The 55,740-nt window shown below is 73.0% G+C and carries 55 protein-coding genes (1 of these 55 only partly in view); 27 read left to right on the top strand and 28 right to left on the bottom strand.

Going from position 1 to position 55,740, the window contains the following annotated elements; translation table 11 throughout:
• Positions 1-59, bottom strand: the 5' end (the start) of a protein-coding gene (locus CXR44_RS09620) for a TetR/AcrR family transcriptional regulator C-terminal domain-containing protein (protein ID WP_101784712.1). 703 nt of this gene lie to the left of the window's left edge; the window shows 59 of its 762 coding nt (coding positions 1-59); it begins with the start codon at positions 57-59; its stop codon lies off the left edge, out of view.
• Positions 60-158: 99 nt separating this feature from the next.
• On the opposite strand from CXR44_RS09620, the gene CXR44_RS09615 reads away from it, so the two are divergent.
• Entirely contained in the window at positions 159-1,592 is a 1,434-nt protein-coding gene (locus CXR44_RS09615; protein WP_144069911.1) for a DHA2 family efflux MFS transporter permease subunit, read from the top strand.
• 15 nt (positions 1,593-1,607) lie between these two features.
• Here CXR44_RS09615 and CXR44_RS09610 read toward each other — a convergent pair whose 3' ends face one another.
• From CXR44_RS09610 to CXR44_RS40745, 5 genes are all read right to left on the bottom strand, one after another.
• On the bottom strand, positions 1,608-2,741 hold the full coding sequence (locus tag CXR44_RS09610) for a VWA domain-containing protein (protein WP_101784711.1): 1,134 nt from the start codon (positions 2,739-2,741) through the stop codon (positions 1,608-1,610).
• Entirely contained in the window at positions 2,734-5,061 is a 2,328-nt protein-coding gene (locus CXR44_RS09605; RefSeq protein WP_101784710.1) for a DUF5682 family protein, read from the bottom strand. The genes CXR44_RS09610 and CXR44_RS09605 overlap by 8 nt, the downstream gene beginning before the upstream one ends.
• A gap of 138 nt (positions 5,062-5,199) precedes the next feature.
• Complete coding sequence (locus CXR44_RS09600; RefSeq protein WP_101784709.1) at positions 5,200-6,264, bottom strand: ATP-binding protein; 1,065 nt, start codon at positions 6,262-6,264, stop codon at positions 5,200-5,202.
• On the bottom strand, positions 6,261-7,601 hold the full coding sequence (locus CXR44_RS09595; protein ID WP_245899019.1) for a DUF5691 domain-containing protein: 1,341 nt from the start codon (positions 7,599-7,601) through the stop codon (positions 6,261-6,263). Before CXR44_RS09595 ends, CXR44_RS09600 begins: the two co-directional genes overlap by 4 nt.
• Positions 7,598-8,725: an SWIM zinc finger family protein gene (locus CXR44_RS40745; RefSeq protein ID WP_180903281.1), complete on the bottom strand. Its 1,128-nt coding sequence runs from the start codon at positions 8,723-8,725 to the stop codon at positions 7,598-7,600. Before CXR44_RS40745 ends, CXR44_RS09595 begins: the two co-directional genes overlap by 4 nt.
• Before the next feature lie 66 nt (positions 8,726-8,791).
• Here CXR44_RS40745 and CXR44_RS09580 point away from each other — a divergent pair, with 66 nt between their 5' ends.
• The 3 genes from CXR44_RS09580 (at position 8,792) to CXR44_RS09570 (ending at position 11,500) form a co-directional block, all read left to right on the top strand.
• On the top strand, positions 8,792-9,343 hold the full coding sequence (locus CXR44_RS09580) for a cupin domain-containing protein (RefSeq protein ID WP_219601719.1): 552 nt from the start codon (positions 8,792-8,794) through the stop codon (positions 9,341-9,343).
• A 213-nt stretch (positions 9,344-9,556) separates the two neighbouring features.
• Positions 9,557-10,564 (top strand): non-homologous end-joining DNA ligase, encoded by a 1,008-nt coding sequence (ligD, locus tag CXR44_RS09575; protein WP_101784708.1) that lies wholly within the window; start codon positions 9,557-9,559, stop codon positions 10,562-10,564.
• Positions 10,565-10,642: 78 nt separating this feature from the next.
• Positions 10,643-11,500 (top strand): NmrA family NAD(P)-binding protein, encoded by an 858-nt coding sequence (locus CXR44_RS09570; protein WP_101784707.1) that lies wholly within the window; start codon positions 10,643-10,645, stop codon positions 11,498-11,500.
• Here CXR44_RS09570 and CXR44_RS09565 read toward each other — a convergent pair.
• A complete protein-coding gene (locus tag CXR44_RS09565; RefSeq protein ID WP_101784706.1) occupies positions 11,473-11,922 on the bottom strand; it encodes an Lrp/AsnC family transcriptional regulator in 450 nt (149 codons plus the stop codon). The two genes, CXR44_RS09570 and CXR44_RS09565, sit on opposite strands and share 28 nt — an antisense overlap.
• Before the next feature lie 92 nt (positions 11,923-12,014).
• Here CXR44_RS09565 and CXR44_RS09560 point away from each other — a divergent pair, with 92 nt between their 5' ends.
• Both CXR44_RS09560 and CXR44_RS09555 read left to right on the top strand, forming a co-directional pair.
• Entirely contained in the window at positions 12,015-12,863 is an 849-nt protein-coding gene (locus CXR44_RS09560; RefSeq protein ID WP_101784704.1) for an LLM class flavin-dependent oxidoreductase, read from the top strand.
• Entirely contained in the window at positions 12,860-13,300 is a 441-nt protein-coding gene (locus tag CXR44_RS09555; protein WP_245899018.1) for a nucleoside deaminase, read from the top strand. Before CXR44_RS09560 ends, CXR44_RS09555 begins: the two co-directional genes overlap by 4 nt.
• On the opposite strand, the gene CXR44_RS09550 is transcribed toward CXR44_RS09555, so the two are convergent.
• The 3 genes from CXR44_RS09550 to CXR44_RS09540 form a co-directional block, all read right to left on the bottom strand.
• On the bottom strand, positions 13,291-14,154 hold the full coding sequence (locus CXR44_RS09550) for an alpha/beta fold hydrolase (RefSeq protein WP_101784702.1): 864 nt from the start codon (positions 14,152-14,154) through the stop codon (positions 13,291-13,293). The two genes, CXR44_RS09555 and CXR44_RS09550, sit on opposite strands and share 10 nt — an antisense overlap.
• 250 nt (positions 14,155-14,404) lie before the next feature.
• Entirely contained in the window at positions 14,405-14,698 is a 294-nt protein-coding gene (locus CXR44_RS09545) for a hypothetical protein (RefSeq protein ID WP_144069910.1), read from the bottom strand.
• A 259-nt stretch (positions 14,699-14,957) separates the two neighbouring features.
• Complete coding sequence (locus tag CXR44_RS09540) at positions 14,958-15,761, bottom strand: SAM-dependent methyltransferase (protein ID WP_101784698.1); 804 nt, start codon at positions 15,759-15,761, stop codon at positions 14,958-14,960.
• A gap of 236 nt (positions 15,762-15,997) precedes the next feature.
• Between CXR44_RS09540 and CXR44_RS09535 the strand changes: the two genes are divergently transcribed.
• Positions 15,998-17,533 carry an aldehyde dehydrogenase family protein gene (locus tag CXR44_RS09535; protein ID WP_101784696.1) on the top strand — a complete coding sequence of 512 codons (1,536 nt, stop codon included), beginning with the start codon at positions 15,998-16,000 and terminating at the stop codon, positions 17,531-17,533.
• Between the two features lie 251 nt (positions 17,534-17,784).
• Here the strand turns inward: CXR44_RS09535 and glnII are convergent, their stop codons facing one another.
• A complete protein-coding gene (gene glnII / locus CXR44_RS09530) occupies positions 17,785-18,804 on the bottom strand; it encodes a glutamine synthetase (protein WP_101784694.1) in 1,020 nt (339 codons plus the stop codon).
• Positions 18,805-18,888: 84 nt separating this feature from the next.
• Positions 18,889-19,368 carry a hypothetical protein gene (locus CXR44_RS09525; protein WP_101784692.1) on the bottom strand — a complete coding sequence of 160 codons (480 nt, stop codon included), beginning with the start codon at positions 19,366-19,368 and terminating at the stop codon, positions 18,889-18,891.
• Between the two features lie 403 nt (positions 19,369-19,771).
• Here CXR44_RS09525 and CXR44_RS09520 point away from each other — a divergent pair, with 403 nt between their 5' ends.
• Positions 19,772-20,107 carry a carboxymuconolactone decarboxylase family protein gene (locus CXR44_RS09520; protein ID WP_180903278.1) on the top strand — a complete coding sequence of 112 codons (336 nt, stop codon included), beginning with the start codon at positions 19,772-19,774 and terminating at the stop codon, positions 20,105-20,107.
• Here the strand turns inward: CXR44_RS09520 and CXR44_RS09515 are convergent.
• From CXR44_RS09515 to CXR44_RS09505, 3 genes are all read right to left on the bottom strand, one after another.
• Positions 20,058-21,257 carry a PQQ-dependent sugar dehydrogenase gene (locus CXR44_RS09515; protein ID WP_101784690.1) on the bottom strand — a complete coding sequence of 400 codons (1,200 nt, stop codon included), beginning with the start codon at positions 21,255-21,257 and terminating at the stop codon, positions 20,058-20,060. The two genes, CXR44_RS09520 and CXR44_RS09515, sit on opposite strands and share 50 nt — an antisense overlap.
• Before the next feature lie 315 nt (positions 21,258-21,572).
• Positions 21,573-22,688, bottom strand: a complete 1,116-nt coding sequence (locus CXR44_RS09510; protein ID WP_101784688.1) for a Vgb family protein — start codon at positions 22,686-22,688, stop codon at positions 21,573-21,575.
• 119 nt (positions 22,689-22,807) lie between these two features.
• On the bottom strand, positions 22,808-23,344 hold the full coding sequence (locus CXR44_RS09505) for a hypothetical protein (RefSeq protein ID WP_101784685.1): 537 nt from the start codon (positions 23,342-23,344) through the stop codon (positions 22,808-22,810).
• A 287-nt stretch (positions 23,345-23,631) separates the two neighbouring features.
• On the opposite strand from CXR44_RS09505, the gene CXR44_RS09500 reads away from it, so the two are divergent.
• From CXR44_RS09500 to CXR44_RS09445, 12 genes are all read left to right on the top strand, one after another.
• Complete coding sequence (locus CXR44_RS09500; RefSeq protein ID WP_245899017.1) at positions 23,632-24,207, top strand: hypothetical protein; 576 nt, start codon at positions 23,632-23,634, stop codon at positions 24,205-24,207.
• On the top strand, positions 24,200-25,303 hold the full coding sequence (locus CXR44_RS09495; protein WP_180903277.1) for a hypothetical protein: 1,104 nt from the start codon (positions 24,200-24,202) through the stop codon (positions 25,301-25,303). Before CXR44_RS09500 ends, CXR44_RS09495 begins: the two co-directional genes overlap by 8 nt.
• Positions 25,304-25,457: 154 nt before the next feature.
• Positions 25,458-26,225, top strand: a complete 768-nt coding sequence (locus CXR44_RS09490; protein WP_180903275.1) for a GntR family transcriptional regulator — start codon at positions 25,458-25,460, stop codon at positions 26,223-26,225.
• 69 nt (positions 26,226-26,294) lie between these two features.
• Positions 26,295-27,581, top strand: a complete 1,287-nt coding sequence (locus CXR44_RS09485) for an extracellular solute-binding protein (RefSeq protein ID WP_101784681.1) — start codon at positions 26,295-26,297, stop codon at positions 27,579-27,581.
• Positions 27,578-28,495 (top strand): carbohydrate ABC transporter permease, encoded by a 918-nt coding sequence (locus CXR44_RS09480; protein ID WP_101784679.1) that lies wholly within the window; start codon positions 27,578-27,580, stop codon positions 28,493-28,495. Before CXR44_RS09485 ends, CXR44_RS09480 begins: the two co-directional genes overlap by 4 nt.
• On the top strand, positions 28,492-29,292 hold the full coding sequence (locus tag CXR44_RS09475) for a carbohydrate ABC transporter permease (RefSeq protein WP_101784677.1): 801 nt from the start codon (positions 28,492-28,494) through the stop codon (positions 29,290-29,292). The genes CXR44_RS09480 and CXR44_RS09475 overlap by 4 nt, the downstream gene beginning before the upstream one ends.
• Positions 29,289-31,277 carry a GH36-type glycosyl hydrolase domain-containing protein gene (locus tag CXR44_RS09470; RefSeq protein WP_101784675.1) on the top strand — a complete coding sequence of 663 codons (1,989 nt, stop codon included), beginning with the start codon at positions 29,289-29,291 and terminating at the stop codon, positions 31,275-31,277. Before CXR44_RS09475 ends, CXR44_RS09470 begins: the two co-directional genes overlap by 4 nt.
• On the top strand, positions 31,274-32,152 hold the full coding sequence (locus CXR44_RS09465; protein WP_101784673.1) for an ROK family protein: 879 nt from the start codon (positions 31,274-31,276) through the stop codon (positions 32,150-32,152). Before CXR44_RS09470 ends, CXR44_RS09465 begins: the two co-directional genes overlap by 4 nt.
• Positions 32,149-32,934 carry a sugar isomerase domain-containing protein gene (locus CXR44_RS09460; protein WP_101784671.1) on the top strand — a complete coding sequence of 262 codons (786 nt, stop codon included), beginning with the start codon at positions 32,149-32,151 and terminating at the stop codon, positions 32,932-32,934. Before CXR44_RS09465 ends, CXR44_RS09460 begins: the two co-directional genes overlap by 4 nt.
• Positions 32,931-33,623, top strand: a complete 693-nt coding sequence (locus CXR44_RS09455) for an SDR family NAD(P)-dependent oxidoreductase (RefSeq protein WP_101784669.1) — start codon at positions 32,931-32,933, stop codon at positions 33,621-33,623. The genes CXR44_RS09460 and CXR44_RS09455 overlap by 4 nt, the downstream gene beginning before the upstream one ends.
• A complete protein-coding gene (locus tag CXR44_RS09450; protein WP_101784667.1) occupies positions 33,620-34,843 on the top strand; it encodes an FAD-dependent oxidoreductase in 1,224 nt (407 codons plus the stop codon). The genes CXR44_RS09455 and CXR44_RS09450 overlap by 4 nt, the downstream gene beginning before the upstream one ends.
• A 28-nt stretch (positions 34,844-34,871) precedes the next feature.
• On the top strand, positions 34,872-35,873 hold the full coding sequence (locus CXR44_RS09445) for a phosphotriesterase family protein (protein ID WP_101784665.1): 1,002 nt from the start codon (positions 34,872-34,874) through the stop codon (positions 35,871-35,873).
• Here the strand turns inward: CXR44_RS09445 and CXR44_RS09440 are convergent.
• Entirely contained in the window at positions 35,870-36,685 is an 816-nt protein-coding gene (locus CXR44_RS09440) for an alpha/beta hydrolase family protein (protein ID WP_245899016.1), read from the bottom strand. The two genes, CXR44_RS09445 and CXR44_RS09440, sit on opposite strands and share 4 nt — an antisense overlap.
• Before the next feature lie 94 nt (positions 36,686-36,779).
• Here CXR44_RS09440 and CXR44_RS09435 point away from each other — a divergent pair, with 94 nt between their 5' ends.
• Positions 36,780-38,123 carry a M28 family peptidase gene (locus tag CXR44_RS09435; protein WP_101784661.1) on the top strand — a complete coding sequence of 448 codons (1,344 nt, stop codon included), beginning with the start codon at positions 36,780-36,782 and terminating at the stop codon, positions 38,121-38,123.
• An 81-nt stretch (positions 38,124-38,204) separates the two neighbouring features.
• On the opposite strand, the gene CXR44_RS09430 is transcribed toward CXR44_RS09435, so the two are convergent.
• A complete protein-coding gene (locus CXR44_RS09430) occupies positions 38,205-39,329 on the bottom strand; it encodes a ferritin-like domain-containing protein (protein WP_101784660.1) in 1,125 nt (374 codons plus the stop codon).
• Between the two features lie 81 nt (positions 39,330-39,410).
• On the opposite strand from CXR44_RS09430, the gene CXR44_RS09425 reads away from it, so the two are divergent.
• Complete coding sequence (locus CXR44_RS09425; protein ID WP_101784658.1) at positions 39,411-40,058, top strand: TetR/AcrR family transcriptional regulator; 648 nt, start codon at positions 39,411-39,413, stop codon at positions 40,056-40,058.
• Between the two features lie 57 nt (positions 40,059-40,115).
• Here the strand turns inward: CXR44_RS09425 and CXR44_RS40055 are convergent, their stop codons facing one another.
• A complete protein-coding gene (locus tag CXR44_RS40055; protein ID WP_219601718.1) occupies positions 40,116-40,673 on the bottom strand; it encodes a lytic transglycosylase domain-containing protein in 558 nt (185 codons plus the stop codon).
• A gap of 344 nt (positions 40,674-41,017) precedes the next feature.
• Positions 41,018-41,419, bottom strand: a complete 402-nt coding sequence (locus tag CXR44_RS09415) for an aggregation-promoting factor C-terminal-like domain-containing protein (RefSeq protein ID WP_245899015.1) — start codon at positions 41,417-41,419, stop codon at positions 41,018-41,020.
• A gap of 186 nt (positions 41,420-41,605) precedes the next feature.
• Here CXR44_RS09415 and CXR44_RS09410 point away from each other — a divergent pair, with 186 nt between their 5' ends.
• Together CXR44_RS09410 and CXR44_RS09405 are read left to right on the top strand one after the other, a co-directional pair.
• Positions 41,606-42,091 (top strand): glutathione peroxidase, encoded by a 486-nt coding sequence (locus CXR44_RS09410; protein WP_101784656.1) that lies wholly within the window; start codon positions 41,606-41,608, stop codon positions 42,089-42,091.
• A 6-nt stretch (positions 42,092-42,097) separates the two neighbouring features.
• Complete coding sequence (locus CXR44_RS09405) at positions 42,098-42,898, top strand: alpha/beta hydrolase (protein ID WP_180903273.1); 801 nt, start codon at positions 42,098-42,100, stop codon at positions 42,896-42,898.
• 4 nt (positions 42,899-42,902) lie between these two features.
• Here the strand turns inward: CXR44_RS09405 and CXR44_RS09400 are convergent, their stop codons facing one another.
• The 3 genes from CXR44_RS09400 to CXR44_RS09390 form a co-directional block, all read right to left on the bottom strand.
• Complete coding sequence (locus CXR44_RS09400) at positions 42,903-43,373, bottom strand: hypothetical protein (protein ID WP_101784654.1); 471 nt, start codon at positions 43,371-43,373, stop codon at positions 42,903-42,905.
• Positions 43,374-43,485: 112 nt separating this feature from the next.
• Complete coding sequence (locus tag CXR44_RS09395; protein ID WP_281260259.1) at positions 43,486-43,719, bottom strand: pectate lyase; 234 nt, start codon at positions 43,717-43,719, stop codon at positions 43,486-43,488.
• Positions 43,720-43,758: 39 nt separating this feature from the next.
• Positions 43,759-44,820, bottom strand: a complete 1,062-nt coding sequence (locus CXR44_RS09390) for a LacI family DNA-binding transcriptional regulator (protein ID WP_101784650.1) — start codon at positions 44,818-44,820, stop codon at positions 43,759-43,761.
• 179 nt (positions 44,821-44,999) lie between these two features.
• Here CXR44_RS09390 and CXR44_RS09385 point away from each other — a divergent pair, with 179 nt between their 5' ends.
• Entirely contained in the window at positions 45,000-46,214 is a 1,215-nt protein-coding gene (locus CXR44_RS09385) for an ABC transporter ATP-binding protein (RefSeq protein WP_101784648.1), read from the top strand.
• Positions 46,215-46,505: 291 nt separating this feature from the next.
• On the opposite strand, the gene CXR44_RS09380 is transcribed toward CXR44_RS09385, so the two are convergent.
• Positions 46,506-47,435 carry a PaaX family transcriptional regulator C-terminal domain-containing protein gene (locus CXR44_RS09380; RefSeq protein ID WP_101784646.1) on the bottom strand — a complete coding sequence of 310 codons (930 nt, stop codon included), beginning with the start codon at positions 47,433-47,435 and terminating at the stop codon, positions 46,506-46,508.
• Positions 47,436-47,522: 87 nt separating this feature from the next.
• Between CXR44_RS09380 and CXR44_RS09375 the strand changes: the two genes are divergently transcribed.
• Positions 47,523-49,184, top strand: coding sequence for an acyl-CoA dehydrogenase family protein (locus CXR44_RS09375; RefSeq protein ID WP_101784644.1), 1,662 nt, complete (start codon positions 47,523-47,525; stop codon positions 49,182-49,184).
• 111 nt (positions 49,185-49,295) lie between these two features.
• Here the strand turns inward: CXR44_RS09375 and CXR44_RS09370 are convergent, their stop codons facing one another.
• On the bottom strand, positions 49,296-50,048 hold the full coding sequence (locus tag CXR44_RS09370; protein WP_101784642.1) for an SDR family NAD(P)-dependent oxidoreductase: 753 nt from the start codon (positions 50,046-50,048) through the stop codon (positions 49,296-49,298).
• Positions 50,049-50,259: 211 nt separating this feature from the next.
• On the opposite strand from CXR44_RS09370, the gene CXR44_RS09365 reads away from it, so the two are divergent.
• Positions 50,260-51,285, top strand: coding sequence for an endonuclease/exonuclease/phosphatase family protein (locus CXR44_RS09365; protein ID WP_219601717.1), 1,026 nt, complete (start codon positions 50,260-50,262; stop codon positions 51,283-51,285).
• Positions 51,286-51,383: 98 nt separating this feature from the next.
• Here CXR44_RS09365 and CXR44_RS09360 read toward each other — a convergent pair whose 3' ends face one another.
• The 4 genes from CXR44_RS09360 to ctaD all read right to left on the bottom strand — a co-directional run bounded on the left by CXR44_RS09360 (position 51,384) and on the right by ctaD (position 55,625).
• Positions 51,384-51,683 (bottom strand): hypothetical protein, encoded by a 300-nt coding sequence (locus tag CXR44_RS09360; RefSeq protein ID WP_101784640.1) that lies wholly within the window; start codon positions 51,681-51,683, stop codon positions 51,384-51,386.
• Positions 51,684-51,708: 25 nt separating this feature from the next.
• Complete coding sequence (locus tag CXR44_RS09355) at positions 51,709-52,533, bottom strand: MBL fold metallo-hydrolase (protein ID WP_101784638.1); 825 nt, start codon at positions 52,531-52,533, stop codon at positions 51,709-51,711.
• A 19-nt stretch (positions 52,534-52,552) separates the two neighbouring features.
• Positions 52,553-53,833: an NAD(P)/FAD-dependent oxidoreductase gene (locus CXR44_RS09350; protein WP_180903271.1), complete on the bottom strand. Its 1,281-nt coding sequence runs from the start codon at positions 53,831-53,833 to the stop codon at positions 52,553-52,555.
• A gap of 70 nt (positions 53,834-53,903) precedes the next feature.
• Positions 53,904-55,625, bottom strand: a complete 1,722-nt coding sequence (gene ctaD, locus CXR44_RS09345) for an aa3-type cytochrome oxidase subunit I (protein WP_425437410.1) — start codon at positions 55,623-55,625, stop codon at positions 53,904-53,906.
• Positions 55,626-55,740: the final 115 nt, after the last annotated feature.

Genomic DNA, 55,740 nt, shown 5'->3' with positions numbered 1-55,740 from the left:
TGCGCCTTGCGCGGGGGCGTGCGCCAGGGCGGGGGCGGTACGTCCGTGTCGCTTCCCATGCGAACAATGTACTTGACACGAACGCTGTTCGTCACTAGAACATCGTACGTCAACGAACAGTGTTCGTGCTTCGAACGACGTTTTAAGGGAGCGCCACTTTGACCACCGTCACCGCTCCGGCGACGACCCGGCAGCCGTACCGGCGGCGCTGGGCCGCGCTGGCCGTGATCCTCGCCGCCGAGGTCATGGACTTACTCGACGCGCTCGTCACCACCATCGCCGCCCCCACCATCCGGGCGGACCTGGGCGGCTCGGCCAGCCTGGTGCAGTGGCTGGGCGCCGGCTACACGCTCGCCATGGCCGTCGGCCTCATCACCGGGGGCCGCCTCGGCGACCTGTACGGCCGCAAGCGCATGTTCGTCATCGGGGCGTTCGGCTTCACGGCCACGTCCCTGCTGTGCGGCCTGGCCGTCAGCCCCGAGATGCTCGTCGGCGGGCGGGTGCTGCAGGGACTGTTCGGGGCCGTGATGATCCCGCAGGGGCTCGGCCTGATCAAGGAGATGTTCCCTCCGGAGGAGATCGGCAAGGCGTTCGGCCTGTTCGGGCCGGTCATCGCGACGTCGTCGGTGGGCGGGCCGATCCTGGCCGGGTGGCTGGTGGACGCCGACCTGTTCGGGACCGGCTGGCGCATGATCTTCCTGATCAACCTGCCGGTGGGGCTGGCGGCGGCCGTGGCCGCCATGCGGCTGCTGCCGGAGCTGCGGCTGCCGGGCGCAACCCGGCTGGACCTCATCGGCGTGCTGCTCGTCTCCGTCGCCGGATTCCTGCTCCTCTACCCGCTCATCCAGGGTCAGGAGCTCGGCTGGCCGGCCTGGACGTTCGTCTCGATGGCGGCCTCGCTCGCGGTCTTCGCCCTGTTCGGCGCGCACGAGACGCGCCGGGCGCGCTCCGGCGGCGATCCGCTGGTGACGCCCAGCCTGTTCCGGAAGCGGGCGTTCACCGGAGGACTGGTCGCCGGTCTCGCGTTCTTCTCCGGGCTGATGGGTCTGAGCCTCGTCTTCACCCTCTACACCCAGGTGGGCCTTGGCTACGGCCCGCTCAAGGCCGGCCTCACCGGCCTGCCCCAGGCCGTGGGCGGCGTCATCGGCTTCGGGCTGGCCATGTCGGGGCTGCAGGAGCGGCTCGGACGTGGCCTGCTCCAGATCGGCACCGGCGTCATGGCGACCGGCGCGGGCGTGCTCGGCCTGACGATCCACCTCGCCGGCCTCCAGGTCGGCCCGTGGCAGCTCGCCCCCGGCCTGGCCCTCGTCGGCATCGGGATGGGGCTGACCATGGCGCCGTTCTTCGACATCGTGCTCGCCGGGGTGGATCCGCACGAGTCCGGCTCGGCGTCCGGCACGCTGACCGCGATGCAGCAGCTCGGCGCGGCCCTCGGCACCGCGCTGCTGGGCACGCTCTTCTTCGACCTGCTCGACCGCCGGTGGGGCTTCGGCTCGGCCATGCAGGCGACGGTCTGGGTCGAGATCGGGCTGCTGGCCCTCACCTTCGGCCTGTCGTTCCTGCTGCCGCGCCGCGCCCTGCCCGCCCACTGACCCGGCGGCCGTGCCTCAGGTGGTGTGCCGTTCGGCCCAGCGGGTGAGGTCACGCCGCTCGATCGCGGCGGCCATCAGGTCGGGGAACGCGTCCGGCGTGCACGCGAACGCGGGCACGCCCAGCGCGGCCAGCGCGGCTGCGTTGTCGTGGTCGTAGGACGGCGCCCCCTCGTCGGACAGGGCCAGCAGCACGATCACCTGGACCCCGGCCTGGGTCAGCGCCGCCACCCGGCGCAGCAGCTCCTCGCGCACCCCGCCCTCGAACAGGTCGCTGATCAGGACGAGGACGGCGCCGGCAGGCCGGGTGATCAGGCCCTCGGCGTAGGCGACGGCCCGGTTGATGTCGGTGCCGCCGCCGAGCTGGGTGCCGAACAGCAGCTCCACCGGGTCGTGCAGCCGGTCGGTCAGGTCCGCCACGGCCGTGTCGAACACCACCAGCGACGTCCTGAGCGACCGGATCGACGCCAGCGCCGCCCCGAACACCCCCGCGTACACCACCGAGGCGGCCATCGAGCCGCTCTGGTCGACGCACAGCACCACCTCGCGCGGCACGGCCCGCTCCCTGCGGGCGTAGCCGACCAGCCGCGACGGCACCACGGTCGCCCGCGCGGGCAGGTAGTGGCGCAGGTTGGCCCTGATCGTCCGGTCCCAGTCGATGTCGGCCGCCCGCTTCGGCCGGCGGGTCCTGGCCGAGCGGTCGAGCGCGCCGGCGACCGCGGCGCGCGTCCGGTGGGCGAGCCTGCGTTCGAGCTCGTCGACCACCGAACGCACCACGGCCCTGGCCGGCTCGCGGGCCCGGTCGGGCATCAGCCGGTTGAGCGACAGCAGCGTGCCGACCAGGTGCACGTCGGGTCGCACGGCCTCCAGCATCTCCGGTTCGAGCAGCAGCCTGGTGAGGTCGAGCCGGTCGATCGCGTCGCGTTGCAGCACCTGCACGACGGTGGCCGGGAAGCAGTCCCTGATGTCGCCCAGCCACCGCGCCACCCTGGGCGCCGACGCGCCCAGCCCGCCCTCGCGGTCGTAGAGGGCGCCGAGAGCGCCGTCCACGCGCGCGTCCGCGCCGCTCAGCCCCACACCGGTCCCGTCGGCCGCCCCGCCGCCCAGCACCAGCCGCCACCTGCGCAGCCGCTCCGCGTTCTGGTCATCCATCCGCGCGCCCCCCTTCCCGGCCGAGGATCGCCAGCACGGTGGCCACCGCCCCTGCGGCCCGCCGCTCGTCCACGTCGTGTCCGTCCTCGCCCCGCCCCGGCCGCCCGGCCGCGCGCACGCGCTCGCCGATGGCCCTGCGTTCCGGCGCGGCGAAGCCACCGAACGTCCGGCGCAGCAACGGCAGCACCTCGGTGAACCGGTCGGCGGGCAACCGGGTCAGCCAGCCGTCGACCAGGCCGAGCAACCGCGCGTCGTGCACGAGCAGCAACCCGCCGCCCGACAGGAACCCCTCGACCCACGCCGCCGCCCTGGCCGGCGGATGGCCGGGCGACATCGCCCGTGACATGCGGTCGGCCACGTCTCCCAGCTCGTCCGCGTCGAACAGGATCCGCGTGACCCGGCCCTCGATCAGCCCGTGCAGCCCTGGCCGGTCGCTCAGGCCGCGCAGCGTCTCCATCCACCTCCCCCTGGCGCCCGGCCCGTCCTCCCCCGAGGCGGCCGGAGAGCCGTCCCCCGAGGCGAGCGGAGAGCCGTCCCCCGATGCGGCCGGCGGGTCGTCCCCCGATGCGGCCGGCGGGTCGTCCAGCAGGGCGACCGCCGCGTGCACGGCGTCCACGCGGGTGAGCAGGGCCGCCGCCGCGTCGTCGTCGAGGCCCGTCACCGCCACCGGCAGCCCGACGCAGATCCGCTCCAGCATCGAGCGCACGATCACGGCCAGCCCCCGCTCCGACGTGCCGCGCACGTCGCCGTAGCGGTGGGCGCGGACCATCGCCGGCAACGCCGCCATCAGATGGACGACGTCGGTGTCGACGGCCGCCTTGGCCGACAGCGCCGCCAGCACGTCCGGCAACGCCTCCGGCAGCTCGGCCAGCAGGCACCGCTCGACCAGCGCCGTCAGGTCGGCCAGCGCGACGGGTGCGGCGGCGGCCAGGTCGCGGGCCCGCCGCGCGGCGGCGCCCGCCACCGTGACGCCGAGGGCGGCGGCCTCGACGAGCGCGAGGTCGTACTCGGGCCGCCAGCGCAGCGTCCACGTCTCCCTGAACGTGCCGGCGCCACGCGACCCGCCCGGCGTGCCCCAGTCGACGCCGAGCAGCCGCAGGCGGTGCAGCAGGCGGCTGCGTTCGAGGTCGAGCGGTTTGCGCAGGTCGAGGGTCAGCTCACGGTCGAGCGCCTCCGGCCGGAGCCTGAGCCGGCGCTGCAGCCGGCGCAGGTCGCGCTGGAGCGGCACCATGGGCGTGCCGTCGCTCACCCGCCCGAGCCGGTCGCCGACGACCATGCGGCCGTGGACCAGCTCGACCAGGACGTCGTCGCCCTCGCACAGCACCGCCCGGACGGCGTCGGTGACCTCGCCGAGCCCGGCCAGCGGCCGACCGCGCAGCGTCGCCAGGCCGTGCGCGAGCCGCACCGCCTCGATGACGTGCGCGGAGGAGACGGCCAGGCCCTCCTCGCGGAGCAGCGCCGCCGCGCCGGCCAGCCACCGCTCCACGGGCCGGTCGGTGACGGTGAACAGGTGGTGGTACCAGCCCGGCGCGCCGATGCCCGCGCCGTAGCCGCTCCACCAGGCCAGCCGTTCGTACGTCCAGGGCACCCAGGTCAGCTCGGCCCGCACCCGGGGAAGGCCGCGCAGCAGCGCGTCGTCCGCCTTGGCGGGGGGCAGCGGCCCGGTCAGCGCGGGGACGTGCCAGGCGCCGCAGACGACCGCGATCCGCTCGTGGCCCTGCCGGATCGCGGCGCGCAGGGTCCTGCGCATGTACGCCTCGCGGCGCGCCTCCCGCTCGTCGGGCGTGTGGCCCTCACGCACGGCGGCCATGGCCTCGGCGATGACCTCGAACGGCGTGTCTCCGCGGTGTTCGACGACGTCCTCCCACCAGCGTTCGGGGTCGTCGTAGCCGCCGGCCGCGGCCAGTGCGCCGATGGGGTCGAGGTGCGCCCGCGCCGGCTCGCCCTCCGGCGAGCGGTCCGGTGCGCCCTCCGGTGAGTGGTCCGGTGCGCCCACCGGCGAGCGGTCCGCCAGGGAGTGGGCCGCGGGCAGGTCGCAGAAGCGCACGGGGACGCCGTGGGCGGTGCCGTACAGGATGGCCTGCCATTCCGGCGAGAACCCGGCGAACGGCCAGAACGCCGCGTCGGACGGGCTGCCCGGCACGTGCGCGAGCAGCGCGACCGGCGGCTCCAGCTCGGGGGCGAGCCCCACCAGCCCGTCGGCCTCCGGAGGGCCCTCCACCAGGATCATGTCGGGACGCAGCCGCCGCAGCTCCTCCCGCACGGCCCGAGCCGACCCCGGCCCGTGATGCCGCACCCCCAGCACGGACACACCGCTCACCCCGCACCACCTCCCGGCGAACACGCACACCCTCCCGGCACGGGCACGCCGCTCACCCTGTGCCCGTCCTCGGCCGTGCCCGGCCGAGGCTTCCCGTCGCCCGCTCGCGCCGCGCCCGAGCGCGTCCGTTCCGCCTTCTCATGACACCTCGCGGCAGGCGCGGTAGAAGTCGCGCCAGCCCGGACGCTCGCGCACGACCGTCTCCAGGTATTCGCGCCACGCCACCCGGTCGGACACCGGCTCCTGCACCACGGCGCCGACGATCCCGGCGGCCACGTCGGCCGCGCGCAGCACGCCGTCGCCGAAGTGGGCCGCGAGCGCGACGCCGCCGGTGAGCACCGAGATCGCCTCGGCGGTGGACAGGGTGCCGCTGGGCGACTTGACCTTGGTGCGTCCGTCCTCGGTGACACCGGCGCGCAGCTCGCGGAAGACCGTCACCACCCGGCGGATCTCCTCCATGCCGGTGCCCACCTCGGGCAGGTCGAGGGAACGGCCGAGCTGGGCGACGCGCCGCGCGACGATGTCCACCTCCTCCTCGGCCGTGGCGGGCACGGGCAGCACCACCGTGTTGAAGCGGCGGCGCAGCGCGCTGGACAGCTCGTTGACGCCCCGGTCACGGTCGTTGGCGGTGGCGATCAGGTTGAAGCCGCGCTGCGCCTGCACCTCGCGGCCCAGCTCGGGGATGGGGAGCGTCTTCTCCGACAGCAGGGTGATCAGGGCGTCCTGCACGTCGGACGGCATCCGGGTGAGCTCCTCCACCCGGGCCACGCGGCCCTCGGCCATCGCCCGCATCACCGGCGACGGGGTCAGCGCGTCGAGGGACGGGCCCTCGGCCAGCAGCCGGGCGTAGTTCCAGCCGTAGCGGACGGCTTCCTCGGCGGTGCCGGCCGTGCCCTGGACGAGCAGCGTCGAGTCGCCGCTGATGGCGGCGGCCAGGTGCTCGGACAGCCACGTCTTGGCCGTGCCCGGCACGCCGAGGAGCAGCAGCGCCCGGTCGGTGGCGAGCGTGGCGACGGCCACCTCGACGAGGCGGCGGGCGCCCACGTACTTGGGGGTGATGCGCCCGCCGTCGCCCAGGACGTAGGTGGTGACGGCCCACGGCGACAGCCGCCAGCCGGGTGGCCGCCGCCGGTCGTCCTCCTTGGCGAGCACGGCCAGCTCCTCGGCGTACTGGTCTTCGGCGTGCGGGCGCAGCACGGTCATCGCAGTTCCTCCAACATGTCGGCCCGGAACCGCAGTACGGCGGCGACCTGCTGCACGGCCGGCTCCGGTGAGTAGTGGCCGGCGGCCTCGCCGAGCGCCGGGTCGATGCGTTCGGCGGCCAGCCTGGTCAGCTCGCCGAGGTTCCACGGCTGGGTGCCCGCCACCTTGACGATCTTGGCGAGCACGGCGGTCGCCAGCCCTTCGCGCCAGTGCGGCGACACCCCGCCCAACACCATGATCAGCTGGCTGTCGACGTCGTGCCGGTGCACGAACGCGGCCGCGAGCTCCTGCTGCTCGTCGGGGCCCAGCACGCCGAGCAGGTCGGCGATCGGGTCCCAGGCGAACATCGCCCGCGCCCACTCCGGGTCGCGCTGCAGCACGGCCGCGCGCACCCAGCCGGCCTTCACCTCGGCGTCCCACGCTGGGACGCGCATCGCGAGCAGCAGCTCCGGCGGGTGCCCCCAGACGGTCAGCGGAGCGCGGGCGACGAGCTGCTGCAGCCACCAGGCACGCTCGCCGGTGCCGCGCGGCGGCTTGGCCCGGACACCGTCACGCTCCATCTCCTGGTCGCAGGCGTGCGGGGCCTCCACGGTGAGCACCCCGGCCTCGACGGTGAAGCACGCGGCGGCGCGCGCCGCCATCCGCCCGGCCAGGCGGGAGGCGGGCAGCCGGGCGAGCAGATTGGCGGCCTGCTGGCGCACCTCGCGCCTGCGGTCGTCGAGGGCCCGCTCCAGGAACGGCTCGTCGGCCATGGACAGGCCGTCGGCCAGCACCTCCACGAACTCCGCCCGATCGCCGGGAGTCTCCTCCTCCCAGGTGCTCTCCAGCAGCAGCCTCGCCGCCTCGGGGTCGGACGCCCTGAGCCTGCGCAGGTGGGCCCGGCGGTCGGCCGCGCCGCCCAGCTCCCACGTCTCTCCGGTGGGCTCCTCGAGCAGGTAGGCCCAGGCGGGGTTGAGTCCGGCCAGCCACCGGCCGCGCCGCCCGGCGAGCACGCCGAGGTGGGCGCGGATCGACATGTCGCGGGCGCCCCGGTCGAGCAGGCCGGGCAGCGCGCAGGGGGGCACCCGGCGGCCGGTGCCGGCCGCCGCGGCGAGCCATTCGGGCAGCAGCCGCTCGTGCTCGCCGCCCATGATCCGTGCCAGCCGCTCCCCCGCCCGCCGGCTCACCGCCGTCTGCTCCTCCTCGGGCGACGGCTCCGGCGGCTCGCCGTCGTGCCGCGGGCCGCGGCCGGCGCGCCGCCGCGCGACCTCCACCGCCGCGTCGGCCAGCAACTCTCCCGGGTAGGGCCTGCGGTCGGTGCCCACCAGGGCCGTCGAGGCCAGCTCCGCCCAGCTCACACGACCACCACCGTGTCGTCGTCCCACGTGGTCAGCGGGCGCAGCCCCCGCGGGGTCCACTCGGCGGCGACCGTGACGGGCCGCCCTCCGGACACGGCGAGCAACCGCCACGGGTCGCGCGCCCGGGGGTGCAGGGGGAACCCGCCGAGGGTCGTCCGGGTGGGCACGACGTCCGCCAGCACGAGCGGCCACGAGTCGATCCAGGGATCGCCCGCCAGGGCCCGCGCCACCTCGTCCATGGCCTCCTCCGGCGACACCCCCGGCGGAGCGCCACCGGGGGCGCCGCCGGCGACTCCCTCCCCCGCCGCCGGGCGCTCCCGTGCCGCTGGGTCCACCCGGGCAGTCGCGTCCGCCTGGACCGAACCGTCCACCCGGCCAGCCGGGTCCGCGTGGGCCGCCGTGAGGTCGTACGAGGCCGTCGTGGAGCGGCCGATCGCGGTGTCGCCGGTGTCGTCATGGCCGGGCCCTGCCGTCACGCGGGGGGCGGGGTCGCGGGTCGCGACCAGGGCGCGGAGGGGGGCGGCGCCCGGGTAGAAGGCCAGATCGGCGTCGACGGCGGTGCCCGTCACGAGGGAGTCGTCGAGCTGCCGGCCGGACGGGGCGAACGTCAGGATCAGGGCCGCCCGCCCCGTGGCGTGGCCGCGCAGCCACACCCGGCGGGCCGTCAGCCGGTCGTGTGTCTCGTCGCGCCGCCCCAGCACGTGCCAGCGGTCGCGGACCGCCGGGCCGGCCAGCACCTCCTCGCGCGTCACCGGGAAGCCCGTCCGGATGAGCACCGTGCGGGCCAGCGGCTCGGGCAGCTCGGCGCGGCGCCGGTAGGCCACGGCCAGCAGGTGGAGCAGCGAGTATTCGGCCAGCAGGCCCGCCGGCCAGTCGTCCTCGGCGCGCACCTGGGCGAGCCGGGAGACGATGCCCGCGGCCCCGGGGGCCTGGGCGTCGACCAGCCGCCTGGCCAGGTCGGCCCAGTCGCGCTCACCGGCCGCCGCCAGGCCCTGGCGCACCTGGTCGGCCAGCCACCGCTCCAGCTCGGCCAGGCCCGCCGCCACCCGCGCATGCCGCACCGACACGGCCTTGCGCGCGGGGGCGGGGGCGGGCTCCTGATCGGGGCCCAACCGTTCGATCACTTGATGCACACTAGCCACGCCGGCCGACATTTCGCGCCTCCACGGAGCGCTCCGTAGACTCCTCCCGTGGAGCTGACGATCTATCCGGACGGCCCGGCGGGCGAGGTGGCCGACGAGCGCGAGGCCCTGGCCAGGGCCGGTGAGCTGCGGGGGCAGCTGGTCCTCGACGGCACCCGCTTCCTGCGGCGCGACGTGACCGGCGCCCCCGTCGCGTTCGTGGAACGCCCGCCCGTGGCCCGCGCGCTCGACCTGCTCCCCCACCCGGAGGGCGGCTGGTACAGGGAGACGTGGCGGGCCCCGGCCTCGTTCACGCCGGACGGCTATCCCGGTCCGCGGGCCAGCGCCACCGGCATCTACTTCCTGCTGCAGCCCGGCGAGGAGTCGATCCCGCACCGGGTCCGCTCGGACGAGGTCTGGCTGTGGCACCGCGGCGGCCCGCTGTCTCTCACGGTCGACGGTGCGACGATCATCCTGGGGCCGGCGGTCGAGGAGGGTCAGGTGCCGCAGGCCGTGGTGCCGGGCGGCGCCTGGCAGTCGGCCCGCCCCGCCGCGGCCGAGGCCGTCCTGGTGAGCTGCGTCGTGTCGCCGGGCTTCGACTTCGCCGACTTCACGACCTGACGCGACGGCGCCGCCGCGCGCGTGTTCCCGGCCCGCACGGGCAAGGGCGGCGTCACAGGTCCCGGCGGGGTTCGGGCGCCTCCCGCACGCGGCCGGCGGTCGGCGCCGATGCGCCACCCGTGGACGATGGCCGCCGGTCGATGACCGCGACTTGACCCGCCCCGTACCCGCGGCCGACCGTAGGCCGCGGCGGCGCGGGGAAGGCCAACGGGCATGGGGCGACTGCCCACCTACCAGCCGATGCTCGCGCAGCTCGGCGCCCTGCCGCCACCCGCGCAGCACCACCTGTGGAGTGCGGAGATGAAGTGGGACGGCGTGCGCGGCCTGGCGTACGCCGAGGCGGGGGCGCTGCGGCTGATGTCGCGCAACGGCAGGGACGTGACGCTCGCCTACCCGGAGCTGTACCCGATGGCCGGCGCGCTCCACGGGCACGACGCGGTGCTCGACGGGGAGATCGTCGCCTTCGACGACGCCGGCCGGCTCAGCTTCGGCGCGCTCGCGCCCCGCATGCACCAGCGCAATCCCGCGAAGGTGGCCGAGCTGGTCAGGGCGGTGCCCGTCACGTACATGATCTTCGACGTGCTGCACGTGGACGACCGCAGCGTCGTCCGGCTCCCCTACGACGAGCGGCGCGAGCTGCTGGAGGACCTGGTGAGGCCGGGTTTCCGCTGGCAGCTTCCGGTGGCGTTCGGCGGTGACCCGCGGGCGGCGCTGGACGCCAGCCGGGCGCTCGGCCTGGAGGGCGTGGTGGTCAAGCGGCGCGAGTCGCCGTACCGGCCGGGCCGGCGCAGCGCGGACTGGACGAAGGTGAAGAACTTCTCCCACCTGGAGGTGGTCGTCGGCGGGTGGAAGCCGGGAGCCGGGCGGCGGTCGGGCCGGATCGGGTCGCTGCTGCTGGGCGGCCACGACGCGGAGGGCCGGCTGGTGTACGTGGGCCACGTCGGCACGGGCTTCACCGACGCCATGCTCACGGCCCTGCACGAGCAGCTGGCCCCGCTGGAGCGCCCCGGCTCGCCGTTCGCGGTCCCGGTGCCCCGGGAGTTCGCCCGTGACGCGCACTGGGTGGAGCCCCGGCTGGTGGGCGAGGTGCGGTACGCCGAGGTGACGGGTGACAGGCGGCTGCGCCACCCCTCGTGGCGCGGCCTGCGCCCCGACCTGTCGCCCGAGGAGGTCCGGGCCCCCGACGTGGCCCTCGGACGGGCGGCCGGCGAGGGGGCCTAGGACCGAAGGGGGCTTAGGACCAAAGGCGGACCCTGAGCCCGAGGCGCGCCGGCACCGGCGCCCGTAGCGTCGTGGTTCATGACGTATCTGGTGACAGGAGCGACCGGGAAGGCCGGTCGGCACGTGGTGGACCATCTGCTGCGGGCGGGGGTGCCGGTCCGGGCGCTGACCCGGAACGCCGGCAGGGCGGACCTGCCGGAAGAGGTGGAGGTGGTCGAGGGCGACCTGACCGATCCGGGCGGCCTCGCGCCGGCGCTGGAGGGCGTGGTCGGCCTGCATCTGCTGACCGCCGCCGGTGACGACTACGCGACGCTCCGGACCGGCCCGGAGCTGGTGGAGCTGGCGCGCCGGGCCGGGGTGCGGCGGGTCACCCTGCTGTGGAACGGCCGGCTGGGCCCCGTGGAGGAGGCGTTCGAGGACAGCGGCCTGGAGTGGACCAGGATCGAGGCCGTCGACTACATGAGCAACACCCTCGGCTGGGCGGAGTCCATCCGGACGGAGGGCATGGTGCGCGAGCCGTTCGCCGACGTGCCCACCGCGGTGGTGGACGAGGCCGACGTGGGGGCGGTGGCGGCCACCGTGCTGGTGCGGGGCGGCCACGGCGGCAGGTCGTACTCGGTGACGGGGCCGCAGCGGCTCACCGCCCGGCAGCGGCTCGCCGCGATCGCCGAGGCGACGGGCCGGAAGCTCGGTTTCGAGGAACTGACGGTGGAGCAGGCCCGCGCGCGCTGGCGGGCGGTCGGGCACAGCGAGGAAGTGATCGAGATCCTGGTCTCCTGGCACGCGAACCCGCCCGCCGCCGCGGCCACGGTCGTGCCCACGGTCCGGGAGATCACCGGGCGGGAGCCGGGCACGTTCGCCGCGTGGGTGGCCCGCCATGCCGAGCTCTTCGCGCCGGAGGGGGCGGCTCAGAAGGGGGCGGCCGGACCGCGGTAAGGGAGGGGCTGGCTGTAGACGACGCTGGTCGTGGTGCTGCCGAACGCGGCCAGCGCGTCGATCACCTGCTCCAGGTGGGGCATCGAGGTGGCGGCCACCTTGAGCGTGTAGCAGTCGTCGCCGGTGGTGCGCAGGCATTCGAGGATCTCCGGCCGCTCGCCCAGCAGCCGGTGCAGCGGCTCGTGCTTGTTGCCCGGATACTTGAGCCGCACCACGGCCAGCACCGCCAGCCCGACCTTGGCCAGGTCGACGTCCGCACGGTAGCCGGTGATGACGCCGAGCGCCTCCAGCCGCCTGACGCGCTCGGTGGTGGCGGAGGCGCCGAGGTTGACCCGCCGCCCCAGCTCGGCGAACGGCAGGCGGCCGTCGCGCTGCAGCTCGGCGATGATCGCCCAGTCGGTCGGATCGAGAGCCTCGGTCATTCGCCTATTTTACCGTGGATTCCCCGGCCATCCATGGCTTCTGCCGGTGGATCACCCTTCCGGCGCCGGAAGGAGGTGGATAACCTGGACGGGTGCAGATAGGCGTCAACGTTCCCAATTTCGGCCCCGGCACCGACCCCGCCACGCTGCGCCGGTGGGCGCGGACCGTGGAAGGGCTCGGGTTCGACCTGCTCATGGTCTCCGACCACGTCGCGGTCACGCCCGATGTCGCCGAGCAGTATCCGGCGCCGTTCTACGAGCCGTTCACCACCCTGTCGTGGCTGGCCGGGGTCACCGACCGGGTCCGGCTGGGCACGACCGTGCTCATCGCCCCGTACCGGCACCCGTTGCTGGTCGCCAGGATGGCGGCCAACCTCAACGATCTCAGCGGCGGGCGGCTGGTGCTGGGCGTGGGCGTCGGATGGGCGCGGCAGGAGTTCGCGGCGCTCGGGGCGCCGTTCCAGCGGCGCGGGGCGCTGACCGACGAGCTGCTGACGACCCTGCGCGCCGCCTGGGCCGACTCCGGCGACTACCGCGCGGGGACGATCCCGCTCTGGGTCGGCGGCAACAGCGACGCCGGTCTGCGCCGCGCGGTGCGGCTGGGCGACGCCTGGCACCCGCTGCGCAACACCCTGCCGTGGCTGCGCGAGGCCGCCGGCCGGATGAAGGCCGTCGCCGCCGAGGAGGGGAGGCCCGTGCCCGGTTTCGCCCCCCGCGTCGTGCTGCGGCTGACGTCCTCTCCGGTCACCGGCCCCGGCCGGCTCGCCGGCGAGGGCACGATCGACCAGGTGGCGGCCGACCTGGAAGAGCTCGCCCTGCTCGGCGCGGGCACCGTCGTGCTCGACCCGTTCGGCGGCGACCCGCGCGAGACCCTGCGCCCGCAGGCGGCCTGGCGGGACCTCGCCGCCGTGGCCGCCCGACTCTGCCTGGAGACCTCATGACACCCGACGAGATGACACCCGACGAGGAGCGCTTCCTGCGCCGCGCCATCGAGCTGGCAACCGAGGCACGGGCGGCCGGTGACCCGCCGTTCGGCTCGCTCCTGGTGGGCGCCGACGGGACCGTGCTCGCCGAGGACCGCAACACGACGGTCTCCGGCGGCGACGTCACCGCGCACCCGGAGCTGAAGCTGGCCCGCTGGGCGGCCCGCGAGCTGACCCCGGACGCGGCGGCGACGACCACGATGTACACGAGCTGCCAGCCGTGTGGCATGTGCGCGGGCGCGATCGAGCGTTCCTTCCTCGGCCGTGTCGTCTTCGCGCTGTCGAACGAGCAGCTCGCCGCGCTCAAGCCGCCCGCCGCCGGCCCGGGGGTGCGGCTCGACGGGCCGCACCTGCACGACGAGGCGCGGGCGGCCGTGGCGGGCTACTACCTCTGACCGAGGAGGCGCTCCTCCAGCCAGGGCCGCAGGACGGTCAGGACGGTCGCGCCCCGCATCGCTCCCATGTGGTCGAGGCCGTCCAGCACCCGTACGTCCCAGCCGAGGGCTTCGAGCTCGGCACGGCGGCGCAGGAACGGGCCGGCGATGTCGACGCGCGTCCCGCCCCACTTCTCGCCGTACTCGATGACGTCGGCGGAGCCCGCGAAGCACAGCCGCGGGCAGCCGAGCGCGTCCTGGGCGGCCAGGTCGTCGAAGCCGCGCAGCCCCTCGTACAGGGTGACGTACTGCCCGGTCTGCTCGGGTGTGCGCACCGTCTCGACGCTGTCCCAGTCGTGCTCCTCCGCCGCCTTGGCCCAGTCGTAGGTCTCCTGCGAGCTCGGCGCCGGGTTGAGCGCCATCTCGTGGGCGGCGCGGGTGACGGCCAGCATCTCGGCGTACGGCCCGCCGACCGGCGGGAAGCCGCCCATGACCAGGGCGGACAGCCGGTCGGTGCGGATCGCGAGCTGCAGGCCGCTGAGCGCGAGCCACGAGTAGCCGTAGTAGGCGAAGCGCTCCGCGCCGGCGGCGTCGGCCACGGCGAGCAGGTCGGCCGCGACGTTCTCCGGGGTGAGGGTGGCGGCCTTGGGGAACGCCTCGACGTGGCCCTCGTAGTCGAAGGCGACCACGCGGAAGGCGTCGCTCAGCCCGTCGATCAGGGTGCGGCCGATGGCCGGGTCGGCCCCCCACGCGCGCATCCGCTCGGCCTGCTCCCCCTCGACCGGCGTCGGGTTCACGGGCAGCAGGACGACGGGGCCGTCGCCGCGCACCTCGAGCTCGATGGTGGCTCCGTCGTGCAGTTTCGCTTCGGGCACGGGATCTCCTTAAGCCATAAAGAGTTGGTGGGACCACAATAGCTTATGGCGTAAGGAGTTGTTGCGGAGACGGGTGCCGCTGACGCCGGTCGCCGGTACGGTGGCCGCGCCGTCCGGGGTGACGGAGGGACATCCCCACGACGAAGCAGGCGGTCACGATGCGAGCGGCGGCACCATCCGCGTGCGGGCCGCGAGCGGGTCACCGTCGGCCGTCGTCGTGAGGATGTCCACGGTCATGGAGGTGCGATGGTCAGTCGATACGGTCGCGCCGCTCCCGGTCCCTGTCGCGGCGGTACCGGCGCCGGTCATCGCTACGGATGCGGCGCATCGTCCGTCTCTCCCGTACCTCCTTGGCCACGCAGTTGATCCGCAGCCGTTCGAACGGGATGCTGGTGCACGGGATGCCGAGGGTCGCCGGACGCGCTGTCACGTCCGGGGCCTGCTCCACCGTGGGGCCCGAGGCCACCGCGACCTCGGCCGAGCCGGTGACAAGTATCGCGAGCAGAAACGAGCCGACGAGCACGGGGCGTGATCCGCGGGGCATGGCTGTCCCCTCTCTGCCGGTGTGCGGGTGCGTTCCGGCAGTAACCAGTGTTCGGGGGGCGCCGAACCCGTGTCCAGGAAGCTGACCCAGAGCAGAGCGTTCCGGCCCCCATTCGATGCACGGCGCCCGGTCCGTAGATCACCCACGACGATGGAGAGACAGAAAATGTCGGCCCACTAGGGCATATGTCTCCCGAGGGCGACCGGCGCGAGCGCCCCGGCGAGGTTCGCCGTGATCGTGGACGCTCCGCCTGCGACGGTCAGCTCTTGCGCGCGATACCGCCGTACATGAGCCGCTGCCCCACCGTCAGCTCCGCGGGGACGGGACCGTCCGGCCGCCACAACGGGAGCGGTACGACGCCCGGCTCCAGCAGCTCGAACCCGTCGAAGAAGGCCGTGATCTCCGGCTCGGTGCGGAAGCGCCCGGTGCCGAGCAGGGCGAGGAACTTCTTCTCGGCGTCACGCGAGTCCGGGCTCGACGCGCAGAAGTGGGTGACGAACAGGTAGCTGCCGGCCGGGACGGCGTCCATGTAGGCCTCGACGATGCCGCGCGGGTTCTCGTCGTCGTGCAGGTGGTGAAGCACGCCCACCAGCATCACCGCGACCGGCCGGTCGAGGTCGAGGAGCCGCTTGACGGCCGCGTCGCCCAGGATCGCCTGCGGGTCGCGCAGGTCGGAGGTGACGACCGCGGTCCGGTCGTTCTCCGCGAGCAGCGCCCGGCCGTGCGCGAGCACCATGGGGTCGTTGTCGACGTAGACGACCTTGCACGCGGGGTCGGCGCGCTGGGCGACCTGGTGGGTGTTCTCCACGGTGGGCAGCCCGGAGCCGAGGTCGATGAACTGCCTGATGCCCTGCTCCACGAGGAAACGCACGCCGCGGCCCAGGATCTGCCGGTTGTAGGTGGCCACGTCGTAGATCTCCGGCACGACCTTCACGATCTCGGCGACGAAGGCCCGGTCGACCTCGAAGTTGTCCTTGCCGTTGAGAACGACGTCGTAGGCCCGCGCGATGCTGGGCCGGGTGCTGTCGATCGCGCTCTTCCACTCGTCCGGCGTCTCGGCCACGGAGATCCTTCCTCTAGGACGGCACAAGTGATCATAGTGGTGAACGGTGTCATAACGTGCACCCCAATCCGCACAGCCGGTCCGGCTCGTACGCGTTCGCCCCTTCCCCGGCGGCGAGGAGGCTTCCCGGCGGCGCGCATGTCCGCGTGCCCGGTGCGGCCGCACGAGGTGGGGGCGGGTTGGGATTCTTGCGGTGAGATGGTTGTCTTGGCGGAGGAACTACGAGGAGGACCCTGGTGACCCGTCAGATCGTCTCCGTTGTGGGTGGCAAGGACGCCGCCGGCATGAGCACCTACCAGTCCACCAACCCCGCCCGCACCAGCGAGGTCGTGGCCGCCGTCGGGCTGGCCGACGCCGACACGTTCGCGGCCGCCTGCCGGACCGCGAAGGAGGCGCAGCGGGAGTGGGCCAAGGTGCCGCCGCCGGTCCGCGGCCGGGTGATCGCGTCGATCGGGCGGCTGGTGGAGGCCAACGCCGAGAGCCTGGCGCGGCTGGTCACCGAAGAGATCGGCAAGCCGTACGCCGAGGCGCTGGGCGAGGTACGGGAGATCGTCGACACGTGCGACTTCTTCCTCGGCGAGGGACGCCGCCTGTACGGGCAGACCGTGCCCTCGGAGATGCCGGACAAGAACCTGTTCACCTTCCGCAACCCGGTCGGCGTGGCGGCGGTGATCACCGCCGGCAACTTCCCCGTCGCCGTGCCCTCCTGGTACCTGGTGCCGGCCCTGCTGTGCGGCAACGCGGTGGTGTGGAAGCCGGCCGAGTACGCCGCCGCCTCCGGGCACGCCCTCTACCGGCTGTTCGCCGCGGCCGGCCTGCCGGACGGGGTGCTCAACGTGGTGTTCGCCGACGGCGCCGAGACGTTCCGCGGGCTGGAGCGGGCGCTGGAGGAAGGCACCGTGCACAAGGTCGGCTTCACCGGGTCGAGCGAGGTGGGCCGCAAGGTCGGCGAGCTCACCGGGCGGCACCTGCAGTCGGCCTGCCTGGAGCTGGGCGGCAAGAACCCGATGGTCATCATGCCGGACGCCGACCTGGACCTGGCGGTCGAGGGCGCGCTGTTCTCCGGGTTCGGCACCGCCGGGCAGCGCTGCACCAGCCTCGGCACGGTCATCGTGCACGAGAGCGTGCACGACGAGTTCGTCGCGCGGTTCGCGCGGGCCGTGCGCGAGGCCGCGATCGGCGCGCCGGACGGCGACGTGCTGGCGGGCCCGCTGCTCGACCAGAAGTTCGCCGAACGCTACGAGGAGTACCTCACCTGGATCCAGCCGCACCACGAGGTCGTGTCGGGCGCCACCGGCAGGATCACCGCGGACAACCCCCGCGGCGCCTTCACCGGCGAGGGCGGCCTCTACTACCACCCGGTGGTCGTCGACGGCGTGCGCCCGTCGGACCGGCTGTTCCTGGAGGAGACGTTCGGGCCCGTCGTGGGCGTGACGACGTTCCGGACCCTCGACGAGGCGCTCGAACTGGCCAACCTGCCCGGTTACGGCCTGTCGAGCTCGATCTACACGACCGAGGCCACGAACGCCTTCCGCTTCCGCGAGGGCATCTCGGCCGGGATGGTCAGCGTCAACAACTCCACCTCCGGCGCCGAGGCGCACCTTCCGTTCGGCGGCAACGGCAAGTCGGGCAACGGCAGCCGCCAGTCCGGGATGTGGGTGCTGGACCAGTTCACCCGCTGGCAGGCGATGAACTGGGACCACTCGGGCCGCCTGCAGAAGGCGCAGATGGACGTCGCCGACATCACGCCCGACCTGGGCTTCCGCCTCTAGGCCGGCACCCGCCGCCGGGTCTTTTCCACCCGGGTGCAAGAAAGCAATCCCGCCGGGCCGCGTGGCCACCCCCTCCTGACCGCGCGGCCCGCCACGGCGGGCCCGGGCGTGCGAGGATGACGACGTCCCCGACTACGGAACGCAGTCGTGGTGCGACAGTCCGCAGTGGGTGACAGGTTCCCAGGGATAAGAGGGAACGCGGGCCCCATCGGGGGTGCCCGCGTTCCCTCTGCTGACGGTCAGTGCCGGTCTCAGACCTGGCCGGCCTTCTCCAGGGCCGCGCAGCAGGTGTTGACCAGCAGACGGGTGACCACGTACGGGTCGACGTTGGCGTTCGGGCGGCGGTCCTCGATGTAGCCCTTCTTGTCCACCTCGACCTGCCACGGGATGCGGACCGAGGCGCCGCGGTGGGAGACGCCGTAGGAGTACTTGTTCCACGGGGCGGTCTCGTGGTGGCCCGTCAGGCGCAGCTCGATGTCGGCGCCGTACTGGGTGACGTGCTCCATCGGCTTGTCGCCCTCACCGAGCGCCTCACAGGCGGTGATGATGGCCTCGTAGCTCTCGCGCATGGCCTTGGTGGAGAAGTTGGTGTGCGCGCCGGCGCCGTTCCAGTCGCCGCGGGCGGGCTTGGGGTCGAGGGTGGCCTCGACGCCGAACTCCTCGGCCGTCCGGTAGAGCAGGTAGCGGGCGACCCACATGTGGTCGGAGACCTCGATGGGGCCGGCGGGGCCGATCTGGAACTCCCACTGGCCGGGCATGACCTCGGCGTTGATGCCGGAGATCTTCAGACCCGCGGCGATGCAGCGGTCGAGGTGCACCTCGACGATCTCGCGGCCGAAGACGGCCTCGGCGCCGACGCCGCAGTAGTAGTGGCCCTGCGGGGCGGGGAAACCGCCCTCGGGGAAGCCGAGCGGGCGGCTGCCCTTGAAGAAGGTGTACTCCTGCTCGATGCCGAACCACGACTCCTGGTCGGCGTACTGCTCGGCGATGGGGCGCAGCAGGGCGCGGGTGTTGCTGACGTGCGGGGCGCCGTCGATCTCCTCGACCTCGCAGAGCACCAGGACGTTGTCACCGCCGCGGATCGGGTCCGGGCAGGTGAACACCGGACGCAGCACGCGGTCGGAGGAGTGGCCCACGGCCTGGTTGGTGCTGGACCCGTCGAATCCCCAGACCGGCGGCTCGACGCCATCGGCGAGGACCTTCGTCTTCGAGCGCAGCAGAGCGGTGGGCTCGGTGCCGTCGATCCAGATGTACTCAGCCTTGTAGGTCACGACCGGTCCTTTCGGGTTTCTCTCAGCCACGCCGAGTCTTACGGCTGCCCGTTTCCCGGTTTTTGCCCGAATGTGAACGTCGTGTTAATCGCGTGACCGGGCCGTGCCGTGACGGTCGACCACCACCGTGGCGTTCGGCCCGCCCTCGCCGCAGTCGGGCCCGTTGGGGAAGCGCCCCTCGGGGGTGACCTCGATCGCCGTGTCGGCGACCTGCGTCCCGAGCGGGTCGCGCAGCGTCAACCGTATCCGTACGGGCCGCTTCGGCAGTCCCGCGACCTCGGCGAACCCCGTCACGCCGCCGGTCGGCTCCATCCTGGCCGAGCAGCTCTCGCCCACGCAGGTCTGCTCACCGGCCCGCGTCTCCGGATGGAGCTCCAGCGGGGGGTGGTGGCAGGAGCCGTCCCAGCACACCTCCACCTCGGCCGCCGCCACCCTGGCGGCCAGCGGCGGCTCCACGGTCACCCCCACGCCGACCGGCGTGCCGATCATGGTGCATTCGCGCGGCTCGGCGAGCCCGCAGCCGGTCAGGGCGGTGAGAGCGAGGAGCGTGAGGAGGCGGCGCATACCCGTACGACGGTGGCGGCGTCGTGGCGGTTCATGCCGCCGGCGACCGGAGTCGCCTGCCCCGCCCACCGGCGCGCACGTCCTCGGGGCCGGCAGAGCCGCGTGAGCCGTGCGGCGACCGGTCGCAGGCGTAAGGGCGGTCTTCCTCCGCGCGTACGCAGGTGTAGTCAGGCCGACGCCGTCGTCGTGCCCGGCCAGCGCCGGACGGGGCATATGACCAGGTGACACGGCTTGATCGGGTCGCCCCCACGGGTCGGCCTTGCTTGTGACCCGCCACTCGATGATCATGATGGGGGATCTGCGCCCGGCCCGGGCCGGTGGCATCCAACCTTCTTGCAACCTGTCATTGGTTCCTCTCAGAAAGTAGGAAACAGATGAGGATTCCTCCGATCGGGAGCGCCCCATGACAGAGCCAGCGATGGAGACCGTCGATCCCTTCGGGATGACGGCCGAGCGCCAGTTCGCCGACGTGTGGTCACGCGAGGTGCTCTCGACACGCGAACGCCGCCTGCTGCTGCTCGGGCTGCTCGTCGGCCAGGGCATCGACGACCAGGTGGAGGTGCAGCTCGACGCGGCGCTGCGCACCGGCCAGCTCGGCGAGGGCGAGCTGCGCGAGGTCGTCGTCTTCCTCACCCACTACGCGGGCTGGTCGCGCGGAGCGCGGCTGAACACCCAGGTGGAGGAGCTGATCAAGCGGGTTCGGCGGCCTCGATCCGATACACCGGACCCCGCAGGCTGAGCGCGTACAGCTCGCCGTCGCGGTCCTCGCCGAACGACGAGAGCTGCTCCACCTGCCCCACCTGACGATCGCGCGCGGGGTCCGCGACGGGCGTGGCCCTGACCCATCCGGCGCAGAAGTCGCCGTACAGGAACATGCCGCGCAGCCACGGGATCCGCGCTCCCCGGTAGACGAACCCGGCGATCACCGAGCAGTTGCCCCCCTCACCGAGCGGGTAGGTGATCACCGGGTCGGTCAGGCCGCCCCTGTCCGCGCCGTCCCCGTACCGGTCCGCGCCCTCGCGCAGGTTCCAGCCGTAGTTCTCGCCCCCCGTGGAGGACGCCGGCTGGCGGTCGATCTCCTCCCAGCGGTCCTGCCCGACGTCGCCGATCCACAGGTCACCGGTCTCCCGGTCGAAGCCGAACCGCCACGGGTTGCGCAGCCCGTACGCCCAGATCTCCGGCCGCGCGCCCGCCCGGCCGGTGAAGGGGTTGTCCGCGGGCACCCGGTACGGCCTGCCGCCGCGGGGGCGCGGGTCGATACGCAGGATCTTGCCCAGCAGCGTGCCGAGGTCCTGGCCGGAGCCCTGCGGGTCGCCCGAGCCGCCGCCGTCGCCCAGGGCGATGTAGAGGTGGCCGTCGGGGCCGAAGGCGAGCTGGCCGCCGTTGTGGTTGGCGTACGGCTGCCGCTGGGTGAGCACGTCGCGCCGGGCCGTGGCGCGGCGGCCGTCGTAGGCCCACTCGGTGACGTGGGTGGTGCCGGCGCGGTCGGTCCAGTCGAGGTAGAGCCGGCGGCCTGACGGGTCGAACGCCACGCCGAGCAGGCCCTGCTCGTTGCCGCCGCTGACCTCTCCTGACAGGTCCACCACCGTTCCGCCGTCGAGGGTGCGCAGCCTGCCGCCCTGTTCGGCAACGTAGATCCGGTCGTCGCCGGCGCGGGCGGCGAGCGCGACGGGCCGGTCGAACCGCGCCACCTCGGTGAAGCGCAACCGCCCGGCGCCCGGCGCGGCGGTGGAGTCGCCGGTGGGTGCGGTGGTGGGTGCGGTGGCCGGGGCGGGCTCCCTGGCCGTCGGCGTGCCGGTCGTCGGGGCGGCGGGTCCGGTGCCGGAGCACGCGACCAGGGCCGAGCTCACGGTGACCGCCGCGAGCAACGCGGCGAGGGCGGGGCGCATCCCCCCATCCTGCCCCCGGGCGTCCGCGGACGCCGCCGTTCCGGCGAACCACGGTGTCCGCGGGGCGCGGCCGTCCGGGCGAACCACGGTGTCCGCGGGGAGCGGCCGTCCGGGCGGACGCAGGGTCTGCGGGAGCGGCCGTTCCGGCGGACCGCGGGGTCCGCGGGGAGCGGCCGTTCCGGCGGACCGCGGGGTCCGCGAGGCGCCGCCGTCCGGGCGGACCGATGCGGCGCACCGCCCCCACGGATGTTTCCGCCGTCCGTGCCGTGGGCCGGCGGCCCGCGTCAGCGGGAGCCGCCGGCCCGGCCCGGGCCGTCAGGGAGTGACGACGGCGAGCTTGTCGACGTAGTCCTCGGTGACCCACAGGTTGTCGTCGGAGCCGAGGGCGACCTGGAACGGTCCCGACAGCGAGGTGGGCAGCGCGTGCCGGCTGATCGTGCCGGACGTGGTGACGCTGCTGATGTTGGCGGCTCCCTGCTCGGCGAACCACAGGTTGTTGTCCGGCCCCAGCGTGATGCCCCACGGGTAGGCGTTGACGTCGTTGAGCGTGTACTCGGTGAAGGTCCCGGACGTGGTGATGGACCCCACCGCTCCGGCGACGTCGGTGTACCACAGGTTGCCGTCGGGGCCGCCGGTGATGCCGACCGGCATCACGCCCGAGTTCGGCGCGGGGAACTCGGTGATCGTCCCGCTGGGCGTGATGCGGGCGACGCTCGCCGCCAGCGACTGGGTCACCCACAGGTTGCCGTCCGGGCCCGTGGTGATGAGCGACGGGAACGCGCCGCTGGTCGGCAGCGCGTACTCGGTGATCGTGCCCGACGTGGTGATGCGCCCGACCTGGTTGGCGTCGATCTCGGTGAACCACAACGCGCCGTCGGGGCCGGTCGTGATGCCCCACGGGTAGGCGGCGCTGGTGGGGAGGCTGTACTCGGTGATCGTCCCGTTCGTCGTGATGCGCCCGATCTTGTTGTTGACCGCCTCGGTGAACCACAGGGCGCCGTCCGGACCGACGGTGATGTGCGCCGGCTCCGATCCCGCGGTGGGCAGCGAGTACTCGGTGAACACGCCCGCCGTGGTGACCTTCCCGATCTTGTTCCCGTAGTTCTCGGTGAACCACAGGTTGTCGTCCGGGCCGTTCGTGATGCCGATGGGCGTCGCGGGGTTGGTCGGGATGGAGATCTCGGAGATCGTCGGCACGCGCTTGGCCTCGGCGGCGCGCAGGGCGTGCTCGTTGCGGGGCGGGCGCGGGAAGCGGCAACGGATGTTGCGGTGGGTGGGGCGCTGCTTGAGCTTCAGGCAGAGCCGGACCCACGGCCGGATCTGGGTCTCGGCGGCGGAGGGGGGCGCCGAGGCCGACACGGGCACGGCCGCCGTCATGGCCAGGGCCATGACGGCGAGCGGGTATGCGAGGAATCGCGTGCGCTTGCGCAAGAGAATCCTTCCAGGTCGCTGCGGAAAGAACGCACCGAATATCTCGCGGCGCGACCGTCCGCCAGCGGGCTCTCACGTCAGTGGCGGGTCAGGTGTCGCCCAATTCGCGGGCGACCCTCTCAGGCGACCGAATGCACGACGGTGCCCGTGTACGTCCCCATGGGCGCGGAGGCCGGGATGGCGATGACGAGCGTCGGGGTCCAGCTCGTGGACGTCGGCTGGAGCCCCTTGGAGGCGCGGAAGGCCGTCTGTTGCGCGGACAGCGGCACCCGTTGCGCGAAGGTGCTCTGGCCGGGGGTGCGGGAGCCGGAGCCCGAGAACGCGGTCGTGGGACCCGACCAGTACGCGATGTTGGCGTTGGAGATGGTCTGGGATCCGGCCCCGGTGCCGGTGACGAAGTTCGTGGCCGACACGACCGCCCGCCAGTTGCGGTTGCCCGTCCGGGTGTCGTTGACGGTCACCTGGCCCAGCGAGGCGCTGATCATGTTGCCGGCGCGCGTGGCGCCCATCAGAGCCGTGTTCGCGACGATGATCTCCAGGGGGAACACGCGCTGCACCACCAGGGTCTGCCGGGCATTCGCGGCGGCCCAGGCCGTGGCGTCGCCGAGCGCCGTGGCCAGCACCAGCGAGACCGCCAGTGAGGGGATCGTCCGCACCTTCCTCCTCTGCCGCCGCCAAACCCGATCTCGTGCAAGGGCATGTGAAAGACCGATGGGCAGCCTAGGCCGCCGGAACGCCGCCCCCTCCGCCAGCCACGCCCGTGGATGGCAAACAGCGCGCAAGGAGAAGGCGCGGAAAGCACCGGATCCCAAGGATCGGCAGATCACGACAAAGGAGTGACCTGGCACGCGTGGCCGCCGTTTCCCCTTCGCGCGCGCGGAGCAGGATGTGATCACGTACATCCGCTCATGACCGGGAGCGGGCTTTTCTGGGGGGATGGGCAGTGCTCAAGAGCCGTTTCGGCGCCCTTTGGGTGGGCGTTTCCGCTGCGATGGTGGCCACGGCGGTCGCGGTGCCCTCGTGGGCCGGCACCTGCGCGCCGTCGACCACGTGCCCGACGACGGTGACGTTCACGGTGTCCGCCGGTGACGGACTGGAGATCTCCGTTCCGGACGGCCCTGTCAGCATCGGGACAGGAGGCGCGGGATCCCAGGTGTCCGACGAGATCGGCACGGTGACGGTGGTCGACGACCGGGCCGCGCTCACCGCGACGTGGATCGCCTCGGTGACCGCCACGGACTTCACCACCGGCGGCGGCACGGCGGCCGAGACGGTGCCGAACACCGCGGTCCGCTACTGGTCGGGGCCCGCAACGTCCACGACCGGCACCGGCACCTTCGTGGCCGGCCAGCTCAACGCCGCCTCGGCGGTCGTCCTCGACCAGACGCGGACCGCGTTCAGCAAGACGACCGGGTCCGGCAACAACTCCGCCGCCTGGACCCCGACCGTCGTGGTCGACATCCCCGCCGGCGCCGTGGCGGGCCTCTACACCGGCACGGTGAGCCACTCCGTTGCCTAGCCCCCGTTTCCTGCAGGCGGCGGCTCCGGCACTTCTCGCGATCCTCCTGCACGGTACGGGCGCGGCCCCGGCCGCGGCGCTGCCCGGCGGGACGCCCGACCGGGCGACCGGAGAGGCGGCCATCAGGGCGGCCGACAAGGACGCCGGCGGCGCCGGGACGGTGGGCATCCGGCTGGTCGAGGTTCCGGCCAGCCGGCTCGACGACCCGCGGGCACGCTCGTACATCGTGGACCACGTCAACCCCGGCTCGACGATCAGGAGAAGGCTGGAGGTCGCCAACAGCTCCTCCGAGCCGGTGCGGGTGAAGGTGTACACCGGCGCCGCGAGCGTCGGCAAGGGCGGGTTCACGTTCGCGCCGGAAGGCGCCACCAACGAGTTGACGTCCTGGATCACGCTCGACCGGGCCGAGCTGGAGCTCGGCCCGCGCGACCGGGAGACGGTCCGGGCCAGCATCGCCGTGCCCAGGACGGCCGTCAAGGGCGAGCGGTACGGCGTCATCTGGGCGCAGGTCTCCTCGGACGCCCCCGGCCCGCGGGGCAACGTCGCCCTCGTCAACCGGGTCGGCGTGCGCGCCTACCTGGACGTGGGCCCCGGCGGCGACCCGCCGACCGACTTCACCGTCGGGAAGATCATGCCGCGGCGCACCGAGGACGGGCGGCCACGGATCGTGGTCACGGTCTCCAACACCGGGGAGCGGGCCGTCGACCTCGACGGCGAGGTGGCACTGTCCGACGGTCCGAGCGCGCTGAGGGCGGGGCCGTTCCCCATCGTCCGCGGCACCACCCTGGCCCCCGGCGACAGCGGCGAGGTGGAGGCGGTCCTCGGCCGGGACCTGCCCAACGGGCCGTGGACGTTCCGGCTCACGCTGCACAGCGGCCAGGTGGAGCGCACCGTGTCAGGCAGGCTCACCTTCCCGGACCAGCCCGGCACCTGGGGGCTGCCCGCGTCGGTCGACTCGCCGCTCGGTCTCGCCGCGCTGCTCGCCGTCGTGCCGGCGCTCGCGGCCGTGACGATCCTGTGGCGGCTGCGCGGCTCCCGGCGGCGGAAGGCCGCTCTCGCGAACGGCCGGCCCGGCCAGGACGGCCGGGGCGGGTAGACCGGCCGTTCCGGACGTGGTCGTCGAGAGGTCAACCCTGGCCGCCCGGAATGCGATCCTCACACCCGGCGACCGGCGTAGGTGCGATGCCTGTTGACAGGGCCCTGCCCGGCCGGAAAAGATACGGTCGTCCGTACAACTTAGGATGGACGACATGACCGACTGGGAACGTCGGCTGGCCCTCGACCCGTCAGCCGCTGTGCCGCTCTACTACCAGCTGCGTGAGCGACTGCGGGCCGTCATCCGCGACTGCGAGCCCGACACCCTGATCCCCGCCGAGAAGGACCTCATGGTCTACGCCGGCGTGAGCAGGGCGACGGCTCGCCGGGCGATCGGCGACCTCGTCCAGGAAGGGCTGCTGATCGCCCGCCAGGGCAGCGGCACCTACACCGCGCCGATGGCCGTGGCCCCCGAGCTGGGCGCGCGCCCGGCCGGATTCACCGAGACGATGGCCCGGCTCGGCCGCAAGCCCACGACCCAGGTGCTCAAGGCCCACCGGCAACCGGCGGGCACCGACGTCGGCGTCGCCCTCGGCCTCGACGAGACCCAGGAGATCGTCTTCATCGAGCGGCTGAGGCTGATCGAGGGCACGCCCTGCATGCTGGAGAGCGCCCACCTGCCTGCCGACCTGGTGCCGGGCATCCTCGACGAGGACCTGACCGGCTCGCTCTACGACCTGCTGCGCATGAAGTACGGCCTGTCCCCCGCGAGCGGCAGGGAGACGATCGGCGCGGTCAACGCCGACTACCGGCTCGCCGAGCTGCTGCGCGTGCCGATCGCCGCGGCGCTGCTGGCCACCGCCCGCAGCACCAGCGCCGCCAGCGGGGTCGCGCTCGAATACACCATCCGCCACGCGCGCGGTGACTTCGCCGTGTTCTCCGTGGAGCTCAACGACGCCAAGAACGCCCTGATGGGCCAGTAACCCCCCTCGCCGGATCCCGGTGCGGCGCCGCCGCACCGGCGGCGAAGCGCTGCCTTCCGGAGGTTGAGCATGACCATGATGACCCGGCGCCGCCTGCTCGGAGCAGCCGCACTGACCACGACGGCCGGCCTGCTCGCCGGCTGTGGCTCCGAACCGGAGGCCACGGTGCCGGCTGACGGCGTCCCGCGGGGCAAGCTGTCCGTCTGGCTGCACCAGACCAAGGCGTACGACGCGGTGTTCACCTCCCTGCTGCACAGCTACCTCCAGGAGTTCGGCGGCGTCGACGTCACCCCGCTCTACGTGCCGGTCGACAAGCTCGACGCCAAGCTCCTGACCGCCTTCGCGGGAGACGCTCCCCCTGACCTGTTCAAGATCGGCGGCTGGACCGTGGCGGGCCACGCCCGCAAGGGCCGGCTCGCGCCGGTCATCCCCAAGGCCATGGGGGTGAGCGACGAGAAGGCGCTGGTCGCGACGTACGACCAGAGCGCCGTCTCCTCGCTGTCCTATCAGGGCAAGCTCTACGGCGTCCCGATCGACTACACGATCTGCTGCCTGTACTACCGCAGGGACAGGTTCGCCGAGGCCGGGCTCGACCCGGACAAGCCGCCCACGACGTGGGAGGAGGTCGCCGAGTACAGCAAGCGGCTCACCTCCGCCGACGGCAGGAAGGTGGGCCTGCAGTGGATCCTGGGCAACCCCCAGTGGACGGTGATGCAGTTGCTCGCCCTGGTGCGAGGGAAGGGCGGCGGGATTCTCAGCGCCGACGCGGGCACGGCCACGCTCGCCACGGACGCCGGGATCGAGGCGCTGCGCTACTACGGCGGCCTGGGCAACGCGAAGCTGTCGAACCCGCTGTCGGGATTCGGGCTGTTCGCCACCGGCGAGGCGGCCATGGTGGTCTCCGGGCTGTTCGCGATGGACCTGTTCCCCGCGCTGAACAAGAAGCTCGTGTTCGGCAGGTCCTTCGACATCGCCCCGCTGCCGCGCTGGGACGGCGGCCGGCCGGTCGCCCCGGCCTACACCTGGGGCTGGGCGGTCGCCGAGCAGTCGAGACTGCAGTACACCGCCTGGCACTTCATCGACTACTTGCAGCGCGCGGACGTCGCGGCCAGGCAGCTCATGGACGCGAGCCTGCTCACCCCGGTCAAGGGCTGGGAGAAGCTGCCCAGCACGGACACCAAGGCGATGGAGATCATGGCGGCGGCCGCCCCGCACGCCGACTTCGGCCCGCAGACGCCCGTCTGGCAGGAGATGGCCAAGTCGCTGACCGACGCCGCCGACGCGGTGGCCTTCGGCAAGAAGACGGCCGAGCAGGCGGCCGCGGACTTCGACCAGGCGATGAGGAGGGCGCTGTGACGCTGGCCGCCCGCCTGGACCGGACGGCCCCCACCGTGTCCGGCCGGGGACAGCGGTGGGCCGAGGCCCGCGCGGGAAGCCTGCTGGCGCTCCCCGCGGCGGTCTACTTCCTCGTCTTCTGGGTCGTGCCGTTCGCCGGCGCCGTCTACCTCAGCTTCACCAGCTACGAACTGGCCGGCGTGCCCGAGTGGACGGGGCTGGACAACTACCGCAGGATGCTCGACGACCCCGGCTTCTGGAACTCGGCCGAGGTCACCGCGGTGTTCACGGTCGCGTCCGTGGTCCCGTCGATCGTGCTCGGGCTCGCGATCGCCGTCCCGCTGAGCAAGCCCGGCCGGCTGAACGGCGTCCTGCGCGCGCTGGTCCTGATCCCCGCGGCGATGCCCCTCGTCGCCACCTCGACGGTCTGGTCGGCGATCTTCGCGGACCACGGCCTGGCCAACACGCTGATCGGCCTCGTCGGAATCGAGCCGAAGCCGTGGCTGACCGACGAGGGGCTCGCCCTGTGGGCACTGGTCGTCATGACGACCTGGAAGCACCTCGGACTGTTCGTCATCATCCTCACCGCGGGGCTGCAGGGGCTGCCGAGCGAGGTGTTCGAGGCGGCCGCGCTCGACGGCGCCGGCCCGCTCCGGGCCTTCGCCCGGATCACGCTCCCGCTGCTGCGCCGGACGCTGCTGTTCGTGCTGGTCATCGCGGTGATCGGGGCGATGCAGTCGTTCGTCCCCGCCTTCCTGCTCACCAAGGGCGGGCCGGCGGGCGCCACCGAGGTCCTGCCGCTCTACCTGTGGGCGACGGGCTTCGGGTTCGAGCGCATGGGCTACGCCTCGGCGATCGCCATGGTGCTCCTCGTCGCCATGCTCGCGCTCTCGCTGCTGCAGTTCGGCGTGCTCAAGGGGGGCGACGACGGATGAGGGCGCTGCGCGGCACGTTGCTGTCGCTGGTCGTGCTGGTCATGCTGCTGCCGGTCTACGCGATGTTCGCCCTCTCCTCGGCCTCCGACGCGACCGATCTGGGCGGGCTCGCCTTCGACGCCTCCCAGCTCGGCGAGCACCTGTCCCAGCTGTTCGCCGAGGGCGGCTTCCCGCTCTACCTGCGCAACAGCATGATCCTCTCCCTTGGCGTCGCCCTCCTGGAGGTGGTCTTCTCCGGGGCTGCCGGCTACGCCCTGGCGCAGCTCACGTTCCCCGGCAGGCGGATGCTGTTCGCGGTCGTCGTGGGGACGCTGTCGCTGTCGCCGATCGTGGTGCTCGTGCCGATGTACCTCGTCGTCAGGCAGCTCGGCTGGATCGACTCGTTCCAGGGCATGATCGTCCCGTTCATGATGAGCGCGTTCGGCGTGTTCCTCGTCCGCCAGTTCGCCCTCTCCGTGCCGCGGGAGCTGCTGCTGTCGGCGCGCGTGGACGGCGCGGGCGAGCTCCTCATCTTCCTGCGGGTCGGGGTGCCGCTGCTGCGTCCGGCGCTGCTCACGCTCTTCCTGTTGCAGTTCCTCGCGCAGTGGGACAACCTGCTCTGGCCGCTCGTCGTGGCCAACGATCCCCGTCTGTGGCCGCTGCCCGTGGGCCTGTCGCAGCTGCAGACGGAGTACGACTTCAGCATCGGCCTGGTCAGCACCGCCGCCCTGGTCACGGCCGTGCCGCCCCTGGTGCTGATGTTCGTCCTGCAGCGCTACTACGTGGCCGGGCTGACGCTGGGAGGCGTGAAGAAGTGAGCGCATTCGGCGCATGGACCACCGCGCACGGGTTGCCCGCCTTCTCCTACACGATGGACCAGGAACGGGATCCGCGTGCCGAGTGGGACCCCATCCTCGAACCGCCCACCCGGCGGCACGCCGTCCACCTGGGAAACCGGCGGATCACGCTGGTGGCCGACAACTACGGCCGGAGCGGCCTGTTCGACGAGCACACGGCCCTGCGGTGGCTCACGCGCGAGACGGGCGTCACCCGCGTAGGCGAACTATCGACGGATATTTCGGGATCCGAGCGGATATTCGGGCCGACGTTCGTGATCGTCCGGGTGGCGGACGACCGGGTGTCCCTGGAACGCACCGTGCTCTGCCCCGAGGGCGAGGCGCCGTGGGTGCTGATCCGGCTGCGCGTCCGCAACCTGCTCGGCGAGCCGGCCCGGCTGACGCTGACCGAGGAGTGGGCGGCGAGACCCGCCCAGGTCAACCTCGTCAGCGGCGCGGGGCCGGGCGAGGACCCGGGACTCGAACTGGAGCTGCTCGGCGGGGCGGACCCGTGCAGGACCGGAACGGGGCGACTGGCCGTCCCCCTCCTGCTCGCCGCCCACGACGAGCGGGTGGTCGAGCTCAGGTACGGCCTGCTCGACGACACGGCGCCGTCGTTCGAGGGCAGCCTGGCCGCCCTGCGCGACCGCCTGCCCCGGGCGTCCGCGCCGCGGGCGCCCGAGGCCGAGCGCGAGATCCCGTGGCACGCGGCGCTGCTGACCGGCGGAGCCTGCGCGGACGGCGTGCTCGGCGGGCACACCCTCGACCAGGGATCGTGCTACTCCTTCAGGCACGGCTTCAACGGCGCCGCCCGCGACCCGCTCCAGCACGCGCTGCCCCTGGTCCACATCGAGCCGGACCTGGCCCTGTCCGTGCTGCGCAACACCTGCGCCTGGGGCAGCCCCGACGGCGACCTGCCCTACGCCCTCGGACCGGACAAGCAGCCGTGGACGGACCTGTTCCGGCCGTCGGACCAGAACCTGTGGGCGCTGTGGCTGGCGGCCGAGTACCTGTCCGCCACCGGCGAGGAGGCGGCCTTCCGCGAGCCCGTGCCGTACCACCCGCTGCACCGCGCCGCGCCGGTCCCGCTCGGCGAGCACCTGCGCAGGCAGTTCAGGTTCTTCACGGACGTGGTCGGGCGGGGGGAGCACGGCCACGTGCGGATGCTGAACGCCGACTGGAACGACATGGCCATCACCGAGAGCGGGGTCGACCGCGAGCTGATGATCGCTCAGGGCGAGTCCGTCCTGAACTCGGCCATGGCCGCCTGGGTGCTGCCGCGGTACGCGGTGCTGGCCGAGCGGCTCGGCGACCCGGTGACCGGGAGAGAGGCGCGCGAGCTCGGCGAGGAACTGCGCGGGCTGGTGGCCGGGGAGTGGAACGGCCGCTGGTTCCGGCGCGCCCACGGTCCCGGAGCCGTCGTCGGCGACTCCGACATGTGGCTGGAGGTGCAGCCGTGGGCGATCCTGTGCGGCGCCGCCCCGCCCGGCCGCGCGGTGGAGCTGCTGCGGAGGATCGAGGCCACCGCCGCGGCCGGTTCGCCGCTGGGCGCCCGGCTGCGCTGGCCCGTCCGGGACCGGTACGGCCCGGGCGGCGTCGGCACGATCTGGTACGCGATCAACATGACGCTCGTCTGGGCCGCCGCCCGCCACGTTCCCGAGCTGGGCTGGCAGTGGTGGCGGCGGATGTCCCTGACCGCGCACGCGAACGCCTACCCGGACGTCTGGGAGGGCACCCTGTCCGGGCCCGACGCCTATCTGGCGCCCGAGACCCACCGGCCCGGCCGCACCTGGGACCTCGCCGACCTCGGCATCGCCATGCAGGCGTATCCCGTCGCCAACCTGCACAGCCACGCCCAGCCGCTGCTGGCGTACCTGCGGCTGCTCGGCGTCGAGCCCTTCAGCACGCGCCCGCCGACGGGTGACGGCGCCCGGTTCGCCTCGCGCGCCCTGACGGTCGGCCCGTGACGCGCCCCACGGGCCGAGCCGGGACGCGGCTCGGCGTCGACGTCGGCGGGACCGACACCAAGTGGGTGCTGCTCGACGGTGACACGGTGGTCGGCTCCGGCGTCGCGGCGACGCCGCCGGGCCCCGACGAGACGATGGAGCTCGTGGCGGCGCTGGCCGCCCCGCACGTCCGGAGCATCGGGATCGGGCTGCCCGGCCACGTGGACCGGGACACGGGCACCGCGCTGTTCGTGCCGAACCCGCCGGGCGACTGGGACGGCTACCCGGCCGGCCCCCGGCTGAGCGCCCTGACCGGGATGCCGGTGGCCGTGGTCAACGACGCGCGGGCGTTCGCCCTGGCGGAGCTGCGGCTGGGAGCGGCCCGAGGGCTGCCCGACGTGCTGTTCGCCGTTCTCGGCACCGGGGTGGGCGGCGCGGTGGCGCTGCGCGGCGAGATCCTCGTCGGTCCCCGCGACCAGATCGGTGAGGTCGGGCACGTCACGGTCGATCCGTGGGGATCGCCCTGCTGCTGCGGCAACAGGGGGTGCGTGGAGACGCTCGCCGCGGGGCCGGGGATCGTGCGGGCCTTCGGCGCGGGCCCGGCCTCGGCGGTGGCGGCGGCCGCCAGAGCCGGTGACGAGCGGGCCGTGAGCGTGCTCGCCAAGGCCGGCTGGGCGCTCGGCGTCGCGCTGGGCGACGCCGCGTCGCTGTTCGGAGCGCGCGCGGTGGTCGTGGGCGGCGGCGTCTCCGGCGCCCTCGATCTCATGGGCGTCGCCCTGCGGGAGGAGCTCGGGCGCAGGCGCCCGCTCATCGGTGACATCGCGGTGCTGCCCGCCGCCCTCGGCCCGAGGGCAGGGGCGATCGGCGCCGCGCTCTATGGAGGGAGATCTGGATGAAGTGGATACGGCGGGCGATGGAGCTGCTCGGCGAGATCGAGCGAACACAGGAGGAGGCCCTCGCGGCGGCGGCGGACATCGCCTGCTCAGCCATCGGCGGCGGAGGCGTGGTGCACACGTTCGGCACCGGCCACTCCCGGATCGGCGTGGAGGAGATGTTCCCCCGCTACGGCTCGTATCCGGGGTTCCACCCCATCGTGGACCTGTCGACGACGTTCTACACGCAGGTCGCCGGGTCGAACGGGATGCGGCAGGCGATGTTCGTCGAGCGGGTCGAGGGGCTGGCCGACGCCATCCTGGCCAACTTCGAGCTACGGCCGACCGACGCGGCGATCATCTTCAGCGTCAGCGGGCTGAACGCGGTGCCGATCGAGATGGCGATGGGCCTGCGCAAGGCGGGGCTGTCCGTGGTGGCCGTGACCTCGATGCGGGAGACCACAGCCGTCGAGCCCGGCCACCCCAGCGGAACGCGGCTCGCCGACCACGCCCATGTGGTGATCGACCTGTGCACCCCGGTGGGCGACGCGCTGTGCTCCGTGGACGGCCTGGCCGAGCCGGTCGGTCCCGGCAGCACGCTCGCCGCGGTCTCCGTGGTCAACGAGATCAAGGTGCGGACGGCGGAGCTGCTGGTCGCCGGCGGCTGGACGCCGCCGGTGATCTCCAGCGCCAAGCTCGTCGGCGGCCCGCGCTCCGAGGAGCTGTTCGAGGCCGCCTACCTGGAGCACGCCCGGCGCGCCGCCGACGTGCTCAGGAAGCCGGCCGACGTGCCCGGGAAGCCATGAGCGCGGTTCTGGTGGCCGGCTCGGAGGGCGGCATCGGCCGCGCCTGCGTCGAGGCGGTGGAGGAGTCGGGTGTGCCGGCCTTCGGCGTGGACCTGGCCGGCGGGATCGACATCACCCGGCCCGGCGGGGCGGAGCAGGCGCTGGCCGAGGCCGCGGCCGCGCACGGGACGGTCTCCGGTGTCGTGCACGCCGTCGGCATGTCCGGCAGGGCGCTCGGCGACGGCGGCGTGCGCGACTGCACCGACGTGGCGTGGAGCGAGGTGCACCGGGTCAACCACGAGTCGGTCTTCCGGCTGCTGCGCGCGGCGATCCCGGCGATGCCGCGCGGCGGGTCGATCGTGGTGATCGGCTCGGTGCTGGGCACGTCGATCGACGACGACTTCCGCACCGTCGCCTACGCCTCCGCCAAAGGTGCACTGATCCCGTTGATCAGGACCGCGGCCCGCGAGGCGGCGCCGCACGGGGTGCGGGTCAACCTGGTCTCCGCCGGGCTGGTGGCCACGCCGATGAGCCGCCGCGCCCAGACCTCCGAGACCGTCCGGACGAGGCTGCCCTCGCTGATGCCGCTCGGCGCCCGGCTGTGCCGGCCGGAGGAGGTCGCCCAGGCCGTGCTCTGGCTGCTGTCGCCGTCGTCCGGACGGACCACGGGCGCGGTCATCCCCGTCGACGGAGGGTGGCACCTGCGATGAACGAACTGTGGGCAGGCGACGTGGTGGTGGCGGGCGGGGGCAGCGCGGGCTGCGCCGCCGCGGTGGCCGCCGTACGCGCCGGGGCGTCGTGCCTGCTGGTGGAGGCGGCGGGCTTCCTCGGGGGGACGGGGGCCGCGGTCCTCGACACCTTCTACGGGTTCTACTCCCCCGGTCCCGAGGCGCCGCGCGTCGTCGGCGGCATCGGCTGGGAGGTGTGCGAGCGGCTGTTCGAGGCGGGGGCGGCCTTCGAACGGCCCAACACCTACGGCGCGGGGACCGGGGTCACCTACGAGCCCGAGGAGCTCAAGGTCGTCTGGGACTCGCTCACCTCGGACGCCGACGTGCTCCTGCACGCCCGGGTGTGCGACGTCGTGCCGGACACCGGTGTCGTCGTGGAGACCGTGGCCGGCCGGTTCCTGGTCAGGGCCCGGGTGGTGGTGGACGCCACGGGTGACGCCGAGGTGGCCTGGCGGGCCGGGGCCACCCTGGAACGGCCGGGCATGCGGCTGCAGCCGATGACGACCACGTTCCGGCTGGGCGGGGTGGACCCGTCCGCCACGAGCACGGCGGAGCTGCACGCGCTGATGGCGGACGCGGACCTGCCCAGGCGCGAGGGGTCGGTGCACCGGACCGTGCGGGACGGGATCGTGCACACCAACCTCACCCGGGTGAGCGGCCTCGACCCGACGGACCCGTTCGAGCTGTCACGGGCCGAGCGGGAGGGGCGGCGGCAGGTCGGCGCGTACGTCCGCTTCCTGCGGGAGAAGGTCCCCGGCTACGAGTCGGCCGTGCTGCTGAGCACGTCGGCGCGCATCGGGGTGCGGGAGTCCCGCCGGCTGGTCGGGCGGTACGTCCTGACCGCCGACGACGTGCTGACCGGGCGGGACTTCCCCGACACGATCGCCCGCTGCGGCGCGCCGATCGAGGATCACGATTCCGGGTCGGGCACCCGGTGGGAGTACGTGCGCGACTTCCGCACCTACGGGATCCCGTACCGGTGCCTGCTTCCCGTCGAGGTGAGCGGGCTGATCGTGGCGGGACGCTGCCTGTCCGCCACGCACGACGCGCACGCGTCGGCCCGGTCCATGGGCCAGTGCATGGCGATGGGCCAGGCCGCGGGGACGGCCGCGGCGCTGGCGGTGAAGGCGGGCGTGCAGCCCGCGGAGGTGGACGCGGGCCTGCTGCGCGAGCGGCTGCGCGAGGAAGGAGCCCTGCTGTGACGGTCGGCCTGCTGCGGAGGGTGCTGCTGTGACGGTCCGCACCGTGCTCGGTGACGTCGAGGAACTCGGGGTCACCTACGCGCACGAGCACCTGTTCATGACCGGCGGCTGGCCGGTGCGCGAGGAACCGGACTACCGGCTCGACTCCCTCGACGCGGCCGTCGCGGAGGTGTCGGCGGCGCGGCGCCTCGGCCTGTCGGCAGTGGTGGAGATGACGCCGCTGGGCTTCGGCCGCAGCCCGTCGCTGATGAGGGAGCTGGCCGAGCGGACCGGCCTGCACGTCGTCGCGGTGACGGGCTTCCACAAGAGCCGCTACTACGCCGACGATCACTGGCTGCACCACTACCCGGCCCACGAGATCACCGAGCTGCTGGTGTCGGAGATCGAACTCGGCATGGACGAGTACGGCCTCGCCGGGCCCCTGGTGCGGCGCTCGCCCGCCCGGGCGGGCGCCATCAAGATCGCGACGGGGTACCACGCGTTCGGCCGGGGGATCCGGCGGCTGGTCGGGGCGGTGGCCGCCGCCGCGCTGGCCACCGGCGTGCCGGTCGTGAGCCACTGCGACAAGGGCACGATGGGCCACGAACTGCTCGACGCCCTGGCGGCCGAGGGCGTCCCGGCCGACCGGGTGGTGCTCGGCCACATCGACCACAACCCCGATGCCGGATATCTCATCTCATTGGCGGAACGAGGGGCTTATCTGGCCTTTGACCGGCCGGGCCGGATCAAGTACGGCACGGACGCCGAGATCGTCGCGCTCGTCGCGGAGCTGGCCGGGCACGGCCAGGGTGACCGGCTGCTGTTCGGCATGGACCTGGCGCGCCGCTCGTACTGGCCCCACCTGGGCGGGGGGCCGGGGCTGACGTACCTGCTGGAGCGGTTCGTCCCGCGGCTGGAGGCCGCGGGACTCGGCGAGGCGGCGGCGGCGGCGCTGACCCGCAACCCGGGCGCCGCCTTCGCGCTCCGCGACCTCACGGCGGACGGGGCGGACGGCGACGCTCGTGCCGGCCGCCCCGTCCCGCGTGCCTAGGGCAGGTTCTTCTCGAACTGGCTCTGCCAGCTCGCGTTGGTGTTGATCTCCGGGGTGGCGCCCGCGAACGCGCCGCGCGCGTAGGCGTCGCCCTGGAGCTGGTACATGAGCCAGGCCGTGAGGTAGCCGAGGAAGCCGCCGCCCGTGCCCTGGATCGTGTTGTGCCCGGCGCCCTTGAGCAGTGCCTTCGCCGCGGCGCCGGGCACCTGGCCGTAGTAGGCCTGGAGCGCGGAGTCGGGAGAGATGAGGCCGTCGTTGGTCCCGCCGAGGAACAGCACCGGGCAGGTCAGTCGGTTGACGGAGAACGCGTCTCCCGGGCTCACCCAGATCGGCGCGGGCAGGGCGATGGGGACGACGGTGCGGATGAGGCCGGCGGACTTGGTGGCGGCGTTGACCGAGCCGCCGGCGCCCTGGGAGTGGCCGACGGCGCCGATCCTGGTCACGTCGAGCTTGCCGTGGAAGACGCTGGAGGCGTCGGTGTTCCTGTCGATGAGGTACCGGGCCGCGGCGATCATCTCGGACCCGGTGCCCGTCGTGGTGTCGGTCGAGGCGACGACGGCGAAGCCCCAGGAGGCGAGCTGGTCGAGCACGCCGGGGTACTGCGTGGGCACGGCGTTGGTGCCGTTGCCCCAGGTGATGATCGGATGCTTGACGCCGCCCGCGCCGAGGGCCGCCGGGTAGACGAGGCGGTAGCCCGGCACGTCGGCCGTGGCGACCGCCCAGGGGCCCGCCGCCCGGTAGTGCGCTTCGATCGTGTCCGCCGCCCGCGCCGGACTCGCGAGGATTCCCTGCACGAGTAAGACGGCTGCCACCAGGAGCCTCATAACGGCCTCCAGAACAAGATTTGTACGGATGACCGGAACTGTGGCTTCACACGCCCCGGTTGTCAATGGTTGGATCACCGGCATGGAACACGTGCCCTCCGCAGCCGAGATGCTCGGCTGGATCGAGACCGTCGTGTCGCGCGGCATCCGCCGCCCGGGCTATCCGGCGGACGTGTGGACGGAAGGGTGGCTGGCCGATCGGCTGGCCGGGTGGGGGCTCGACGTCGCGCTGGAGCCGGTGGAGGTGACCCGCTGGCAGCCGGGCACCGGCGTCCTGCGCCTGGCGGACGGCACCGAACTGCCCGGCCTGCCGCTGCCGTTCACCGCGCCGACCGGCGGCCTGCGCGCCAGGATCGTCCCGCTCGCCGAGGCGCGGCCCGGCGACATCGCGGTGGACGAGCTGGCCTTCGCCGAGGTGCCGCAGTCGTTCGTCAGGGCGCTGGCCACGTCGGCCTACGATCCGGAGGGGGTCTTCGACACGCTCGTCCAGACCATCCCGTTCGGGCCGCGGATGATGCAGGTCGTGGAGCCCGCCCTGGACGCGGGCGCCGCCGGTTTCGTGGGCGCGCTGACGGGCGTGCCGTGGGAGACGCGCGACTACTACGTTCCCTACGACGCCGTCGAGCGGCCGATCCCGGGGCTGTGGCTGTCCGGAGGCGACGCCCGGCGGCTCCTGGCCCGGCTCCCCTGCGAGGGTGAGCTGGTCGCCGAGTCCGTCCGCGGCACGGTGACCACGCACAACGTGGTCGCGACGCTGCCGGGCGCCTCACCGCACTGGGTGATCGTCGCCTCCCACCACGACGGCCCCTGGGCCTCGGCCGTCGAGGACGCCTCCGGCATCGCGCTGGTGCTGGCCGCCGCGCGCCACTGGGCGCGGGTGCCCGCCGCGCAGCGGCCGCACAACCTGATGTTCCTGTTCACCTCCGGGCACATGGCGCACGCCGCGGGCACCAGGGCGTTCATCGAGCGGCACCGCTCCCTGCTCGCCGACGTGGTCCTCCAGGTGCACCTGGAGCATGCCGCGCTGCGCTGCGAGAGCGTGGACGGCGGGCTGCGGCCGACAGCGGATCCCGAGGTCAGATGGTGGTTCACGACCCAGGCGCCTCGGCTGGAGAGCCTGGTCGCCACGACCCTGGAGGCGGAGGGGCTGCGCCGGTCCTTCGTGCTGCCGCCGGACGTGTTCTCACCGATGCCGCCCACCGACGGCGCGTTCTTCCACCCCGAGGGCGTGCCGCTGGTGCACTTCCTGTCGGCGCCGATGTACCTGTTCGACTCGGCCGACACGCTGGACAAGGTGGACGTGGCGGGGCTGGAGCCGCTGGCCCGCGCGGCCGTACGGATCGTGGCGGGCACCGCCGGATGGACGCCCGACACGCTACGGCGGGAGGACCGGGCCGGAGACGGCAGGACGACGGCCACGTCGTAGGACGCGGGGACCCGCCAGGACGGCCCGGACACGAGACCGCCGGGACAGCCCGGGCGGCCGGCACCGACGGGACAGGGGAGTCTAGGACGGCCGGGAGGACTCGCCGAGGGCGATCGTCTCGGCCACCTCCGCGTGCCGTTCGGCCTCCTCCTCCGCGAAGCGGGCCGCGTCCAGCCGCTCGGCGATCTCCTCGTCCTGCCTCATCAGCGTCTCCAGGGACTGGCCGGCCATCTCCAGCACGCCCATGTCCGCGTACGCCTGCTGCAGGCGGGGGCTCCACAGCCCGATGTCCTTCACGCACGGCACGATGCGGCTGAACAGCAGCGACCGGAACAGCCGGAGGTACTCCGAGCGGTCGGTGGCCTCCATGGCCTCGTGGATCTCGGCCCTCGACAGGCCCATGTTCTCCCACGTCTCCCGGCCGCGGAGCCGGTCGCGCATGAGGTAGCAGCCCTCGATGACGAAGTCCTCCCGCTCGCGCAGCTCGCTGTCGGACAGGCCGCGGTAGTAGTCGCGCAGCGCCATCCGCCCGAACGCGACGTGCCGGGCCTCGTCCTGCATGACGTAGGCGAGGATCTGCTTGGGCAGCGGCTTGGTGGTGATGTCGCGCATGACGCCGAACGCGGCCAGCGCCAGACCCTCGATGAGCACCTGCATGCCGAGGTAGGGCATGTCCCAGCGCGAGTCGCTCAGCGTGCTCTCCAGCAGCGCCTTCAGGTGCTCGTTGATCGGGTAGGCGAGGCCCACCTTCTCCTGCAGGAAGCGGGCGTAGGTCTCGGCATGGCGGGCCTCGTCCATGGTCTGGGTGGCGGCGTAGAACTTGGAGTCCAGGTCGGGGACGGTCTCCACGATCTTGGCCGAGCAGATCATGGCGCCCTGCTCACCGTGCAGGAACTGCGAGAACTGCCAGGCGGCGCCGTGCCGGCGCACCTCCCGGCGCTGCCGGTCGTCCATCCGCTCCCACAGCGGGGTGCCGTGGATGGCGATGGTCTGGTCGGGGATGCCGAGCACGTTGTACGGATCGACCTCGAGATCCCAGTCGATGCGCTTGGTCGAGTCCCACTGCTTGTCCTTGCCCTTCTGGTACAGGGCGAGCATGCGGTCCCGGCCGTCGTCGTACTCCCAGGTGAACCTGCTCGAACCGGCCATCTCCACGTTCCAGGTGGAGAGCTCTGCGGGGATGGTGTAGAGATCGTGCGTCGACATGGGACCTCCGCGAGGGACGTACACCGTACGTACACCTTCGAGGCTGGCACGTACGGTGTACGTGCGTCAATAGAATGAGCTATGACCACGGAGCCCCTGTCCAGGGCGCGCATCGTCGCGGCGGCGATCGACCTCATCGAGCGCGAGGGCGCCGACGCGGTGTCCATGCGGCGCATCGCGGCGGAGCTGGGCGTCGGCGTGATGTCCCTCTACAACCACGTGCCCAACAAGGACGCGCTGCTGAGCGGCGTCGCCGAGGCCGTGATGAGCGGGATCGAGTTCACCGACGACCCCGACGCCCACTGGAGCGACCGGGTGCGGATGCAGGCGCGCGCCTTCCGGCAGATCGCGCACCACTATCCCCGCTCGACCATGCTCGTGGTGAGCCGCACCCTCCACTCCAGCGCCGGGCTCCTGCCAGTCGAGCGGGCGCTGGCCACGCTGCGCAGCGCCGGGTTCGACGGCGTCGATGCGGTGCGCATGCTGCGGATGTTCATCGCCTTCATCGTGGGCTCGCTGCTGCGCGAGGTCGGGGTGACGCCCTCGTTCGCGCCGCCCCAGCCGCGCTCCGTGGACGCCGAGCAGGTGGACGAGACGCTGTTCCCGCACGTGAGCGAGCTCGCCCCGCTGCTGGGCCGGTGCGACCACGAGGCGGAGTTCGAGTTCGGGGTGGAGATGCTGATCTCGGCCATCGCCGCGCATCCGGCGCGCGAGGAGGGCGCCCGGTGAGACCGGACGCCCCCTGCCCTGGTCCGGGGCAGCCGTTCCTTCCCCTGAACGGCTGCGTCAGTACCAGTTGTGCGCCTGGAAGTGGCCCCAGGCGTCGCACGGCCGGCCGTACCTGCCCTTGATGTAGATCAGGCCCCAGCGGATCTGCGTCTCCGGATTGGAGCGCCAGTCGCTGCCGGCCCCCTGCATCTTGCCTCCGGGCAGCGCCTGCGGGATGCCGTAGGCGCCGGACGAGCTGTTGTAGGCGCGGTGGTTCCAGTTGCTCTCCCGGGTCCACAGGCTGTCCAAACACTGGAACTGCCGGTAGGACCACGACCGCCGGACGACATGGTCCAGGGCGATCTCCTTGTTGCGGCTTCTGGGATCGGCGGCCCTGAGCCGCTTGACGACCCGCGGCCTGGCGGCCGTCCGCCAGGTGCGGACCCTGACGACCGGCGCCTGCCAGACGTTCTCGTGGACGACCGTCGGGTCGCCCTCGGTGTGCGCCCCGGCGCGCGCCGCGTGCGGATGCGCTTCCGCGTGGGCCGGGGTGGCGGATTCCATCGTGGTGGCGCCGAGCGCGGTGGCCGCCGCCATCGTGGCGAGTGTGCTGCGTAGCACGCGTTTGCTGTCCAAGGCGATCCTTGCTGTCGGGTCGCGTGCGGACGTGCGCCGGGCGGCGATGCCGTGGGCGCCCTGCCGGTCCCCGTCCGTGGCTCGGACGGGGAGAGTCCGCGCGGCCCGCTCCGGGATCTGGTCGACCGCCCCATCGAGCCGGGCGGCCCGTAGGGGCCCACGACGTGTTCTCTAGCGGGTTTCTATTACGGACAGTGATGGTCAGTCACACACCGTGACACGCCGCGGACAGGTGTTTGCTGGACGGTTCCGGATCCATGCCGGTCTCGCGGGGCCGCCGTGGAGCGCCCCGGCGCCCGGTTGACGCCGTCTTGGCCGGACACGGGCGCGGACATGGGACGCGATCAGTACCAGTGGCGCGAGCGGAAATGGGCCCACGCCCCGCACGGCGTGCCGTACCGCTGCTTGATGTATCCGAGACCCCACCTGATCTGGGTCCTGGGGTTGGTGCGCCAGTCGCGGCCCTTGGCGGCCATCTTCCTGCCGGGCAGCGCCTGGGGGATGCCGTAGGCGCCGGAGGACCTGTTGGCGGCCCGGTGGTTCCAGCCGCTCTCCCGGGCCCACAGCTTGACCAGGCACCTGTACTGGGCCTGGGTCCAGCCGCGCTTGGCCACCATGGTCCTGGCGATGGCCTTGTTCTTGACGCTGGTCGCCTGGGAGCTCTGCGCCTGTGCGGCCGTGGCCCCGCCTGCCGTCACGAGCGTGGCGGACAGGAGCAGGAGGCTGGTACGGCGGAGCATGGGCATGCGGATGCCTTTCAGACGGGTTCGGGGACCGCGCCACCCTGCCCGACTAATGACATTTATGGCGAATTGACCATGGAAATATAGATCCCTGGCAAAGAATGATCTATGGCGTTGTTCAGGGCCTTTGTCCGAAAAATGTGGACCTTGTCACAAAAACGCGGCGGCGGCGTTCTGTAGGGTCGGATCATGAGCCTTCGTGACATCCCGCTGCGCACCCTCGCCGGCGCGGCCACCACCCTCGACGCCCTCGCCCCCGGCCAGGCCGTCCTCGTCGTGAACGTGGCCTCCAAGTGCGGTCTCACCCCCCAGTACACCGGCCTCGTCGAGCTCCACCGGCGCTACGGCCCGCGCGGCTTCAGCGTGGTCGGCGTGCCCTGCAACCAGTTCATGGGCCAGGAGCCCGGATCGGCCGAGGAGATCCAGGAGTTCTGTTCCACCACCTACGGCGTCGACTTCCCGCTGCTGGAGAAGACCGACGTCAACGGCCCCGACCGGCACCCCCTCTACGCGGCGCTCACCGAGACGGCCGACGCCGACGGCGAGGCGGGCGACGTGCAGTGGAACTTCGAGAAGTTCCTGCTCGACCGTGACGGCGCCGTGGTGGCCCGCTTCCGCCCCGGCACCACCCCGGAGGACCCCGCCGTCACCTCGGCCGTCGAGAAGGTCCTCTAACCTCCGATGGGGACGACGGTGGCCCGCGGCGCGCTCGTGGTGCTCGCCGTCGTCGTCGTGCTGCTCGGGCTGCTGTGGGTGTTCCAGCGCTCGCTGATCTACCTGCCGGACCGGGGGCCGGTGCCGCCGGCCGGCACGGTACTCGCCGGGGCCCGGGACGTGTCGTTCACCACCGCCGACGGGGTGCGGCTCGGCGCCTGGTTCGTGCCGGGCGAGCAGCCGGTGACCGTGCTCGTCGCGGGCGGCAACGCGGGCAACCGGCTGCACCGCGCGCCGCTGGCCCGGGCCCTGGCCGCACGCGGGCTGCCGGTGCTGCTGATGGACTACCGCGGCTACGGCGGCAACCCCGGGCGGCCGACCGAGGAGGGGCTGCACCTCGACGCGGTCGCGGCACGCCGCTTCCTCGGCGACGTGCCGGTCATCTACTTCGGCGAGAGCCTCGGCGGGGGCGTGGTGACGCGGCTGTCCGCCGAGCACCCGCCGGACGGGCTGGTGCTGCGCTCGCCGTTCACCGACCTGGCGGCCGCGGGCCAGGCCAACTACCCGTTCCTGCCGGTCCGGCCGTTGCTGCGCGACCGCTTCCCGGTCGCCGACCGCGTCGCCGCCCTGCGCGTGCCGACCGTCGTCGTGTACGGCGCGGCCGACACGATCGTGCCGCCCGAGCAGAGCCGGGCCGTGGCGCGGGCGGCCGCCGGGCAGGTGACGCTCGTCGAGGTGCCGGGCGCCGGCCACAACGACCTCCGGCTCCTCGACGGGCCCGAACTCGTGGCCGCCGTGACGGACCTCGCCGCCAGGATCCGCCGGTGAGCGCTCAGCCCGTCTCGGCGCGGGTGTGGACGATCTCGAAGTCGAGGGTCCAGGTGACGCCGTCGGGCGACCGCTCCCAGCGGCCGTCGATGACGGAGCCGTCGGCGCTCAGCGTGCCGGTGTAGCGCTGGCAGAACCCGGGCGCGTCCCGCCAGATGGTCAGCACCGCGCCGTCGAACGTCATCCGGTAGACCCGGTGCACGCCGCGCCCGTCGGCGTACAGCATCGTGAACTCGCCGGTGGCGTCGTCCAGCCCGAACACGGCACGGGTGGGGAACGGCGCGTTGTCGCGCCAGGCCGGCGGCGCGGTGGCCGGCATCGGGCCCGCGTCGGAGTCCTGGCGCAGGAACGCGCCGCCGTCCTGCCAGGCGAACTCGGCCCAGGCCGGGCCCAGCCCCTCGACCTTCGGCCGTAGCGTCCAGCGGCCGATCAGCGCGTCGAGCCGGACGAGGGCGGGATGCCGGGTGGTCGTCATGGAGAGCTCCTTCCGCCGGGGTGTCGTCTCCGTACCGACCCGCCGGCGCGCGCGAACTCATCGGGCGTGAGGACGTGCGGGGTACGGCCCGGCGCCGGGCCGTACCTTCCGGTCACTGGTAGGTGACGTCAGAGGAGGAGTAGAGGAAGTTGCTCCGGAAGGTGGCGGCGTCCCCGCCGAGGTCGTTCCACCAGACGTCGCGGATCGTGCAGGAGCCCTCGCGGTGGACGCCGTCCCCGGCGGGTGCGTCGAGGATGACGTTCCGGACGGTCCCGCCGTCGGCCACCACGGACATCGGATCCTGACTGTCGCCCCGGCCGCGCGTCCTGACCGCTGGAACTCTCACGCCGCCCGCGGCGCCGGCACGGCGCGACACACGGCGGGGCTAGTGGCGGGGGCCGCAGCTGCCGCGGACGATCAGCTCCGTCGGCAGCGTCACGCCGCGGGGCCGCCGGCCCGTGCCGCGCAGCACCAGCTCGGCCGCGCGGTAGCCGATGTCGCGGCCCGGCTGGGCGATCACGGTGAGCGGAGGGGAGCACAGTTCGGCCCACGGCACGTCGTCGTACATGACGAGCGAGACGTCACGCGGCACCCTCAGGTCGAGCTCCCTGGCCGCGAGCACGGCCGCCTCCCCCAGCATGTTGCCCGCCGCCAGCACGGCCGTCAGGTCGGGGCGGCTCTGGAACAGGCCGGAGGCCGCCGCGTAGGCCGAGTCGCGGGTGCCGGTGGCGAAGACGACCAGTTCCTCGTCCACCGCCGCGCCCACCGCCTCGCGGAAGGCCGCCACCCGCCGGTCGTGCCCCGGGCCGCCGAGGAAGGCGATGCGCCGGTGGCCGAGGCCGTGCAGGTAGCGCACCGCCGTACGGATGCCGGACCGGTCGTCGGCCAGGACGGCGGGGACGTCGGCGACGGCGCGGGCGGGCGGGCGCGCGGGGATGCCGTCGAGCAGCATGAGGTCGGCGGTGGAGCCGGGCAGGCCGTCGTCGGCCGGGCCGCCGGGCAGCCGGTCGGCGAAGACCACCGTCATGCCGGCCCTGGTCACCGGCAGCCAGGTCTCGGCGCCCCCCGACGGGACGGCGACCAACCGGTCCACGCTCTGTTCGAGCAGCATGCCGACCAGCTCGGCCTCCTGCTCCGGGTCGTCTCCCGTCGAGCCGACCACCACCGGCTCCCCCGCCGAGCGGGCGCACGCGAGCACCCCCTCGGCCACCTGGCCGAAGAACGTGTCGGTCAGGTCGGGCACGAGCAGGCCGATGCCCCCGGTGCGGCGCTGGCGCAGGTTGCGCCCGAGAGCGCTCGGCCGGTAGTCGAGCTGGGCGGCCACGGCCAGCACCCGTTCCCTCGTCTCGGGGCTGGCCGAGCCCCCGGACAGCACCCGGGACACGGTCGCGACGCCCACGCCGGCCGCCTCGGCCACGTCCTTGATGGTGACTCGCCTGACTTCCATGGAAACGATTCCATCATGCTTTCCACGCCACCGAAACCCCGGCGATCCCTCAAAAGCTGGTCACGGCGAGACTCTTGACACCCATGGTCCATTTCGGGTGAGATGCTTGAAAACGTATCCACGTGAGTGGGCACCCGCACGAACACCCGGGCCACCGCCCTGGACCTCAAAGGAATGTCATGGCATCCATCGTTCTGACCAATGTCGACAAGGTCTACGCCGGTGGCGTGAAGGCCGTGAACGGGCTCAACCTTGAGATCAAGGATGGCGAGTTCATGGTGCTGGTCGGCCCCTCCGGTTGCGGCAAGTCGACCGCCCTGCGGATGATCGCGGGCCTGGAGGACATCAGCGGCGGTGAGATCGCTATCGGCGACAAGGTGGTCAACCACCTGCCGCCCAAGGACCGCGACATCGCCATGGTCTTCCAGAACTACGCCCTCTACCCGCACATGACGGTCGAGGAGAACCTCGCCTTCGGCCTCAAGCTGCGCAAGATGCCCAAGCCCGAGATCCAGAAGCGGGTGAACGAGGCCGCCAAGATGCTCGGCCTCGAGACCTACCTCAAGCGCAAGCCGGCCGCCCTGTCCGGTGGTCAGCGCCAGCGTGTCGCCATGGGCCGCGCCATCGTCCGCGAGCCGCAGGCGTTCCTCATGGACGAGCCGCTGTCCAACCTGGACGCCAAGCTCCGCGTCTCCATGCGCGCCTCGCTCAACACGCTGCACGAGCGCCTCGGCGTCACGACCGTCTACGTCACCCACGACCAGGTCGAGGCCATGACGCTGGGCGACCGGGTCTGCGTCCTGCGCGACGGCCTGCTCCAGCAGGTCGACACCCCGCAGAACCTGTTCGACAAGCCGGTCAACCTGTTCGTCGCCGGCTTCATGGGCTCGCCCTCGATGAACTTCGTCACCGCCGAGCTGGTGCGCGACAACGGCGCGGCCGTCGCCTTCGCCGGCATCAAGCTGCCCATCCCCGACTCCACGTTCACCGACAAGCCGGGCCTCGACCAGTTCATCGGCAAGAAGATCATCCTGGGCATCCGCCCCTCCGACTTCGAGGACGCCGCCTCCGCCGGCAGCCACGCCAATGGCTGGGCCACCCTGCCGGTCAAGGCCGAGGTCACCGAGGAGCTGGGCTCCGAGATCAACGTGCTCTTCCTCATCGACGCCCCGCCCGTCGAGCACAAGGACACCGTCGCCGCCGCCGACACCGGTGACGACGAGGAGGCGGCGCTGCCGCTCGTGGGCGACAAGTCCCTGTGGACCGCCCGCGTCAACGCCCGCAGCCACGCGCGTCCCGGCCAGAACATCGACCTGGTCGTCGACACGCACAACCTGCACTTCTTCGACCCGACCTCGGGTCTGGCGATCGGCCACCCGGCCAACGTCAAGTAACCCCACCGGATGTCGGTCACGAGCCCGCTCGTGACCGGCCGGGCCCCCACCGCGACCCCCTCCCGCGGCGGGGGCCCTCACTTTGCCCCCACCGGGACTCCGGCTCGCCGGTTTCGCACGCCCCGCCGGTTCGGCGGATCCAGCGTTCTGCATCGCCCGCTGTTTCGCGTGGCCCGCTGCTCGCGTGGCCGCTGTTTCGTGTGGCCCGTTCGGGCACACGACTGTCGCCTCGCTTCGCGCCCATCCCCGTACGAGCCCGTTTCCGTGCGGTCTCGTCGACGGCGGCGGGCGCTACACGGCGGCGCGGGCAAGGGTGGTGAGCTCTTGGCGGTAGGCGGCGTGGGTGGCGCGCAGGGCAGGGGCCGGCCAGCCGGGCGGTAGCAGCGGCTCGGGCAGCACCGGGTCGGTGAGCAGGTGCCGGACGATCGCGGCGACGATCGCGAACCGGTCGGCGGGCGCGGTCGCCTCCCCGTACGCGGACAGGAGGGCGTGTCCGGTGCCGGCCCAGCCCTCCAGGTCCCACAGAGCCCGGGCCAGCTCGGCGTCCGGCGCCCCGGGCCTGCCGGTCCAACGCTGGACGAGCGGCGCCAGGTGGCCCGGCCACGATCGGGTGAGGTTGGCGGGGCGGGTCCAGAGGCCTTCCCGTAGCTCGGCGAGCCGCAGGGCGGCCAGGTCGGCGCGCAACTGGGCGCGTTCGGCCGCGCCGCGCCCGGTGGCGGTGACGACGGCGAGCTCCCAGTCGCCGTCCCAGGCGCGGACGGAGGACCCGACAGCGGGCCCGACGGCGGGGTCGATCGCGGCGTCCTGGCGGCGCTGCCGGAGCAGGAGGCGGTCGCTGAGCCGGTAGGTGCTGCCGGTGCGGCGCAGGTCGCCGGCGGCCACCATGCGGGTGAGCGCGACGCGCAGCGTGGCCCCGGAGATGCCGAAGGGCTCCACGATCCGGACGAGCGCGTGCACGGGCAGTTCGGGAGGGTGCGAGCCGAGCAGCAGGCTGAGCACCACCGACCGCGCCGACAGCGGCCGCAGCCCGGCCACGACCTCGCCGGCCGGGCCGGCAGGCGCGCCGGCGGCACCGGCCACCCCCGCGGCCGGGTGCCCGGCCACGTCGGCATGGGACGCGTCGGCATGAGACGCGCCGACATGGGACGCGCCGGCGGATGCGACGCCTGTGCGCGGGGTCACGTCGGCGGCGGCGGCCGGTGGGGTTCCCTTCGTCGGCATGCAGCCATTGTGCCCGCCCGCGCACCGCGCCATCCCGTCCGGTATTACGTGGTTGCTGCAATCGCACATACTTCGTAACATCGGCGCATGGTGAGAACACTCGCGGCCGGACCGTCCGCCACCCACGAGGTGACCAACCAGCCGCCTCCCCTGCCGCCCTACGACGCCTCCGACGACGCCGCCCTGCTGGAGGGCCTGCGGCGGGAGGGCGCGGGCTGGGCCGAGGCGGACGTGCGGCGGGTCGGCCGCCTGGCGGGGAGCCCGGAGGCGCAACGCTGGGCGGAGGACGCCAACCGGCACGAGCCCGAGCTGCGCACGCATGACCGCTTCGGCGAGCGGATCGACGAGGTGGAGTTCCATCCGAGCTGGCACAGCCTGATGCGGACCGCCGTGGCCGAGGGGCTCGCCGGGGCCGTCTGGGCCGACGGGCGGACCGGCGCGCACGTGGCGCGGACCGCGACGGGGCTCGTGTGGGGGCACACCGAAGCCGGTCACCTCTGCCCGATGGCGATGACGTACGCGGCCGTCCCCACGCTGCGCCACCAGCCGGACCTGGCGGCGGTGTACGAGCCGCTGCTGGCCGGCCGCGTCTACGACCCCGGACTGGCGGTGCCGTCGGGCAAGCGCGGCCTGCTGGCGGGCATGGGCATGACCGAGAAACAGGGCGGCTCGGACGTGCGCACCAACACCACGGTCGCCACGCCGGCCGGCGAGGACGGCGTCTACACGCTGCGCGGCCACAAGTGGTTCACCTCAGCGCCCATGTGCGACCTGTTCCTGGTCCTGGCGCAGGCCCCCGGCGGCCTCTCGTGCTTCCTGCTCCCCCGCGTCCTGCCCGACGGCAGCCGCAACGTCTTCCGGATCCAGCGGTTGAAGGACAAGCTCGGCAACCGGTCCAACGCCAGCAGCGAGCCGGAGTTCGACGGCACCGTGGCCTGGCTGGTCGGCGGCGAGGGCCAGGGCGTGAAGACGATCATCGACATGGTCAACCTGACCCGCCTGGACTGCGTGATGGCCACCGCGACGCTGATGCGCAGGACCCTCGTCGAGGCCGGGCACCACGTACGGCACCGGGTCGCGTTCGGCGGCCGGCTGCTCGACCAGCCGCTCATGCGCAACGTGCTGGCCGACCTGGCGCTGGAGTCGGAGGCGGCCACCGCGCTGACGCTGCGGCTGGCCGGGGCGACCGACCGGGCACTGGCCGGCGACCGGGCGGAGCGGGCGCTGCGGCGGATCGCCACCGCGGCCGGGAAGTACTGGGTGACCAAGCGCGGGCCGGCGTTCACCGCCGAGGCGCTGGAGTGCCTGGGCGGCAACGGCTACGTCGAGGAGTCGGGGATGCCGCGCCACTACCGGGAGGCGCCGCTGCTGTCCATCTGGGAGGGTTCGGGCAACGTCAACGCGCTCGACGTGCTGCGCGCCCTGGGCAGAGAGCCGGGCACTCTCGACGCGCTGTTCGGCGAGCTGGCCCTGGCCCGGGGCGGCGACGCCCGCCTGGACGCCGCCGTGACCCGGCTGCGCGACGAACTGGCCGACGCCGAGGGGATCGAGGCGCGGGCCCGGCTCCTGGTCGAACGGATCGCGCTCGTCCTGCAGGGGTCGCTGCTCGTACGGCACGCGCCGCCCGCCGTCGCCGACGCCTTCTGCGCCACCCGCCTGGGCGGTGACTGGGGCCACGCCTACGGCACCCTTCCCCGCTCGGCCGACCTCACCGCGATCCTGGCCCGCGCCCTGCCCGGCGACCGCTGATCCGCCCCCGGAACCGCCCCGGCGGCGTCCTGGGGCGGGCCGTCCCACGGTGGTGGGCCGTCACACGGTGGTGGGCCGGAACGCGGTGGTGGATCAGGACGCGGTGGCAGGTCAGCGGCGGCCGAGGCGGCCCGAGACGGCGGCGACCACGCCGCGCGGCACGAAGCGGCCGACCGCCACGATCGCCTTGTAGCGCAGGTCGGGCACCGACACCGTCCTGCGCAGCGCGAGGTCGCGCATGGCCGCGTTCACCACGTCGTCGTCCTTGAGCCACAGGAACCCGGGAATCGTCGAGGTGTCCATCCCGGCCCGCTGGTGGAACTCGGTCCGCACGAAGCCGGGACACAACGCCATGACGCGGATCCGGGGGTGGCCGATCTCCGCCGCGGCGGACTCGCTGAAGTTGACCACCCACGCCTTGGAGGCGCTGTAGGTGCCGCGGGTGAAGAACGCGGCCACGGACGCGACGTTGATCACCGCACCGCGGTCGCGCTCCTTCATGCCGGGCAGGGCCGCCAGGGTGAGCCGCAGGACGGCCTCGCAGTGCAGCCTGAGCATGCGGACCTCGTCCTCGACGGGCACCGTCGGGAACGAGCCCGGGTGGCCGAAACCCGCGTTGTTGACGAGCAGGTCCACCCCGTCGCGCAGGCGGCTCTCGACCCGGGCCAGGCCCTCCTCGGTGGCCAGGTCGGCGCCGAGCACCTCGACGCTCACGCCGTACCTGAGCTTGAGCTGGTCGGCGACCTCGGCGAGGCGGGTCTCGTCGCGCGCCACGAGCACGAGGGAGAACCCGTCGCCGGCGAGCCGGCGGGCGAAGGCGGCGCCGAGACCGGCGGTCGCGCCGGTGATCAGTGCGGTAGGCATGCCAGCACCCTAACCCGCCGCCCGTTCTCCACGGACGTTCAGCGACGGCCAGGGCTCGCACCTGAGAGAGTTCCCAGGAAGCGCAGCGGCGTTCGCCCAGCTCAGAGCGGTCCACGGCGAGCCGCGGCGGAGAGGTGCGCGCGCCCGTGCTGCACAGCGTCTAAGGTCGGGCACAGGACGTGGGCGGATCGAGCGAGGACGGGCGAATCGGGTGAGCGTCACGGCCGACACCCCCGGAGCGGGCACGCAGGACAACAGCGACGGCGCGGCCCCGGCGAGGACCCGACACGGGCGCAGGCGCGGGTGGCGGCGCCTGGCCGCGTGGACGGTCGTCACGTTCCTGGCCCTGTGGGCGGTCATCCGGCTCGGCGGGCTGGAGCGCGGCTGGTTCCTCACGCAGCTGATGACGTTCACGCCGTACGCGGTGGTCGTGGCGGGGGCGCTGGCGGTGCTGCTGGGCCTGCGGCGCAACTGGCCGCCGGCGGTGGTGGCCCTGGTCACGTGCGTGGCGCTGGCCTGCGTCGTCGTGCCGCGCGCCGTGCCGGCCACCGGCGCGCCGGGCGGGACACCGCTGCGGGTGCTGACGGTCAACCTGTTCGCGCGGGCCGACGCCGACGCGGTGGTGCGGCTGGTGCGGGAGTACGACCCCGACGTGTTCAGCGCGCTGGAGATCACGCCGGAGAAGGTCGCCGAGCTCGACGCGGCGGGCCTGGCGGAGCTGATGCCGCACCGCGTGCTGCAGGCCGACGAGGGCCCCAAGGGCAGCGGCCTGTACGCCAGGCACCCGCTCACCGCGCTGGACGGGCTGTTCACGCCGATCGGGCACAACATGCCCGCGGCGACGGTGCGCCTGCCGGGCGGGGCGAGCGCGCAGGTCGTGGCCGTGCATCCGAACCCGCCGCTGCCCCGCAAGGCGGCCGAGTGGAACGCCGCGCTGGCCGCCCTGCCGCCGGCGTCCGGTGACGTCCCGCGGGTGCTGGCCGGTGACTTCAACGCCACCCTCGACCACCGGGCGCTGCGTGATCTGCTGGACCGCGGTTACGTGGACGCGGCGGACCGGGCCGGCGAGGGGCTGGTGCCGACCTGGCCGAACAACCGGGCCGTCCCGCCGATGATCACCATCGACCACGTCCTGGTGGACGAGCGGGTCGCGGTGGACATGGTACGGGTGCTCGACGTGCCCGGCACCGACCACCGGGGCGTCGTCGCGAACCTGCGCCTGCCCTCCCGCCCGTGACCTCGCCCGGGACCCTCAGGACCCCGGCTCGTGACCCCCGGGACCCCGGCTCGTGACACCCGGGACCCCGGCCGTGAGCCGACCGGGACGCCGCCCGCTCAGGCGGCCGCTTCCCAGACGGACTCGAAGGCGGCCTCGGTGATCTCGGTGAGGTCCCAGATCTCCAGCGCCTGGTCGGTGAGGAAACCGTGCTCGTCCTGCAGGTGGTTCCACCAGTAGCGGTGGGCGCCGCCGCGGGGGCCGATCTCGATCTGCCGGATCGCCCAGTGCTCGCCGTCGCCCTCGACGCTCTCGAACAGCCACGTCCCGCCGTCCTCGTCGGTGCCGTGCCAGTGGCGGCGGGGCGCGTCGGACTCGGCGAGCTGCTTGATGAGGGGGCCGCGCAGGTCGGGTTGCACGGCCCCACTGTAGTCAGCGCCGGGGTCAGCCGGGCCGGCTGGCGGCGGGGCGGACCGGCAGGGTGTAGCTGTCGCCGCGGTCGAGGCGGATGACGCGGTCGAGGTTGCCGGTCTGCCGCATGTGGTCGAGGAAGTCCTCCAGCGGCGAGGAGAAGACCGTGTAGTCGTCGTAGTGGACGGGCAGCACGCGTTCGGGCCGGACGAGGTCCACCCAGTCGGCGCCCTGCCGGCCGTCCATGCTGAGCAGGAGGCCGAGCAGCTTGGTGCCGCCCAGGTGGACGATGCCGACGTCGATGTCGGGGAAGCGTTCGGCGATCTCGCGCAGCCGGCGGTCGAGCAGGGTGTCACCGCTGATGTGCAGGCGCAGGTCGATGTGACCCTCGCTGTGGAACTCCAGCACGCTGCCCATGACCGGCGGGAGCAGCGCCTGCGCCCTCCCGGACGCGTGCCGGGCGGGCACGGAGGTGATGGTGAGCACGCCGTGGGCGTTGCGCAGGCAGTACTCCTCCCAGGTCTTCAGGCCGACGGCCCGCTCGAAGCCCTGGCGGCGCAGCCTGTGGGCGGCGTGCGGGGTGGTGACGACGGGTGTGGACCGGTCGAGGCCGTCGCGGGTCACCCGGTCCCAGTGGTCGCCGTGCAGGTGCGACAGCACGACGGCGTCCAGCGGTGGCAGGTCCCCGATCTCCAGGGCGGGATCGGTGAGCCGCTTGGAGCCGAGGCCGTACCCGAGGTGCGCCCGCTCACCGCGGTGCAGGAAGTTGGGGTCGGTGAGCAGGGTGAAGCCGTTGTAGCGGATCAGCGTGGTCGCGTTGCCGACGAACAGGACGCTGCCGTGGTCCGCCCCGTCCATGACGCCTCCCGAGATGTGGTCATTCGGCCACCGAGGCGGCGCTGCGGCGCGGCCCCAGGTAGCGCCAGAAGAAGTCGATGAGCACGGTGAGCCGGTTGCGCCCGCCCAGCAGGTAGGCCACGTGCACGAAGATCCACACCAGCCAGGCGACGAGGCCTCGCATGGTGCTTCCGTTGCGCAGTTGCACGACCGCCTCGGCGCGGCCGACGATCGCCATGATGCCGGGGTCGCGGTAGGAGAACGGTCTGAGGGGCCGGCCCTGCGCGGCTGCGATGATCTGCCGGCCGACGTGCTTGCCCATCTGGATGGCGGGCTGGGCGAGCTGCGGCAGCGGCTGCGGCGGCAGCGCGAGGTCGCCGGCGACGAACACCTCGGGGTGGTCCGCCAGGTTGAGCGCCTCGGTGACGACGACCCTGCCGCCCTTGCCCTGCGGCAGGCCGCAGTCGGCGACCTCCTTGGGCGCGGTGACACCGAGCGCCCAGATGGTGGCGTCGCTGTGCAGCCGGGTGCCGTCGTCGAGGACGACCGCGTCCGGCTCGACCGAGGCGACGGTGCTGCCGAGCATGAGCCGCACGCCGCGCTCGCGCAGCGCGTTCGCGGCGGCGTCGCGCAGCCGCGGCTTGTACGGCGCGAGCACGTAGTCGAACCGCTCGACCAGGGTGATGCTCGTCTGGTCGGGTCTGATCTCCGGATGGGTGAGCGGGAGCGTGCGGCGGCGCAGCTCGGCCATGGCGCCGGCCATCTCGATCCCGGTGGCGCCGCCGCCGACGATCACCACGTGGCCGGTGGGCCGCTTGCCTTCGGCGATCTCCTCCAGGGCCTTCTGCAGCCGTCTGCGCAGGGCGACCGCGTCCTTCACGGCGTACAGCGGCATGGCGTGCTCCTCGGCGCCCTTGATGCCGAGCCAGTTGGTGGTGACGCCGGTGGCGAGGACGAGGTAGTCGTAGTCGATCGCGGTGCCGTCGTCGAGCTCCACCCGCTTGTCGTCGAGGTGCAGCTTGGCCAGGCCCGCCACGCGGACCCGCAGGTTGGGGTACTCCCCCGCGAAGGCCCGCAGCGGGTAGGACACGTCACCGGCGTTGATCCCGGCGGTGGCGACCTGGTAGAGCAGCGGCTGGAAGGTGGTGTAGGGGCGATGGTCGACGAGTGCCACCAGCGCGCCGGCGCGGGCGAGCTCGCGGGCGGCGTTCAGCCCGGCGAACCCCGCGCCCAGCACCACGACGCGTGGCCGCGCCGGCCGCTTCCCGGCCCTGCCGGGGCGGGCCTTCAGCCGCTTCGCCGGGGCCGTCACTTGCGCCATGCCACGGGTCATCACAAGCCATCCCTCCGACCGTCGTCTTCAGGTCTGCCTCTGGCACCAGACGAGGCTGTTAAACCCCTTCGTCCTCTTTCAAGGCTGTTTTTCCCGTATCGATGGGTCGCCGCTGCTCCTCCGCGTCACGCGGATAGTGCAGGTCGAAGGCGGGACGCTCGGAGCGGATGTTGGGGATGAAGGTGAAGTTGTGCCGGGGAGGCGGGCAGGAGGTGGCCCACTCCAGCGAGTTGCCGTAGCCCCACGGATCGTCGGTGGTCACCCGCGGCGCGTGCCGGGCGGTCTTCCACACGTTGTAGAGGAACGGGAGCGTCGAGAGGCCGAGCAGGAACGCGCCGAGCGAGGAGATCTGGTTCAGCGTGGTGAACCCGTCGGCCGGGCCGTAGTCGGCGTAGCGGCGCGGGAAGCCCGCCGCGCCCAGCCAGTGCTGCACCAGGAACGTGGTGTGGAAGCCGACGAACAGCATCCAGAAGTGCACCTTGCCGAGCCGGTCGTCCAGCATCCGCCCGGTCATCTTCGGCCACCAGAAGTAGAAGCCGGAGAACATGGCGAACACGACCGTGCCGAACACCACGTAGTGGAAGTGGGCCACCACGAAATAGGTGTCGGTGACCTGGAAGTCGAGCGGCGGCGAGGCCAGGATGACGCCGGTCAGCCCGCCGAGCAGGAACGTCACCAGGAACCCCACGGAGAAGAGCATGGGCGTCTCGAAGGTCAGGTGTCCCCGCCACATCGTGCCGATCCAGTTGAAGAACTTCACCCCTGTCGGCACCGCGATGAGGAACGTCATGAACGAGAAGAACGGCAGCAGCACCTGGCCGGTGGGGAACATGTGGTGTGCCCACACGGTCATCGACAGCCCCGCGATGGCGATGGTCGCCCCGACGAGCCCCACGTACCCGAAGATCGGCTTGCGCGAGAAGACCGGGATGACCTCGGTGACGATCCCGAAGAACGGCAGGGCGATGATGTACACCTCGGGATGCCCGAAGAACCAGAACAGGTGCTGCCACAGCAGCGGCCCGCCGTTCTCGGCGTCGTAGACGTGCATGCCGAACTTCCGGTCGAGCTCCAGCGCCAGCATCGCCGCCGCCAGCACCGGGAAGACCATCAGCACGAGCATGCTGGTCAGCAGCGTGTTCCAGGTGAACAGCGGCATCCGGAACATGGTCATCCCGGGTGCCCGCATGCAGATGATCGTGGTGATGAAGTTGACCGACCCGAGGATCGTGCCGAGGCCGGCCAGCGTCAGCCCCATGATCCACAGGTCGCCGCCGACGCCGGGCGAGAACGTCGACGTCGACAGCGGGGTGTAGGCGAACCACCCGAAGTCGGCCGCCCCGCCCGGCGTGACGAACCCCCACATCGTGATGATCCCGCCGAACAGGAACAGCCAGTACGCCACCGCGTTGAGCCGCGGGAAGGCCACGTCCGGCGCGCCGATCTGCAGCGGCATGATGACGTTGGCGAACCCGGCGAACAGCGGCGTGGCGAACAGCAGCAGCATGACCGCGCCGTGCATGGTGAACAGCTGGTTGTAGACCTGGGCGCTGACGACCTGCAGCCCGGGGGCCATCAACTCGGCCCTGATGAACATCGCCATCAGACCGGCGAGCAGGAAGAAGACGAACGACGTGATCAGGTAGAGGTAGCCGATCACCTTGTGGTCCGTGGTGGACATCCAGGCGGCGATCACCGAGCCCGTACGGCGCCTCCTGACCGGAGCCAGAGGCGAGGTGAGTGGCTCGCCGGTCGCCGGCTTGTGTGTCGTCACCGCGATCCCCCCTCGCGAGACTCGGCACGCCCACGTGCCGCATTCACGTGGGAATACCCCGGACTGTCCGCATCTAGCGTCAAGAGGCGGCCGATCCTCGGTCAGGGACCCCCCAAGCGAG

Source organism: Nonomuraea indica, assembly GCF_002850745.1.
GTDB classification, from domain to species: domain Bacteria; phylum Actinomycetota; class Actinomycetes; order Streptosporangiales; family Streptosporangiaceae; genus Nonomuraea; species Nonomuraea indica.
This window is presented reverse-complemented; position numbering and strand designations above follow the sequence as displayed.

What these genes read in the sequence shown, in the direction of transcription:
- CXR44_RS09455 (WP_101784669.1), top strand. Translation starts at nt 32,931, where the DNA reads ATGAGCGCGGTTCTGGTGGCCGGCTCGGAGGGCGGCATCGGCCGCGCC.
- CXR44_RS09565 (WP_101784706.1), bottom strand. Translation starts at nt 11,922, where the DNA reads ATGACCGAGGCTCTCGATCCGACCGACTGGGCGATCATCGCCGAGCTG.
- CXR44_RS09415 (WP_245899015.1), bottom strand. Translation starts at nt 41,419, where the DNA reads ATGCCCATGCTCCGCCGTACCAGCCTCCTGCTCCTGTCCGCCACGCTC.
- CXR44_RS09610 (WP_101784711.1), bottom strand. Translation starts at nt 2,741, where the DNA reads ATGGATGACCAGAACGCGGAGCGGCTGCGCAGGTGGCGGCTGGTGCTG.
- CXR44_RS09525 (WP_101784692.1), bottom strand. Translation starts at nt 19,368, where the DNA reads ATGCGCCGCCTCCTCACGCTCCTCGCTCTCACCGCCCTGACCGGCTGC.
- CXR44_RS09355 (WP_101784638.1), bottom strand. Translation starts at nt 52,533, where the DNA reads ATGGACGGGGCGGACCACGGCAGCGTCCTGTTCGTCGGCAACGCGACC.
- CXR44_RS09370 (WP_101784642.1), bottom strand. Translation starts at nt 50,048, where the DNA reads ATGCCTACCGCACTGATCACCGGCGCGACCGCCGGTCTCGGCGCCGCC.
- CXR44_RS09375 (WP_101784644.1), top strand. Translation starts at nt 47,523, where the DNA reads ATGGTGAGAACACTCGCGGCCGGACCGTCCGCCACCCACGAGGTGACC.
- CXR44_RS09475 (WP_101784677.1), top strand. Translation starts at nt 28,492, where the DNA reads ATGAGGGCGCTGCGCGGCACGTTGCTGTCGCTGGTCGTGCTGGTCATG.
- CXR44_RS09545 (WP_144069910.1), bottom strand. Translation starts at nt 14,698, where the DNA reads ATGCCCCGCGGATCACGCCCCGTGCTCGTCGGCTCGTTTCTGCTCGCG.
- CXR44_RS09520 (WP_180903278.1), top strand. Translation starts at nt 19,772, where the DNA reads ATGACAGAGCCAGCGATGGAGACCGTCGATCCCTTCGGGATGACGGCC.
- CXR44_RS09485 (WP_101784681.1), top strand. Translation starts at nt 26,295, where the DNA reads ATGACCATGATGACCCGGCGCCGCCTGCTCGGAGCAGCCGCACTGACC.
- CXR44_RS09515 (WP_101784690.1), bottom strand. Translation starts at nt 21,257, where the DNA reads ATGCGCCCCGCCCTCGCCGCGTTGCTCGCGGCGGTCACCGTGAGCTCG.
- CXR44_RS09435 (WP_101784661.1), top strand. Translation starts at nt 36,780, where the DNA reads ATGGAACACGTGCCCTCCGCAGCCGAGATGCTCGGCTGGATCGAGACC.
- CXR44_RS09390 (WP_101784650.1), bottom strand. Translation starts at nt 44,820, where the DNA reads ATGGAAGTCAGGCGAGTCACCATCAAGGACGTGGCCGAGGCGGCCGGC.
- CXR44_RS09450 (WP_101784667.1), top strand. Translation starts at nt 33,620, where the DNA reads ATGAACGAACTGTGGGCAGGCGACGTGGTGGTGGCGGGCGGGGGCAGC.
- CXR44_RS09400 (WP_101784654.1), bottom strand. Translation starts at nt 43,373, where the DNA reads ATGACGACCACCCGGCATCCCGCCCTCGTCCGGCTCGACGCGCTGATC.
- CXR44_RS09555 (WP_245899018.1), top strand. Translation starts at nt 12,860, where the DNA reads ATGACACCCGACGAGATGACACCCGACGAGGAGCGCTTCCTGCGCCGC.
- CXR44_RS09430 (WP_101784660.1), bottom strand. Translation starts at nt 39,329, where the DNA reads ATGTCGACGCACGATCTCTACACCATCCCCGCAGAGCTCTCCACCTGG.
- CXR44_RS09460 (WP_101784671.1), top strand. Translation starts at nt 32,149, where the DNA reads ATGAAGTGGATACGGCGGGCGATGGAGCTGCTCGGCGAGATCGAGCGA.
- CXR44_RS09490 (WP_180903275.1), top strand. Translation starts at nt 25,458, where the DNA reads ATGACCGACTGGGAACGTCGGCTGGCCCTCGACCCGTCAGCCGCTGTG.
- CXR44_RS09385 (WP_101784648.1), top strand. Translation starts at nt 45,000, where the DNA reads ATGGCATCCATCGTTCTGACCAATGTCGACAAGGTCTACGCCGGTGGC.
- CXR44_RS09380 (WP_101784646.1), bottom strand. Translation starts at nt 47,435, where the DNA reads ATGCCGACGAAGGGAACCCCACCGGCCGCCGCCGCCGACGTGACCCCG.
- CXR44_RS09570 (WP_101784707.1), top strand. Translation starts at nt 10,643, where the DNA reads ATGACGTATCTGGTGACAGGAGCGACCGGGAAGGCCGGTCGGCACGTG.
- CXR44_RS09425 (WP_101784658.1), top strand. Translation starts at nt 39,411, where the DNA reads ATGACCACGGAGCCCCTGTCCAGGGCGCGCATCGTCGCGGCGGCGATC.
- CXR44_RS09410 (WP_101784656.1), top strand. Translation starts at nt 41,606, where the DNA reads ATGAGCCTTCGTGACATCCCGCTGCGCACCCTCGCCGGCGCGGCCACC.
- CXR44_RS09405 (WP_180903273.1), top strand. Translation starts at nt 42,098, where the DNA reads ATGGGGACGACGGTGGCCCGCGGCGCGCTCGTGGTGCTCGCCGTCGTC.
- ligD (WP_101784708.1), top strand. Translation starts at nt 9,557, where the DNA reads ATGGGGCGACTGCCCACCTACCAGCCGATGCTCGCGCAGCTCGGCGCC.
- CXR44_RS09350 (WP_180903271.1), bottom strand. Translation starts at nt 53,833, where the DNA reads ATGGCGCAAGTGACGGCCCCGGCGAAGCGGCTGAAGGCCCGCCCCGGC.
- CXR44_RS09600 (WP_101784709.1), bottom strand. Translation starts at nt 6,264, where the DNA reads ATGACCGTGCTGCGCCCGCACGCCGAAGACCAGTACGCCGAGGAGCTG.